Origin of the sequence: Flavobacterium sp. 38-13, assembly GCF_001899155.1 — a bacterium.
GTDB lineage: Bacteria > Bacteroidota > Bacteroidia > Flavobacteriales > Flavobacteriaceae > Flavobacterium > Flavobacterium lindanitolerans.
The window spans coordinates 75,884-131,549 of sequence record NZ_MKVG01000004.1 but is presented as its reverse complement, the minus strand read 5'-3'; the positions used below and the strand labels follow the sequence as shown (position 1 = coordinate 131,549).

General features: G+C 34.3%; 69 protein-coding genes and 3 tRNA genes. 17 read left to right on the top strand and 55 right to left on the bottom strand.

Annotated features, from left to right (window positions below; genetic code table 11):
* From BGO88_RS01705 to BGO88_RS01690, 4 genes are all read left to right on the top strand, one after another.
* On the top strand, positions 1–372 hold a 372-nt coding region (locus tag BGO88_RS01705; RefSeq protein WP_286705736.1), incomplete at its 5' end, for an XRE family transcriptional regulator.
* A 30-nt stretch (positions 373–402) separates the two neighbouring features.
* Positions 403–1,494: a hypothetical protein gene (locus BGO88_RS01700; RefSeq protein WP_286705735.1), complete on the top strand. Its 1,092-nt coding sequence runs from the start codon at positions 403–405 to the stop codon at positions 1,492–1,494.
* Positions 1,491–3,224, top strand: coding sequence for an ATP-binding protein (locus BGO88_RS01695; protein ID WP_286705734.1), 1,734 nt, complete (start codon positions 1,491–1,493; stop codon positions 3,222–3,224). The genes BGO88_RS01700 and BGO88_RS01695 overlap by 4 nt, the downstream gene beginning before the upstream one ends.
* A 75-nt stretch (positions 3,225–3,299) precedes the next feature.
* Positions 3,300–4,811 (top strand): SIR2 family protein, encoded by a 1,512-nt coding sequence (locus BGO88_RS01690; protein WP_286705733.1) that lies wholly within the window; start codon positions 3,300–3,302, stop codon positions 4,809–4,811.
* Between the two features lie 374 nt (positions 4,812–5,185).
* On the opposite strand, the gene BGO88_RS01685 is transcribed toward BGO88_RS01690, so the two are convergent.
* Both BGO88_RS01685 and BGO88_RS01680 read right to left on the bottom strand, forming a co-directional pair.
* A complete protein-coding gene (locus BGO88_RS01685; RefSeq protein ID WP_286705732.1) occupies positions 5,186–5,491 on the bottom strand; it encodes a hypothetical protein in 306 nt (101 codons plus the stop codon).
* 16 nt (positions 5,492–5,507) lie between these two features.
* Positions 5,508–6,971: a glycoside hydrolase family 130 protein gene (locus BGO88_RS01680; RefSeq protein WP_286705731.1), complete on the bottom strand. Its 1,464-nt coding sequence runs from the start codon at positions 6,969–6,971 to the stop codon at positions 5,508–5,510.
* A 263-nt stretch (positions 6,972–7,234) separates the two neighbouring features.
* Here BGO88_RS01680 and BGO88_RS01675 point away from each other — a divergent pair, with 263 nt between their 5' ends.
* Positions 7,235–7,888: a hypothetical protein gene (locus tag BGO88_RS01675; protein ID WP_286705730.1), complete on the top strand. Its 654-nt coding sequence runs from the start codon at positions 7,235–7,237 to the stop codon at positions 7,886–7,888.
* Here the strand turns inward: BGO88_RS01675 and BGO88_RS01670 are convergent, their stop codons facing one another.
* On the bottom strand, positions 7,889–8,440 hold the full coding sequence (locus BGO88_RS01670; RefSeq protein ID WP_056073591.1) for a GNAT family N-acetyltransferase: 552 nt from the start codon (positions 8,438–8,440) through the stop codon (positions 7,889–7,891).
* Between the two features lie 2 nt (positions 8,441–8,442).
* Positions 8,443–9,294, bottom strand: coding sequence for an NAD(P)H-hydrate dehydratase (locus BGO88_RS01665; RefSeq protein WP_286705729.1), 852 nt, complete (start codon positions 9,292–9,294; stop codon positions 8,443–8,445).
* 267 nt (positions 9,295–9,561) lie between these two features.
* Here BGO88_RS01665 and BGO88_RS01660 point away from each other — a divergent pair.
* The 4 genes from BGO88_RS01660 (at position 9,562) to BGO88_RS01645 (ending at position 11,103) form a co-directional block, all read left to right on the top strand.
* Positions 9,562–9,645 (top strand) — tRNA-Ser (locus BGO88_RS01660).
* A gap of 10 nt (positions 9,646–9,655) precedes the next feature.
* Positions 9,656–9,730 (top strand) — tRNA-Pro (locus tag BGO88_RS01655).
* A 15-nt stretch (positions 9,731–9,745) separates the two neighbouring features.
* Positions 9,746–9,819 (top strand) — tRNA-Arg (locus BGO88_RS01650).
* A 153-nt stretch (positions 9,820–9,972) separates the two neighbouring features.
* Complete coding sequence (locus tag BGO88_RS01645; RefSeq protein ID WP_286705728.1) at positions 9,973–11,103, top strand: site-specific integrase; 1,131 nt, start codon at positions 9,973–9,975, stop codon at positions 11,101–11,103.
* Here the strand turns inward: BGO88_RS01645 and BGO88_RS01640 are convergent.
* The 6 genes from BGO88_RS01640 to BGO88_RS01615 form a co-directional block, all read right to left on the bottom strand.
* Complete coding sequence (locus BGO88_RS01640) at positions 11,095–12,951, bottom strand: hypothetical protein (protein WP_286705727.1); 1,857 nt, start codon at positions 12,949–12,951, stop codon at positions 11,095–11,097. The genes BGO88_RS01645 and BGO88_RS01640 overlap by 9 nt on opposite strands.
* Positions 12,929–15,079, bottom strand: coding sequence for a hypothetical protein (locus tag BGO88_RS01635; RefSeq protein ID WP_286705726.1), 2,151 nt, complete (start codon positions 15,077–15,079; stop codon positions 12,929–12,931). Before BGO88_RS01635 ends, BGO88_RS01640 begins: the two co-directional genes overlap by 23 nt.
* A complete protein-coding gene (locus BGO88_RS01630; protein ID WP_286705725.1) occupies positions 15,076–15,483 on the bottom strand; it encodes a hypothetical protein in 408 nt (135 codons plus the stop codon). The genes BGO88_RS01635 and BGO88_RS01630 overlap by 4 nt, the downstream gene beginning before the upstream one ends.
* On the bottom strand, positions 15,483–19,754 hold the full coding sequence (locus tag BGO88_RS01625; protein WP_286705724.1) for a phage tail tape measure protein: 4,272 nt from the start codon (positions 19,752–19,754) through the stop codon (positions 15,483–15,485). Before BGO88_RS01625 ends, BGO88_RS01630 begins: the two co-directional genes overlap by 1 nt.
* A 152-nt stretch (positions 19,755–19,906) precedes the next feature.
* Positions 19,907–20,329, bottom strand: coding sequence for a hypothetical protein (locus BGO88_RS01620; RefSeq protein ID WP_286705723.1), 423 nt, complete (start codon positions 20,327–20,329; stop codon positions 19,907–19,909).
* A 222-nt stretch (positions 20,330–20,551) separates the two neighbouring features.
* Positions 20,552–20,992 (bottom strand): DUF4468 domain-containing protein, encoded by a 441-nt coding sequence (locus tag BGO88_RS01615; RefSeq protein WP_286705722.1) that lies wholly within the window; start codon positions 20,990–20,992, stop codon positions 20,552–20,554.
* Between the two features lie 107 nt (positions 20,993–21,099).
* On the opposite strand from BGO88_RS01615, the gene BGO88_RS01610 reads away from it, so the two are divergent.
* On the top strand, positions 21,100–21,366 hold the full coding sequence (locus BGO88_RS01610) for a hypothetical protein (RefSeq protein ID WP_286705721.1): 267 nt from the start codon (positions 21,100–21,102) through the stop codon (positions 21,364–21,366).
* Here the strand turns inward: BGO88_RS01610 and BGO88_RS01605 are convergent.
* From BGO88_RS01605 to BGO88_RS01570, 8 genes are all read right to left on the bottom strand, one after another.
* A complete protein-coding gene (locus BGO88_RS01605) occupies positions 21,363–21,740 on the bottom strand; it encodes a hypothetical protein (protein WP_286705720.1) in 378 nt (125 codons plus the stop codon). The two genes, BGO88_RS01610 and BGO88_RS01605, sit on opposite strands and share 4 nt — an antisense overlap.
* A gap of 1 nt (position 21,741) precedes the next feature.
* Positions 21,742–21,927 carry a hypothetical protein gene (locus BGO88_RS01600; protein WP_286705719.1) on the bottom strand — a complete coding sequence of 62 codons (186 nt, stop codon included), beginning with the start codon at positions 21,925–21,927 and terminating at the stop codon, positions 21,742–21,744.
* Positions 21,928–21,956: 29 nt separating this feature from the next.
* Positions 21,957–22,436: a hypothetical protein gene (locus tag BGO88_RS01595; protein WP_286705718.1), complete on the bottom strand. Its 480-nt coding sequence runs from the start codon at positions 22,434–22,436 to the stop codon at positions 21,957–21,959.
* On the bottom strand, positions 22,420–23,145 hold the full coding sequence (locus BGO88_RS01590) for a hypothetical protein (RefSeq protein ID WP_286705717.1): 726 nt from the start codon (positions 23,143–23,145) through the stop codon (positions 22,420–22,422). Before BGO88_RS01590 ends, BGO88_RS01595 begins: the two co-directional genes overlap by 17 nt.
* Positions 23,146–23,315: 170 nt before the next feature.
* Positions 23,316–23,624, bottom strand: coding sequence for a hypothetical protein (locus BGO88_RS01585; RefSeq protein ID WP_286705716.1), 309 nt, complete (start codon positions 23,622–23,624; stop codon positions 23,316–23,318).
* Positions 23,625–23,636: 12 nt separating this feature from the next.
* Positions 23,637–24,611, bottom strand: coding sequence for a DUF6712 family protein (locus BGO88_RS01580; protein WP_286705715.1), 975 nt, complete (start codon positions 24,609–24,611; stop codon positions 23,637–23,639).
* Positions 24,612–24,630: 19 nt separating this feature from the next.
* Positions 24,631–25,998 carry a hypothetical protein gene (locus tag BGO88_RS01575; RefSeq protein ID WP_286705714.1) on the bottom strand — a complete coding sequence of 456 codons (1,368 nt, stop codon included), beginning with the start codon at positions 25,996–25,998 and terminating at the stop codon, positions 24,631–24,633.
* Between the two features lie 2 nt (positions 25,999–26,000).
* The gene (locus tag BGO88_RS01570) at positions 26,001–26,279 is read right to left on the bottom strand and encodes a hypothetical protein (RefSeq protein ID WP_286705713.1); all 279 of its coding nucleotides are present in this window, start codon (positions 26,277–26,279) and stop codon (positions 26,001–26,003) included.
* 424 nt (positions 26,280–26,703) lie between these two features.
* On the opposite strand from BGO88_RS01570, the gene BGO88_RS01565 reads away from it, so the two are divergent.
* The 4 genes from BGO88_RS01565 to BGO88_RS01550 all read left to right on the top strand — a co-directional run bounded on the left by BGO88_RS01565 (position 26,704) and on the right by BGO88_RS01550 (position 28,499).
* On the top strand, positions 26,704–27,207 hold the full coding sequence (locus BGO88_RS01565; RefSeq protein ID WP_286705712.1) for a hypothetical protein: 504 nt from the start codon (positions 26,704–26,706) through the stop codon (positions 27,205–27,207).
* 63 nt (positions 27,208–27,270) lie between these two features.
* Positions 27,271–27,495, top strand: a complete 225-nt coding sequence (locus BGO88_RS01560) for a hypothetical protein (protein ID WP_286705711.1) — start codon at positions 27,271–27,273, stop codon at positions 27,493–27,495.
* A gap of 12 nt (positions 27,496–27,507) precedes the next feature.
* Positions 27,508–27,849, top strand: coding sequence for a hypothetical protein (locus BGO88_RS01555; RefSeq protein WP_286705710.1), 342 nt, complete (start codon positions 27,508–27,510; stop codon positions 27,847–27,849).
* Entirely contained in the window at positions 27,846–28,499 is a 654-nt protein-coding gene (locus BGO88_RS01550) for an N-6 DNA methylase (protein ID WP_286705709.1), read from the top strand. The genes BGO88_RS01555 and BGO88_RS01550 overlap by 4 nt, the downstream gene beginning before the upstream one ends.
* A gap of 106 nt (positions 28,500–28,605) precedes the next feature.
* Here the strand turns inward: BGO88_RS01550 and BGO88_RS01545 are convergent, their stop codons facing one another.
* The 37 genes from BGO88_RS01545 to BGO88_RS01365 form a co-directional block, all read right to left on the bottom strand.
* Positions 28,606–30,306, bottom strand: coding sequence for a hypothetical protein (locus tag BGO88_RS01545; RefSeq protein WP_286705708.1), 1,701 nt, complete (start codon positions 30,304–30,306; stop codon positions 28,606–28,608).
* Positions 30,278–30,904 (bottom strand): hypothetical protein, encoded by a 627-nt coding sequence (locus BGO88_RS01540; protein WP_286705707.1) that lies wholly within the window; start codon positions 30,902–30,904, stop codon positions 30,278–30,280. The genes BGO88_RS01545 and BGO88_RS01540 overlap by 29 nt, the downstream gene beginning before the upstream one ends.
* On the bottom strand, positions 30,894–31,208 hold the full coding sequence (locus BGO88_RS01535) for a hypothetical protein (RefSeq protein ID WP_286705706.1): 315 nt from the start codon (positions 31,206–31,208) through the stop codon (positions 30,894–30,896). Before BGO88_RS01535 ends, BGO88_RS01540 begins: the two co-directional genes overlap by 11 nt.
* Positions 31,209–31,382: 174 nt before the next feature.
* The gene (locus BGO88_RS01530) at positions 31,383–31,994 is read right to left on the bottom strand and encodes a hypothetical protein (RefSeq protein WP_286705705.1); all 612 of its coding nucleotides are present in this window, start codon (positions 31,992–31,994) and stop codon (positions 31,383–31,385) included.
* Complete coding sequence (locus BGO88_RS01525; RefSeq protein ID WP_286705704.1) at positions 31,969–33,051, bottom strand: hypothetical protein; 1,083 nt, start codon at positions 33,049–33,051, stop codon at positions 31,969–31,971. Before BGO88_RS01525 ends, BGO88_RS01530 begins: the two co-directional genes overlap by 26 nt.
* A gap of 146 nt (positions 33,052–33,197) precedes the next feature.
* Positions 33,198–33,710 (bottom strand): hypothetical protein, encoded by a 513-nt coding sequence (locus tag BGO88_RS01520; RefSeq protein ID WP_286705703.1) that lies wholly within the window; start codon positions 33,708–33,710, stop codon positions 33,198–33,200.
* An 80-nt stretch (positions 33,711–33,790) separates the two neighbouring features.
* Positions 33,791–34,612 (bottom strand): hypothetical protein, encoded by an 822-nt coding sequence (locus BGO88_RS01515; protein WP_286705702.1) that lies wholly within the window; start codon positions 34,610–34,612, stop codon positions 33,791–33,793.
* 12 nt (positions 34,613–34,624) lie between these two features.
* On the bottom strand, positions 34,625–36,775 hold the full coding sequence (locus BGO88_RS01510; protein WP_286705701.1) for a hypothetical protein: 2,151 nt from the start codon (positions 36,773–36,775) through the stop codon (positions 34,625–34,627).
* 27 nt (positions 36,776–36,802) lie between these two features.
* On the bottom strand, positions 36,803–37,675 hold the full coding sequence (locus tag BGO88_RS01505; protein ID WP_286705700.1) for a S49 family peptidase: 873 nt from the start codon (positions 37,673–37,675) through the stop codon (positions 36,803–36,805).
* A complete protein-coding gene (locus BGO88_RS01500; RefSeq protein WP_286705699.1) occupies positions 37,665–38,273 on the bottom strand; it encodes a hypothetical protein in 609 nt (202 codons plus the stop codon). Before BGO88_RS01500 ends, BGO88_RS01505 begins: the two co-directional genes overlap by 11 nt.
* Position 38,274: 1 nt before the next feature.
* Entirely contained in the window at positions 38,275–38,802 is a 528-nt protein-coding gene (locus tag BGO88_RS01495; RefSeq protein ID WP_286705698.1) for a peptidoglycan recognition protein family protein, read from the bottom strand.
* Positions 38,795–39,013 carry a hypothetical protein gene (locus BGO88_RS01490; protein WP_286705697.1) on the bottom strand — a complete coding sequence of 73 codons (219 nt, stop codon included), beginning with the start codon at positions 39,011–39,013 and terminating at the stop codon, positions 38,795–38,797. Before BGO88_RS01490 ends, BGO88_RS01495 begins: the two co-directional genes overlap by 8 nt.
* A complete protein-coding gene (locus BGO88_RS01485) occupies positions 39,010–39,327 on the bottom strand; it encodes a hypothetical protein (RefSeq protein ID WP_286705696.1) in 318 nt (105 codons plus the stop codon). The genes BGO88_RS01490 and BGO88_RS01485 overlap by 4 nt, the downstream gene beginning before the upstream one ends.
* Positions 39,328–39,385: 58 nt before the next feature.
* Entirely contained in the window at positions 39,386–39,784 is a 399-nt protein-coding gene (locus BGO88_RS01480) for a hypothetical protein (RefSeq protein WP_286705695.1), read from the bottom strand.
* Between the two features lie 166 nt (positions 39,785–39,950).
* Entirely contained in the window at positions 39,951–40,295 is a 345-nt protein-coding gene (locus BGO88_RS01475; protein WP_286705694.1) for a hypothetical protein, read from the bottom strand.
* A complete protein-coding gene (locus BGO88_RS01470) occupies positions 40,295–41,095 on the bottom strand; it encodes a hypothetical protein (RefSeq protein ID WP_286705693.1) in 801 nt (266 codons plus the stop codon). The genes BGO88_RS01475 and BGO88_RS01470 overlap by 1 nt, the downstream gene beginning before the upstream one ends.
* Positions 41,092–42,216, bottom strand: a complete 1,125-nt coding sequence (locus BGO88_RS01465; RefSeq protein WP_286705692.1) for a hypothetical protein — start codon at positions 42,214–42,216, stop codon at positions 41,092–41,094. The genes BGO88_RS01470 and BGO88_RS01465 overlap by 4 nt, the downstream gene beginning before the upstream one ends.
* 1 nt (position 42,217) lies before the next feature.
* Positions 42,218–42,712, bottom strand: coding sequence for a hypothetical protein (locus BGO88_RS01460; RefSeq protein WP_286705691.1), 495 nt, complete (start codon positions 42,710–42,712; stop codon positions 42,218–42,220).
* Positions 42,713–42,847: 135 nt separating this feature from the next.
* Positions 42,848–43,210: a hypothetical protein gene (locus tag BGO88_RS01455; RefSeq protein ID WP_286705690.1), complete on the bottom strand. Its 363-nt coding sequence runs from the start codon at positions 43,208–43,210 to the stop codon at positions 42,848–42,850.
* A complete protein-coding gene (locus BGO88_RS01450) occupies positions 43,207–43,947 on the bottom strand; it encodes a hypothetical protein (protein WP_286705689.1) in 741 nt (246 codons plus the stop codon). Before BGO88_RS01450 ends, BGO88_RS01455 begins: the two co-directional genes overlap by 4 nt.
* A 16-nt stretch (positions 43,948–43,963) precedes the next feature.
* On the bottom strand, positions 43,964–44,206 hold the full coding sequence (locus BGO88_RS01445) for a DUF3850 domain-containing protein (protein ID WP_286705688.1): 243 nt from the start codon (positions 44,204–44,206) through the stop codon (positions 43,964–43,966).
* Between the two features lie 10 nt (positions 44,207–44,216).
* Positions 44,217–44,699 (bottom strand): DUF1643 domain-containing protein, encoded by a 483-nt coding sequence (locus tag BGO88_RS01440; protein WP_286705687.1) that lies wholly within the window; start codon positions 44,697–44,699, stop codon positions 44,217–44,219.
* A gap of 91 nt (positions 44,700–44,790) precedes the next feature.
* Positions 44,791–44,997, bottom strand: coding sequence for a hypothetical protein (locus tag BGO88_RS01435; RefSeq protein WP_286705686.1), 207 nt, complete (start codon positions 44,995–44,997; stop codon positions 44,791–44,793).
* Between the two features lie 3 nt (positions 44,998–45,000).
* Complete coding sequence (locus BGO88_RS01430) at positions 45,001–45,171, bottom strand: hypothetical protein (RefSeq protein ID WP_286705685.1); 171 nt, start codon at positions 45,169–45,171, stop codon at positions 45,001–45,003.
* Positions 45,171–45,959 carry a hypothetical protein gene (locus BGO88_RS01425; RefSeq protein WP_286705684.1) on the bottom strand — a complete coding sequence of 263 codons (789 nt, stop codon included), beginning with the start codon at positions 45,957–45,959 and terminating at the stop codon, positions 45,171–45,173. Before BGO88_RS01425 ends, BGO88_RS01430 begins: the two co-directional genes overlap by 1 nt.
* A 32-nt stretch (positions 45,960–45,991) precedes the next feature.
* A complete protein-coding gene (locus BGO88_RS01420) occupies positions 45,992–46,279 on the bottom strand; it encodes a hypothetical protein (protein ID WP_286705683.1) in 288 nt (95 codons plus the stop codon).
* A 15-nt stretch (positions 46,280–46,294) separates the two neighbouring features.
* Positions 46,295–46,522 carry a hypothetical protein gene (locus tag BGO88_RS01415; protein WP_286705682.1) on the bottom strand — a complete coding sequence of 76 codons (228 nt, stop codon included), beginning with the start codon at positions 46,520–46,522 and terminating at the stop codon, positions 46,295–46,297.
* Positions 46,523–46,526: 4 nt separating this feature from the next.
* Positions 46,527–46,766, bottom strand: a complete 240-nt coding sequence (locus tag BGO88_RS01410; RefSeq protein WP_286705681.1) for a hypothetical protein — start codon at positions 46,764–46,766, stop codon at positions 46,527–46,529.
* A 35-nt stretch (positions 46,767–46,801) separates the two neighbouring features.
* Positions 46,802–47,098 (bottom strand): hypothetical protein, encoded by a 297-nt coding sequence (locus BGO88_RS01405; protein ID WP_286705680.1) that lies wholly within the window; start codon positions 47,096–47,098, stop codon positions 46,802–46,804.
* Complete coding sequence (locus BGO88_RS01400; RefSeq protein WP_286705679.1) at positions 47,095–47,313, bottom strand: hypothetical protein; 219 nt, start codon at positions 47,311–47,313, stop codon at positions 47,095–47,097. The genes BGO88_RS01405 and BGO88_RS01400 overlap by 4 nt, the downstream gene beginning before the upstream one ends.
* Positions 47,310–47,801 carry a hypothetical protein gene (locus tag BGO88_RS01395; protein ID WP_286705678.1) on the bottom strand — a complete coding sequence of 164 codons (492 nt, stop codon included), beginning with the start codon at positions 47,799–47,801 and terminating at the stop codon, positions 47,310–47,312. Before BGO88_RS01395 ends, BGO88_RS01400 begins: the two co-directional genes overlap by 4 nt.
* A 183-nt stretch (positions 47,802–47,984) precedes the next feature.
* A complete protein-coding gene (locus tag BGO88_RS01390; protein ID WP_286705677.1) occupies positions 47,985–48,395 on the bottom strand; it encodes a DUF2528 family protein in 411 nt (136 codons plus the stop codon).
* Positions 48,396–48,406: 11 nt separating this feature from the next.
* A complete protein-coding gene (locus tag BGO88_RS01385) occupies positions 48,407–48,691 on the bottom strand; it encodes a hypothetical protein (protein WP_286705676.1) in 285 nt (94 codons plus the stop codon).
* A 237-nt stretch (positions 48,692–48,928) separates the two neighbouring features.
* Positions 48,929–52,153, bottom strand: coding sequence for a DNA primase (locus tag BGO88_RS01380; protein ID WP_286705675.1), 3,225 nt, complete (start codon positions 52,151–52,153; stop codon positions 48,929–48,931).
* A 2-nt stretch (positions 52,154–52,155) separates the two neighbouring features.
* Entirely contained in the window at positions 52,156–52,383 is a 228-nt protein-coding gene (locus BGO88_RS01375; protein ID WP_286705674.1) for a hypothetical protein, read from the bottom strand.
* A gap of 92 nt (positions 52,384–52,475) precedes the next feature.
* Positions 52,476–53,039: a helix-turn-helix transcriptional regulator gene (locus BGO88_RS01370; RefSeq protein WP_286705673.1), complete on the bottom strand. Its 564-nt coding sequence runs from the start codon at positions 53,037–53,039 to the stop codon at positions 52,476–52,478.
* A gap of 9 nt (positions 53,040–53,048) precedes the next feature.
* Positions 53,049–53,324, bottom strand: a complete 276-nt coding sequence (locus BGO88_RS01365; RefSeq protein ID WP_286705672.1) for a hypothetical protein — start codon at positions 53,322–53,324, stop codon at positions 53,049–53,051.
* Positions 53,325–53,427: 103 nt separating this feature from the next.
* On the opposite strand from BGO88_RS01365, the gene BGO88_RS01360 reads away from it, so the two are divergent.
* The 3 genes from BGO88_RS01360 to BGO88_RS01350 all read left to right on the top strand — a co-directional run.
* On the top strand, positions 53,428–53,760 hold the full coding sequence (locus tag BGO88_RS01360) for a helix-turn-helix domain-containing protein (RefSeq protein WP_286705671.1): 333 nt from the start codon (positions 53,428–53,430) through the stop codon (positions 53,758–53,760).
* 152 nt (positions 53,761–53,912) lie between these two features.
* Positions 53,913–54,320: a DUF5367 domain-containing protein gene (locus tag BGO88_RS01355; protein ID WP_286705670.1), complete on the top strand. Its 408-nt coding sequence runs from the start codon at positions 53,913–53,915 to the stop codon at positions 54,318–54,320.
* Between the two features lie 194 nt (positions 54,321–54,514).
* Positions 54,515–55,666 (top strand): acetyl-CoA C-acyltransferase (locus BGO88_RS01350; protein WP_286705669.1); only part of this gene is annotated, 1,152 nt, incomplete at its 3' end.

The following is a 55,666-nucleotide window of genomic DNA, read 5'->3' as shown; positions in this document are numbered from 1 at the left end:
CGTGAAATGCTCGGCATCAAGCAAGACGCCCTAGCCTACGAATTGGGCGATGACTGGAACCAAAAGAAAATCTCTCTCCTGGAACAAAAAGAGTCCGTAGAAAAGGATATTTTAGAACAAGTGGCTAAAATCCTGAAAGTGCCTAGCGAGGCTATTGAGAATTTTGACGAGGATTCTGTGATAAATATTATATCAAATACCTTTAATGAGGGGTCGATAGCAAACGCTACTGCTGAAAATATACAATGTACTTTTAATCCAATTGATAAGATTGTTGTACTATACGATGAAAAAATTGCCCTTTACGAGCGTATGTTAAAGGAAAAGGATGATATGATGGCGAGGTTGGAAAAGTTGATTCACGAAAAATAAGTATTAGTAATCCCAAACTATTTTAGCTCAATGGGAGAAAAAAAAATTGACAGTAATTCAGGAGTTCAAGCAAACGTTGGATTTGATTTTCAAAGAAACACTTGTATTTATATATTTCTAGAAAAGTATAGTGCTTTAAAAGACCAAAATTATTTCATAATGTTAGAGCATTATGATGATATTGTTTTCGGAATTTTAAATGAAAAATCCGAACTAGCAGAAATAACAACATATCAAGCTAAAAAATCTTCAACTACTTGGACAACAAATCAATTATATGAGATTATTCAAAAAATTTGTAATTCTGGAGTTGAGTTATTAAAGGATGAATTAAAGAAATCTTCTTCATATTCTCAATTACATCATTTTATAACCAATAATACAGTTTCTCTCGACTATACTTGTTCTACTTCAAAAAAAACAAAAAGGTTCTATGTTAATGAAACAAACGAATCTGTAAAATACCCTGATTTACCAGTAGATTGTCAAACTAATTTAAAAAAAGGAAATGCCAAGGTAACATTTGATAAAGATCAGTTAGATCAATTCCCTAATTTAAATTTCAGCTTTATAGATATTGGGCGTAACACAAAAAGTCAATTAGAACTGTTATCGGGAAAATTTAAAACCGTATTTGGAAAACTTATTCTAGATCACGACGCAGCAAGAGATACTTTTATTTTTAATCTAAAAGGAATTGAAAGTACATATAATATGGGCGACCAACCCAAATTAAAAGATGTATCAAAAAGATTAGAATCAGCAAAAATAAATGAGATCCTAAATATATTGACTACAAAGAATCTTGCTCTTGAAATGTGTCGAAAGAAAGCAGAAAAAATCCATGATGAATTGGGAATAAATGTAGTTGACGCATTAAATTTTGAACTTGATTTTGAAAATAGTTTAGATCATTTTAAAGACTTAAAGCAAGGAGAGCATCAAAAAATAATTAAATACATTGAAAGTAAAAAGCCAACATTTGTAAGCTATACTAATGATGTGAATTGTATTAAATATCTACATGACGATTTTTTAAAATATAATAGCTCTGTATTGTCTCCTACTCAACTAAAAGCTGCAATAGCAGCTGGTTATTATCAAATACTTTTACAAAAATGAAAACAAAATTAAAACTCAATAAAATATTTATCCATAGTGAAGTTAATAAAAAGAGTTTTTTTACTGACTTTGGAAACAACCTTAATGTAATCTATGGGGCAAATACTTCGGGTAAAAGTACCTTAATTCAATTAATACTATATACGTTTGGAATCAATGATAATAAAACTAAACTGGTAAAAATATTATCAGAAAATATATTTACACGTTTAGACATAACAATAATAAAAGGGACACAGAATAATGATTTTACTTTTGTGCGTAATGATGAAACCCTATTCATTAAAAACCACACAGAAAATAAGATAATTACATTTAATGGTATTTCTGGTAATAGTTCTGTTGAACATGCAAAATTGAAAGAATTTTTCAATAATTTATTTGATTTTGATTTGCTGTTAGAATCTAAAAGCGGAATTTCAAAAGCGCCAATAGAAACAATCTTTTTACCCTACTATGTATCACAAGATGTGGGATGGGTATATTTAAGAAAGTCCTTTAGTAATCTTGATTTTTATAAAAATTTTAAAGATGACTTTTTAGACTATTATTTAGGAATCTCAAAACTAGAAGATAAAGAACGAAAAAAAGAACTTGAAAATGAATTGAATGATAAAAAGTTAAAATATAACTTCTATCTTAATTTTGAAAGGACTGATAAAACAATTGAGACAGCTAAGCTTATTGATGATTCTTTTAAAGGAAAAGGACAAGAATTTATCAACGAGATAGCACAAAGAAAATCAGAGTTATTAGAACTGGAAAATGAATATGTAAAAAAATCAAATATATTGACCTATAATACTCAAAGACTTTCTGTCGTATCTAAGGTTAGTAGAAATCATAAACATCAGTTCCCTGGCAAAGATAATTGTCCTATTTGTCAACAGGTATTACCAATAGATACGAAAGAAATATATCAGTATTATCAGGAAGAAAATGATTCAATTAAAATAAAAGAAAAGATTTCATCAGACAATAAAAAAATACAATCAGAAATCAATTCATTAAATAAAAAAATTAGTGGATTACGAGATATGTTAGCGAATGATTATCATAGACATGTAATCTATTCACAGAAAAATGTTACGCTTGATGAATGGATAAAAACGCAGGCTAATATAAAACTCGAAGATTCAATAATTGCAAACATTGGAAAATTAGATTTCGAGATTAAAGAGTTGCGAGATAAATTACAATTATTTAAAGATGACGAAGATTTAGAAAACGAGCGATTAATTAAAAATAGAAAATTTAAAGACTATTATAACCTTAATAATAAAAAACTTGGCGTTCCGCAGTTGGATGATAGAAGGTTCAATTATATATATGAATTATCAAGTTTTCCTTTTCAAGGTGTTGAGTTACATCTTGCTGTTTTGAGCTATCATTTTGCTTTTAACAAGATCATTAATGAAACAAATAATATTCATAGACTTCCTTTAATGCTTGACAGCATCTTTAAAGAGGACTTAGATGGAAAGAGTAAAGATAAAATTTTGGATTTTATTTGTACTAACACACCAAAAGATACTCAAACAATTATTTCATTAGCTGATAATAAACTAAAAGACCCTAAAATAGAATACTATAAAAAGACATTTTTCAATAATGATACAAAACTAATTTGCATTGGCGATTCAACTGAAAAGCAATCAATTTTAAAAGATCATCATAGCGACTTAGATAATTTACTGAATAACACTTATGAAATTATGGAACATGTTTAAAATACATTATTCACAAGTTATATTTTAATCCCAAATTAAATACATCAAATAATTATCAAAATAATAAACTTTTAAATGAACATAGAAGATATTTTTTTAAAGTTTAATAGCGGAGAACCAAGAGACCGTTACTCTTTTGAAACATTTATATTAAATCTATTAAAATACCATATTGAGAACCAAAGAAAAAAATTTTCTTTAGTTAAAGGTCTGAGGAGAATTGGTAATGCCTATGCAGAAGATGGATTTGATAGTTTTGAGGGTAATACTTTAATTGATGTTAAATATAATTTATATAGACTACAACCTAAGTTTATAAGTGATTTATATATTCAAAAATTTAATTACTTAGGAAAATCTTCTATGTACTCAAATCTCCTAATAATTAGTTCTGAAACTGTTCCAGAAAAAATTATCTTAAAAATTACAAATGAAATTTTATTATTAAATCCAGAATTAAAAATATCAATTTGGGGACCTAAAGAAATCTCTAAAATAGCTAATAAGCACAAAGCAAAAGCAACAGAAATTGCTAATAATTTGTTTTCATTAAGATTAGAAAATGCTGTTACTAAAGAAGTTGGTGATTGGAAAAGAGAAAGAGATGAAAAGATTGACCTTTTAAAAGAATCTTATGAACGTAGTCAATTTTCAATGTTTCTGGGAGCAGGAGTATCTAGTAGTGCTGGAATGCCGGATTGGAATACACTTCTTAATTCACTATTTGTATCTTATTTAACGCAAGAGCTTAATCAACAAACAAACATATCTGATGAAGATATAAAGCAAATTGTTGAAAGGCTAAATACTATAGATGAACCATCAGCATTAATGGCAGCTAGATATTTAAGAAAAGGACTTTCTAAGCAAACTAGCGAAATGAAAGATTTTACTAAAGCAATAACAGAGAATCTTTACAAATTGCGAGATACAACAAAAAAATTAGATTCTGATTTAATTACTGCTATTTCTAGCTTGTGTATGCCTAGAAGAACAGGAGCAAAAGTTAAAACTTTGATCACATACAATTTTGATGATTTACTTGAAAGACAATTAGCTTCAAAATCAATACAACATCATAGTATTTATACAGAAAATGAAGCTTTCGACCCTGATGAATTACCGATCTACCATGTTCACGGTTTTTTACCAGAAGATATAGAAAAATATGAAGGATTAGAAAAGAGCACGTTGGTTTTTTCAGAAGAAGGTTATCACCAAATTTATACTGATGCTTATCATTGGTCGAATCTTGTACAGCTTGCTAATTTACGCGACAACAATTGCTTAATGATTGGACTTTCTATGGCGGATCCTAACTTGCGAAGACTTTTGGATATTTCAGCAAGGAATATAGACAGACCTAAGCATTATGCATTTATGAAAAGATTATCTGTTGAAAATTTTGCATATTCAGAATTTAATGGAGCTAGAAATAAACAAATCAATAATGTAGAAGGGGCTGAAGAATTTTTGAATAGACACCATAAATTAAATGAAGAAATAATGAAAGAATTAGGAGTTTCAATTATATGGTATGCATCATATAATGAAATCACTGAAATTCTAAATAAAATTAATTCTTAATCAAAATATTTTTAAAGTACACATTCTTCTCCATTCGGTTGAGTTCCCTACTCTATTTTATGCTGGGTTTGCGTGAGGGATAGCAGCGAAAAGCCCACAGCGAGGCACGAGCGAGGACTTGTAGCGGATAGCCCGACCCGTAGGGGCACGCCCAAAGGAAAATGTTTTTAAAAGTTGCAGTCGGTGACTTTAAAGAAACTTAATCTCATGCATAACCTCACTATAACTTTCATTACAAACAACTTTTTCGCTACCAAAACAAATTATAGCTTTTCCGTTTTCATCTTCGCAGATGTGCGTGATTTTGTCAATAAAAATCAGACAGCGTTTACCATTAGTTGTTGTAACAGTAATGTGATTATCCATAGCTTTGATTAAGTTATCCAGGTATTGAACAGTATTAAAGAGGCAATAAAAAATGTTCCAAAACCAATGCCTATTAACTTTAGATTATTACTCAAGGTATTTCTGTTTTTTCTAAAAATTATCGAATGACCGATAATAAAAAGAATCCAGATGATTATAGCCAGAAGAATAAAGAATCCGCAATATAGATTAGTCAGATCATAGCCTCCGCCGCCAATACTTTGATAGCTTTGTTTCGTTAATGGAACGCTGGCAATAAGAAGTATTGGAACAATTAACAATGCTAATTTTATAAAAAAGCTTTTTTTCTGCATAGGGTTGAAAATAAATTTAGCCTCCTTGGACAAGCTTTTCTAATAGCAAATCCAGGTTCACCGAAGCGAATCCGGAACTATGGTCCGAGAGTCCGTATGGAATAATCAGGTCGTTGTTATGTATGATGGAACCACAAGAGTAAACAACGTTGGGAACATAACCTTCGCGTTCATCGGGATTGGGCATAATGAGCGGTTCTTTTAAACGTCCTATTTCTATTTCTGGATTGTCAATATCTAATAATGAGGCGCCAATACAATAGCGTCGCATTGGTCCAACGGCATGTGTTATGATAAGCCAGCCGTATTTGGTTTCTATAGGTGAACCGCAGTTTCCTATCTGTACCAATTCCCATGGATATTCCGGACTTTGTATTTTTATTGGTTTTTCCCAGATATTGATATGGTCGGAATACATCAAGTAATTATTCCAGCCGTCAATACGGGAAAGCATGGCATATTTCCCATTAATTTTTCGGGGAAATAAAGCCAGGTTCTTGTTTTTTGCTCCGGAACCGTTTAACGGACTTGTTTTGAAATCATAGAAATCATAGGTCTGAAGGAGTTTTGGCATGATGTGATTTCCGTCGTAAGCGGTATATGTACAGTAATAAATTACTTTTCCGTTTTCTTTTACGAATTTGACAAAACGGGCATCTTCTATCCCGTTGCTTTCAAAATCTGAAATTGGGAAAATAACCCTGTCGCTTATATCGGTATCCTTTGAAAAACTTATTTTTCGATAGCTGTCAGATAACGCCAAAATCATATTGTATTGCGTGATTATCTTTTCGTCTTTTGTTTTCTCTTTGGCTTCAATAACCACTTTTTTGAGGCTGTCATAATCAAAACGCTCGCCCAGTTTTTCGTCTACAGCTTTTAAGAAATCATCATTAATATCTGCTTCCTGTGCTTTTTTGAGGAAAAGCTTTTTGTTATAGACCATGTTATGGACTTTTTCAGCTTCATCAATATAATTTCCGGCAGGAATTACAGTTATATTTCCATGCTTGTCTATCATGGCACGTCTGAAAACTACTGAAGAAACATGCCCCTCTCCCACTGCCCTAAAGCTAATCAGTACTCGAAGTTGGCCTTCTTCAAGATTAGTCTGGTCAGGATCGGGAACAATTGACGGATTGAAAAAAGCAGCCGATTCTATGGAATATTCATGCGTAAAATAAGAACCAATGAGTAGTTTGGTGTAATCGTCAAGTTTTTCATAATTACCGCCTGCTTTCTCAATATAAGCTTTTACCCTGTCACAATGTTTCAGTAGCTTTTTGGTAATATTTCTATGACGTTTTGAAAAATCCTGTAGCAGTGGAGAAATTAATCCAAAAACGGTTTCGTTATCCAGAAGTAATAGCTTTTTAAGGAGTTCAACAGCACGTTCTTCGCCATTGAAAAAATACCGGGCAATGACACGTCCGGAATCGGGATATACTTTTATAGGTTTTCGTTCAACAGACAATCTCATGGGCATTGTTTTAAAAAATTTTCGATGAAATATTAAGAGTATCCTGTTTTGGGATGAAAAAATCTTATCCCTAAAATACGATTTTTAATTTATACGAAAAGCACCTAAAATGCTAAAATTAACCCAAAACAAAAGCTCAAGAAGGCATTTGCAGTCAAAATTTTATAAGTTGCAGCCTTTATTTTTTATATAAGAGCTATAAAACTTAAAAGTTTTTTAATTTTAGCATGAATTTTGCAGAAACTGTTTATCAAAAAGTATCCATGAAATCTGTTGCTTTACTCTTTATTGTTTTTTTTACTGCTCAGATGTATGCTCAGGTTGACTATAACAAGTCGATTTCAATACCTTCTGCCAATACAAACAGTACGATGTCAATACCTTCTACAGAGTCGAATACTACTGTAGATCCAAATTTTGGTTTTACAATTCCCAAGTCGCTTCCAAAGTCAGATAAATATAAAGTTGGCGGAACCGATACGGTCAATTTTGGTCAGGGTAGCGAGCAATTTGCGAATCCAGGCGATAAATACACCAAAGAGCTAAATAAAAAAAGCGGAGGGGAATCACAGGTTGCAGTAAAAGGAAACCAGTATTTTGGTGATTTTAAAAATAATGGTGAATATGTAAATATAGTATTCCGCGACCACGGAGCTCCGGATGGCGACATGATAAAAATTTCAGTAAATGATGTTGTGGTAGTAGCTTCGGTTACATTAACTACTGATTTCAGAACCTTAAAACTACCTTTAAAACAGGGCTTTAACAGAGTTGATTTTGAAGCACTGAATCAGGGAACATCCGGACCTAATACGGCTGAATTTCATGTATTTGATGATAAAGGAACCCTTGTCGTAGCCAATCGCTGGAATCTGGCAACCGGTTTTAAAGCAACAGCTATTATTGTAAAAGAATAGCTAGCTATTGGCCAGCCATTCCCTCTTTAGCATAGCATATTGGAACTCGCTTCCCCAATTTCCTTTAAAAAAGATATTCTCTATAAAATGCCCTTCCCTACGAAATTTTAAGCTTTCTAAAAGACTTATTGAAGCAATATTTTCTGCATCTACCGTTTCAACTATCCGGTGTATGTTTTTAACGGCAAAAAGAAAATCCATAATCCCGGAAAAGGCTTCTTTTGCATAGCCTTTTTGCTGATGCAGGTGAGAAATTGTCATTCCAACTTCAGCAATGCGCTCATCAAAAGCGTCAAGTTTTATAGCACAATCTCCTATCAATCTTCCGGTTTCTTTGCTTTCAATGGCATATTGTACCCACTCACCTCTTTTCCCAAATAATTTATTTTCCTGTTTGGCTATAAATTCGGAAGCCTGTTCGCGTGTCATTACATCAAAACCCTGGTATTTCGTAACCTCAGGATTGGATCTGTATATGTGAAAATCATCCAGGTCATTTTGAGTAAGGTGTCTGATGTGCAATCGTTCAGTATGTATTGATAAAGTTTCCATTCTTAAAAATTTTCGTCCAAAGATAAAAAAGCTTTTCCCAAATTTTCAATAATATCTGAAGCTATAAAAGCTTGGTATCCGAGCGATTTTGAGCCAATGTCTGCTGTTAGTCCGTGAATATATACGCCAAGTATTGCTGCATCTTCCGGCGTATACCCCTGAGCTAATAAACCAGCTATAATTCCTGAAAGCGTATCACCGCTTCCGGCTGTCGCTAAGGCCTGATTTCCTGTTGAGTTGGTATATATTGTATTGTTCGAGATTATTTGCGTTGGCGCCCCTTTTATGACAATTATCCATTTTTTTGATTCGGCCAACTCAGTTGCCTTTTCAATCATCTCTTCTTCTGAACTCCAATCTCCAATAAGTCTTTGCAATTCTTTCCTGTGAGGAGTCAATATTGTCTGTTCCGAAACAAAATCAAACAGTTCCTTGCTTTTTGAAAGTATGTTGATTCCGTCGGCGTCAATCAATAGTCGCTTGTTGTTATCCTTTAGGAATTTTATAAATGCTTTTTGGGTTGTTTCGTGTTGGCCTATGCCCATACCTATTGCAATAGCATTGGGAATAATCTCAAATTCTATTTCTGAAATATATGCTTCTTCTTTATCGGTAATAACCATTGCTTCCGGAAATGAAGTCTGAATACTGGTATAGCCGCATTTTGGAATTAAAGCTGTTACCAAGCCACAGCCTGATTTTAAACTTGCTTTTGATGCCAGGATTATAGAGCCCATTTTTCCATAGCTTCCTCCAATAATTAGTGCATGCCCTTGTGTTCCTTTATGGGTCTGGACCGAGACAGGTTTGTAACGTTTGAGGATTTCGTGTTTATTAATAAGTAGGGCCTCCATCTGTGAATCACATTTAAAAAGATTTAATAAGCAATAAAGATAGTAATACCTGTTCAATTTATATTGCGGTTAAGAGAAAGTCATTACCGGCGAAGCAAAATTGAGAAAAACAGACCTGAAAAATATTTTTCTATTGTACTGAGTGTTAATACATTTTAATTTTTATGTAAAAAAAAGATAAAAAAACTTACGAAATAGTTGTAATTTATAGAATGATAAGCTACATTTGCAACCGCAAAAAAGGATAAGTTCTTACGAATTTATTAAGGAGAGGTGCCGGAGTGGTAACGGAGCAGATTGCTAATCTGTCGACGAGCAATCGTCGCCAGGGTTCGAGTCCCTGTCTCTCCGCTTTTTTTTTCGGGGTGTAGCGTAGCCCGGTTATCGCGCCTGCTTTGGGAGCAGGAGGCCGCAGGTTCGAATCCTGCCACCCCGACGGTATTGAAATAATGGACGCATAGCTCAGCTGGATAGAGCACCTGCCTTCTAAGCAGGCGGTCGAAGGTTCGAATCCTTCTGCGTTCACTAAGGCCCAAAAAGCCAAACAAAAATGTGCACACACAAGCTGTAAAAGCCTGTAGATGTGCATTTTTTTTTGTTTAAGCTTTAACCATTTGCCTTATGTTTATACATTCAGATCGGATTTTTGACACGCTTGTTGACACAAATAAAATTTACGTGTCATTAAAAGATAGATTCTACCTTAGAGAATACAAAAACATTGACGGAAAATCCCCGGTCATGCTTTCAATTACCGGTAACAAGAAAAGAGAAAGGATTCTCTTGGAAATAAGTGTTGTCCCGGAACATTGGCAAAGTGATATCCAGCGTGTAATTCCAAATTCAAAAGAGAACCAGGATATTAATTTGCTGCTGGACAATATCAAGTCCAAGCTTACCCATATAAAAACATCTTATAGACTGGCCGAAAGAGTCCTTACGCCCGAGATGTTGAGAAAGGAATTTATAAACGGTATGCCTCGTTTACGCTTTACGGCTTTTTTTGAAATGGCCCTGAAAGAAGAAAAAGTTATGATGAAGCAAGGTTCCTATAACAGACACCATTCAGTACTTAAAAAAATCAAGGAATACGACGATGAAATTACTTTTATGGATTTAGATCATGACTGGTTTAAAAAGTACAAAAGACATTTGACCAAGTTAGGAAATGCAAAAACTACTATTGCCGGAAATATGGCAAGCATAAAAAAATTTTTGGGGATCGCTGTGAAATCAGGAATCAAACTGAAAATTAACCTGGATGAATTGGAAGTCGGAAGCACAAAAGGAAACAGAACCAGCCTATCTCCTTTTGAGCTAAAAAGATTGGCCGATTACTATTTTTCCAATTATATAAATGAATCATACCGGCTAGTATTAGGCTATTTTTTATTTAGCTGCATGACAGGTTTACGTATTTCTGATGTTCAAAATCTGACACGCAGAAACTTTATGGATGGCTATATAACATTTATATCCCAGAAAACGTCTAAAGACCAATCAATTGCTTTAAATGATACCGCCAAAAAAATAATTGATCATGAACCATTGCTTTTTGTGAAGAAATTCGCTGACCAGCATATAAACGATGAATTAAAAAAAATCATGAAGTTTATTGGAATTAATAAAGTTGTCTCATTTCACGTTGCAAGGCATACATTTGCTACCAGTTTTCTTAGAGCTGGAGGAAAAGTAGAAAAACTTCAATTATTGCTTGGCCATTCAAGCTTATCTCAGACAATGATCTATGCGCATATAGTTAATGAAGATGCAAATTCAGAAATTTTTCTACTCGATAAATTATTTTAATGATGCTTCAGTTTCTATTTCTATTTCATAGTAGTTTTCATCAAGCTCATTTTTATTAATATTCTTGATCAGATGTATTTGATTGTAAGCAAATATTTTCTTTTTAGAATTCAAGCCCCTGATATTTTCATAATACTTTTTAAACTCCCAGATAAAATTTTGAGAATTAATCCTTCTTTCAAACCATTCTTTAAAATGGCGCTCATGTACTTTTGGAATCATTATCTCATCCGGATTTTTGGCCAGATTCAAACCTGAAGTCAGACCATCATACATAACAGCGAAAAGTTTTGATGTATCAGAGTCAAAATGATGAGCTGTCTGCACATTCTCCCTTAGCATCAGAGGTAACGGCAGAGCATTGATCATTATCTCGTTTGTTTTTTCATTTTTAACAAAGCTATTATTTGTAATTCCTGATGCGCTATGGAATACCGGAAGAAAAGTATAATCTTTGCTATCAGTTTCGTTAAACTGAAGTAGAAATGAAACTCCTTTATTGAATTTTCTTCGTGGCTGCTTAACTTCTGTATCAGATAGGTCAATAACCTCCCCTCTCTTAATTTCATCCTGAACAAAATTTACAATTGCCTTATTCCCTTTCGGCGTAAGATCAAGATTAAACCAATTTTTTAAAGTTGTGAAAAATTCACCAAAAGTCATTTCCGGAACCGATCGGCTTAAATCAACCTGATTAGGATTTATAATGGTTGGAACTGCTTCACCAGAAGTATCATGTAACCTAATTGGGTTAATGTCTAATGAAATAATAATCTCATCAGCAGAAGCGCCCTGGTAAGATTCTAATATAATTTCATTTGGAAGTATATCAACCAACGTTTCAAAAACAACATCAACATTTTTAGTTATAGTAAATCTAGAGCTTGCAAAATCTAAATTAACCTCATGATAAAACAATACCTGGTTTCTATACTTTATCCTAAAAAATGGTCGAGGGCCCAAATATGGAAACAGTTTCATTTTAACAGTTCCTACAATCCTATACTTTCCCGGATGTTCGATAGGATAAGTAAAATCAAACCTATAATACTGCATCCTGTGTATGTAGGGCGGTCGAATCAAAGTTATTTCTCCTGTATCTGTAAAGTCTTCAGACATTTTAAAAATATTGATTGGCTCTTGTTCATTTGTAGTGTAATATTCTACATCTGAATAGATACATATTTTTTTTATGCTTTCATCAGAAAGGACATCGCCTTCAAGTTCATAGCCGGCATCTTCAAACCCTTTTTTAAGTATATGCAACAGGTAGGGTAATGGCTGCATGATATTTCTGTTGTAAGTGATATCTTCTGTAATATCGACCTCGTTAATCAGAAATGCCCCATCTTTATAGTTATTGATAATTTTACCGAAGGCAAACCATATCTCTTCTTCAGTATTTATCTTGTCGGTATGTATTTGCGGAAAATTATAATTTACTACTGGCCATGTCTGCGAAATAATTCCTGCAGCATGAGTGTATATGTTATCAACTTCAAATTTATCCAAAGGTAATTCAGACAGTCTTTTGCTAAAATTCGGAAATTCATCGAAGCCAAAAACTATAGATACAGATAGGCTAGACTCGAATTCTTCTACCTCAAATATTGCAGTGAATTTTTCATTCTTCTCAAAATAATACCCATTAAACATTGTTTCGATAGTCCTAGAATTAGGAAAACTGATATAACCCAAAACCTTATCTATGTCAGATGTCAAGGTTATTTCAAAAGGCAATGTTCTTTTTGCAAAAATCCTATCCGTAAACCAGAAGTTTTCCTCCATAGTCGTTACGTCGTAACTTGACAAATCAAGTTCGAAATCAGAACAAACAAATTTCTTCATCGTATTCTCTATTAATTTGAAATTCTAAATCGTATGATATCAGCTCTAAATCACTGTCAGTTGATGTTAAGCTTTTAGTTACAGATACAAGCTTTATAAGTTTGTCATCATAATAAAGCCAGGCTCTTTTACTTCTAATTAAACTTTCAATCGTTGGAATGTCAGATTTCATTATAAAGCCCGTATTTATTGATAGCTTTGATATTTTAGTATTATCAATAGACTTGAATAATTCTACAATCTTTTGGTATAAAGTTTCAGTTTTAAACTCAAAATCTGATTTGAGAGAATATTTACCGGTACAAACAAATGCTGACTTTAATAAATATTCATCCTCCCATATTATCATATTAGACTCAATGCCGTCCGGGAAAACAATAAATGTTTTTACTAGAAAATGGCTTTCGGTTGAATATACGAAATCAATAACATCACCTGGTGTAACTTCAAGATTTGAAAAATCAATTTTTTCACTGTGTATTCTATCTTCCGCATAAAAACTATAATTCCTTATAGTTTCGCCATTTTTTTTGACAGTTACATTTCTTGATCCTGAAGGGCCCAAAAGGTTTAAAAATTGAAAACTGTTTGCCGTTACCCTAGTAAAACCAGAATTAATATTCAATATCGCATATCCTTCAGAAGTGTTACCGGGTGTCAAACCGGCCGCAAATAAATACTCTGGAGTCGTAAAGCTTCTTATGACTTCATCGTTTACCAAATAACATTCTTTAAATTCGATAGTTACACGGCTTAATTTATATTGGTTGTTTAATTCGGGATCTATTTCTACAGCTCTTTTCATTAAACGATGAAGTCCTTTCCCTAAATTAAACTCTTGTGCTCCTTTGAAAATTGGAATTTTAAGCGGGATCACTTCTAGATTTTCAACATTCGTATAAAAGTCATAGATGTAAGCGCTTATCAAAATATCGAAATATGTCTGATCATAAGTAGTATTGAATTCTATAAATTTTTTATCCAATGTAAAATTAACACCTGAATCATAAGGTATTGTGATATAATCTTGCAAATTATAATTAACTGTAATTGTAATGGCTGAAGGTATTCCGTTTATGGTTGCTGTTAAAATTACAGAGCCAACATACTCACCACCGGCCATGTTTGCAGTAGGAACCGGTATTACTAAAATACCGTTTTCGGTTTCGCTTACGATTAACCATGGCGAAGATTGAAAAGCAAAAGTTTCTACACAAAAGACAAATACAAACTGTTCAGTAGGCTCAATATGTCCTTTTACTGCAGTATAAAATAGTTCTCTTGGAAATGCATCAAATTCGATTGTGTTTAGCAATGTAACCCTAATTGGTATTATTCCGATCTGGGATGAATCTTTTAGGACTGTAACAAAGGAATCCAAATCAGAACTTTCAACAGCCTCGTCAGTATCAAAATAATCAGACAGACATAATTTTACAACTCTTGCACCACTACCGGTAGCCTTATAAATCAATTGTCCTGCTATTTCTTCAGATGTTATAATTACACTCTCATCTTCTGAAGTCAAAATATACTTATCCCTCGCAACAAGCTGCCAAGAAGCGCCCGAAACAGTTATTGGACTAGAAGCAAGCGGCGTATTTTGATAGTGTGTAATATCTAACCTATTTGGAGAATAGGTTATCGTGTTTTCTTGGTACACATTCAAGGTTACAGTGTGGGTATAATCAGAAACTTGAATCCATTGATTAGATGAGTTTTTTCCTTCTATAAAGAAAGAGAGCTTTGCTACGTATGTTCCGGGAGTTAATAAGCCAACATTTTGGATATACATGCCAACTAAACTGGAATATCCATTTTCTGTTAAAGGATTTGGAGCTGATGCATTAAAACTAAATCCTGTACTCGTAACATTCAGCCAATCGGTTGGAGGCGCTGCACCAAAGTAAGTTTTGTAAGTTACAATTCTGAATTGTGTAAACTGTGATGTTGCCGGTAAGCCTATAACATCCTTAACTTTTATAGTTTTATATTGTGGATATAAAGGCACGATACCAACTATAAACCATGTGAAATTTGTTTCTCCAGGCACAGGGGACCAATCTTGATAAGTCGGCTGATCAAATGTTACATAATTGTTAGATAGAATTCCAATTTGTGTACTCATAATGTTTCTGTTGGTATTTGTGATACTTGTTGAACAGGAAGGTTTTCATATTTGCCAATTAATAAAGTTTCTGAAGTAAACCAGACTTCAATAAAAACCTGCTTGAAATAGATCAAAGTTCTATTTTTATAATGTACGATACCGGTAGCAGATGGCGATATTTTAGCTGCATTTGCTTGATAATACTGAAACATATCTAAATCTTCAGTAATAAAAACAACGTTGTTTATTGGAGTCTCTAATTCTTCCTGCAGGTTTTTGGAAAGCCTTCCGGATAGTATAAATTTATCGGTGTATTTTACATCACCTGAAAATTCTTGAGTAACCTGATCGAAAATCTGATCACATAAAATATTGGCTATTTTACTGGTTAGGATAGCGTAATCTGTAAAGTATGTATTCATTAGACTTGAGATTTTTTTCTGTTATCTTCCAATCTTTTGAGGGCATCCCTCAATTCTTTTATTGATTTGTAATCTTTTGAAGATACAACCGCAGTCAAACCACTTTCTTTAATATCCCGCATGAGTTCAGTATTTTCAGAAAGAAGTTTAAACATCATCATAAGCAGCTGATCATTGCTTCCTGAAGAATTTTCAGGTTTTGGATTATCAGGGCCTGTGTAAAGCAGCCCATCTTTGTAGTAGCCATTTTCAAAGCCTTTAATTCCGCGAAGTTCCCTTATCAACGAATCTTTTAAATCTGGATTCATTTTTGTCCAGGCTTTATTATCAATTACCATTTCAGGTTTATTTCCTTCTCCGGCAAGAAAATAGGTAGGCTTCTTTACCATTCCGGATTTTGTATTTCCACCAAATGAAGCTTTAAAGGTTTTTCCATCCTGTTCACGCTTTACGAATTCCGGATAAAGCCCTTCTTCATATCCTTTAGCTGGTAGAGGTGTTGCCAATATAGTTCCCAATTGTAAAGCTCCCATTGCTCCAACAAGACCTGCCAAAGCAAAGTTAAACGGGGTCCAAGGTTTATTCCCTAATGCTCCCACAACCGCCATAGCAGTTCCGGAAATTGCTGAAGCAATCGCAATTCCTTTTTCCCTTTTGGCCTGTCTGTATGAAAGATCAGCTTTTCTTTTTTCAAGGTCCTTATCCAAAGCATCAATACCCCTTTTGTATTGTACCTGGTTTATATAGCCATTATCTAATTGCTGTTTTAGGCGGCGTTTTTTGGCATCCGACGATTGTTCAAATTTTCTAAGTTGTGCCTGTTCATTAGCGGTAACAAACTGATTGTATTTGCCCCACATTTCAGTTAAGGCCGAAACGGTAAATATCATTTCTTCTATCCCAAACTTACCAGCGGCCAGATTATCATAAAAAACCTGCCAATTGTCTGCAGTAAAACCTAAGATGTCTGTTTTTTGAGAAATGCCCAAAGCCACAGCGTTGCTTTCAGAATTTTGCTTCCCAAGCAATTCATTCTTTTTAGCAATAAGCTCGCTTAAAGTCAATCCAATTTTTGCGGCTTCAGCTGTAAAGTCCTCAACTTGTTTCGGAGTCAATAAGGAGAGGTCTATTTGATCGAGTTGCCCCTTTTTAACTATTATGTCGAATTTTGCAAGTAGATTGTTAAGGTGCTTAGTTTCTTCATCTATTTCTCGCTTATTAAATTCTTTCTGAAGAGCTTCTTTAGCTTCTTCCAGAGTCTTAATTTTTGCAAGCTGTCTAATCGACAGTTTCTTACGAAGTATTTCCCTTGCTTCAGCAAGTGTTGAAATCGAATTTAGTTCGTTGTTAAATTCAGTTTGGCGTAAGATTTTAGCTTTTTCGTATGCCTCCTGGTCTTTTTTAATTTTATCAGATGCTCCTTTTTCTTCGATTGTAGACATCCTGACCAGGTGCAATTGTTCTTCAATCTCTATCTGATCATTTATTTCCTTGTTTTTTTCCAGCATCATTTTTCTGATGCTTTCTAATGCTTTGACTTTTGGAGAATCACCGGCTTTTTGGGCTTCAGCAATCTGCTTATCAATCTTTTCTAATTTTTGCTTGTCAATTATTTCATTTTGGAGTTCCAGCAGTTTGTATTTATGGTTTATTCTCTCTTGCTCCATTTCTTTTTCATAGCCTTCTTGCATCAGGGCCAATCGATCTTCTTCAGTTTTTCTTCTCAGTTTCAAAAGATCATCTGCAAACTTTTCTTCATCCTTCAGGTAACTATCGTTATATTTTTTCTTTTTTTCGTCTGCAGGAATATTGATATTTTTCTTTTCGTCTTTTGGTTTTTCCAAATCTTCAACAGTAGCTTTTAGCAGATCGCCTTCTAAAGCTTCCATCTGTGCTTTGATTGTTGCCAATTCTGATTCTTTTTCATCAATACCGAATGCCTTTACATATTGGGCGACTAATCTATCCCAGTTTTCCTTATCAACCATCGATAAGCCCGTAGTTTTGTCCTTACGAGCATTCGGGAAGAAGGTCTTCAGAACATAAGCTTCAACATCTCTACGGGTTTTTATATTATCACGTTCAGGGCTATTTCCTTGTCCAGTAATCCTAGACATAAAAGAAGCAAACCCGTTTTCATAAGCACGGGAAGTTCTATTTTCAACTTCGAGTTGCTGTTTGGCCAACTCTTCAAATTTTGATTGTGCTGCTTTAGCCCTGGCATTCTTATAAAGTTCGTCAGTGTATTTTTTAAGAATGTTAGTCCCCTCCATCATTTTCAGGTTCTCTAACGTAAGAGTGCCAATATAGTCCGGTATAATTTCATTTAACCTTTTAATGGCTTTTTCTCTCGTTTCCTTCTGGATAGTCTCATCTTTGGCCACCTTTACAAGCATATCCAATTCATTTCTTTCTTTTGCTATGCTTTGTGTTGCTTCGAGGTGTACTTCAGCTAAAGTCTTTTCAACTTGGGCTGCCTTAGAAGCGCTTTCAGAAAATGCAACATAGGCTACACCAACAGCGGCAACTAAAGAAAGTAAAAGCCCCCATGGAGTAGTTTTCATTGTTGCCGTCATTATTCTTAAAGCTTGAGTAGCTCCTCTTATATTACCGGTCAGCAACATTGTAGCTCCTGCCCATAATTGGGTAGAAACTATCGCAATTCCTTCAGATATTGCCCTGGCTTTAACTGCCAAATTGTAAAGCAGTTGGCCTTGTGTGTTACGTGCGGTCCATAATACAACAAGTTTCTGCCATGCTACGTTGGTAACCAATGCGGCCGTAACCACAGCTATTGATTTTGCAATGAAAACTAAAGTGTTACGCCATTTTCTTCCTGATCCGTCCACATCGTCAGTTGCTCCAACCAGTTTAGCAAACCATTCTACCGAGGAAGCAAGCCAGTTCACAATAGTTTCTGATGAAAATGCGGCAATAACCTTTTTCTTTAATTTTTCGAGTGTAGCGGCTAAATTGTTGTTTTTAATATCAAATTCATTTGTCAATGATGTAGCTTCATTCATTGACTTACTAGCTAAATCAATCTTATCCCTGAACAGATCAATATTTTTAGATGCAGCTCCCAACACCATTTTAACCTCGTTATCATTTAGCTTCAGATAATCGAGTACCTGAGCCAGATCGGTTGCGTCCAGTCCCTTTAATGATTCTGCGAACTGAAGGAAAAATTCATTAGGATCAGTATTAAGAAGATCCTTTACCGATTTCTCCGATACGTTCATGACTTTTGCAAATTTTGGAAAGTCTCTCGAAGCAATAGAAATAACTTTACCATAATTGTTTCCTGCAAGCTCAGCCTGTAAACCGGATTCTTCAAATGCAGCGCCTAAACCTAGAGCTTGCGCAACTGATGGTTTAAGTGCGTCCGGTAACGAGCCTACCCTAGTGACAAAAGCAGCTATATTAGCTTCAGTTGCATTTCCATCGGCGCCCAAATCATTAATGGCTGAACCGACAGCATTAAATGCAACTTCTACTTTTACATTTTTTATTTCTTCATATAACCCTTTGATTTTCCCTAATTTATCAGCGACCTCTTCAGGGCCTCCTTCAAATGAATCCCCTAATGCAACGGAAGCTTTATCCATAACCTTAACGAAATCTGATATCTCATCCTTTGCAATCCCAATTCGACCACCAACTTCAGCGATACCCAGTAAGTCGATCCTTGAGGTTCTAGTCTGAAACAAACCAAAAGATTTTGTCAATGCGTCGACTTCAGCTTTTGTCATTCCAGTAGTTTTCTGGACATTTGATTGGGCGTCTGCCAGCTTACCATTCCAATCAATTACTTTTTGAACTGATAGCACAATACCGGTTAATAGAGCAATAAACGAAGCCCCTAAAGCCGCATATCGGTTGTAACTGTCAGCAAACGAACCTAAAGTATTGCGGGCTGTTGTTGCCCGCCCGTTTAATTCTGCTATTCTCGCATTAACATCATTAAGTTCTGACCTATATCGAGCGTAATCTTGTGATCCTGGTAAAAGATTCTGCAAGGTATTTCGCAACATCGTGGCCTTACTTCTCAATTGTGACATAGTAAGACCGGTCAGGCCGATTTCCTTTTGAAGTTCGGCCATCTTGCTTTTGTTTTCAGCTATGGCTTTTGAATTTGCTTGCATCAAAGAGGTTATCTCTTTGTATCGGGCACTCTCTTGTTTTCCTTGCTTATCTAAACGCTGTTTTTCAAGCCGTAAGCTTGCATTTTCTTCATTTAGCTTACGGGTTGCTTTTTCTAATTTAAACAATTGCTGTTGTGCCGAGTCTCCTTCAATGATAATTGAAAGCTTCATAATCTCATCACTGATCGTCTTTCCCATCCTTACTGATTTTCAGTAAAATTGGTGTCTTTATTGATCATAATCTGTGACATTAAAAAAGGCTCCTAATGGAGCCTCTTTTAAATTAATTCAAAAACATTTTCGTCTAATTCAGACATTACTTCCTGATCATCATCAACCAGATAAAGAGTCTGTCCTTTAAGCTTCCATAAGCTGCCTATTTCAACCGAAACACCCTCACCGAATACTTCTTTCTTGTTTCTATAAAGGTTGTCACATTCTACAGCCAAAATCAACTGATCATAATTCAGTTCATTTTTTTGATAAGCTAAAAAAACATTCTTGTCGGCGAAGAGAAGCTTTTTTGAAAAAAAAATTTTTAATGGCACAGAAGTAAATGGGGTTTTACTTTCTGACCAAATCAGACCAATCGCATCACGAAGCGATCTGTCTGAAATACCAAGCCTATTGCCATCCACATAAAGAACGGAAACAGGCCCCGATTCCGGAGCATTACTGCTTTTTAAATTTTCCTTTTGCATAGTAGAAAATATAAATAGCGGAAGCGGCCTTTAGGGTTGCAAAACTATTCAGAGAATAGACTTACAGCCTTTCGGTTTAATCTGCGACCTCTTAGGTAATACCTTGGACCGCTTCCTATCGTTAAAGTTTTTTTCGAGTTTATCTCGAATAGTTTTGCAGGGCAAATATAAGATACATTCTAATACAACCAAAAAAAAACCGCCAATCGGCGGCTTCTATATTTATTTATTGATGAATTCATTGAGTGAAAAATATATCCGGTTAACATCGTTTAGAAAAGACTCCCGAATTTTTAAATACATCTTACCGGTTCTCATCCGTCCTTTACTATCATAAAAATATTCCGGTATTCTTTGTCGATACATTGATACATCAAAAATGCGGTAACTCCAGCTCTCATCATTTATATCAATTTCAACATTGTAATCGTAGTCATAGGTTGTATTTCCCATATACTTGAATGTAAAAGAAGAAGTGGCCGCAATTCTGATATATGATCCTTTTTCTTCTGCTTTTAGAACATTTGCCGGCTCCCTGAAGGTTCTGTTTATCCATGATTTAACCCTGTCATGTATTTCACTTTTTGAAACTCCTGAAAGTTGATTTTCGATTTTGGGAAACCCATCTACGTTCATTTTTAAGCTGTCGATTTGGGAATTCATGTTAAAAAAAATGAATAAAAAAGCAAGAGAATAATAATTTTTCATCCTAAAAAGTTAAGGTTAGTAGGTAAATTTAAAAAAATAAATCGGTTTGCTAAATTTGCAAAATGCATATATTATATAATATCAATATTAAAATTATAGGAGATATCTGGGAAAATCAAATCTATCACGATAATATGATAGGAAGTTTTGAATATTCGCTAAAAATGCTCTTGAATACTCCGCATTACGATGGATTGAGAGGTAATTTGAATTTTAAATATCATGCAGATACAAGAAAATTTGAAATAGTTTCATTCCCGGAGAAATATGATGGCAAAATCAGGTATCTCATTGATATTAATTCTGTTTTCCGAAAGAAATTCTTCTAGTCAATGTTTCTTAACTTCTCTTTAATTTCTTCAGTAAAACCAAAATGCAATTCCTTGATTATATTGTTGTAATGCCCCCAAATTATGCGGTTATGGATAGGATGTGATCTTTTTTTCTTGATGCCTTCTTTTGTCCTTCTGGTTTTCATATCAACAAACCTATGTTTTTTAAGGTGCGTGTATTCTAAACCATCTGTACTGACTGTAAATCCCCTGCCATCATACCAGTCGTTTGCCTCAAACCCTCTCGAAGAAAGATAGTTTCGTTGTGCCTTATCGATATCCACCTTAGCTTCCTGCATGACGCTTTGGATGAATCTTTTTTTAAGAATACTATCGTGCCCGTTATTATCTCTCTGATCTAATAAATCCATCTCACTTAATTCTAATTTCAATTTTCCCTAATTGGTACAGAACATTAAGCTTATCTCCAAATGAAGGCTGGCTTTTATTATTTCTCCATTTGTAGATCACGAATTTTGAAATTCCATCCAGCTTTTCAGAAATCCCCCTTTCATTGATGGCCGAGCTGAACATATCTTCAATTTTTTGCTTATCCATTTTTAAAAATTTTTCTCAATTTAAGAAATTTAAAGATTACTATCCAAATTAAGCTCTATACTCCAGCCATTACATGAACTTAATTTCCAAACAGGCTTTACAGAAATCGAGTTTTCTTTTAACCAGGTTAAAAAGTTACAGAACATTCCAGAATGGTTTGATTTATCTTCTATCAACTTATCTACAAATGCCTTAGCTTTTTTCTGAGTATTAACAAAAATATCAATGTATTGCTCTCTCTTTATATCGGAATAATCTGTTTTGTCCAAAATAAAAAACATGAGACTGTTATCCCATTTTGCATTATCTTCAGAACCACTCAGATCAAACTGCGGCATAACCACGATTAAAAAAGAATTTTCTTTGCTTTTTCTTTCTTTGAGAACAGTATTAAGCTCCTCATTATCTAAAACAACTGTCGTGTAATTAAATAGTTGATCATTATTTTCATCTTTAAGCGATGTCATTATCTGAGATACATAATCACGTAGTTTATTTATTTCTAGCATTTTCTTTCTGTTTACGTTCGATATCGTTTTTTCGTAATTCATACATCCGCACAATTACTACCCAAAAATTTGATGACCTTACCTGGTCCAATGTGCCAAAAGTCCCGCTTTCTGCAAGCGTGAAAGCTACTGAATCCATTCCGATTCCCGGAAAGTTGCCAGTTCCAATATCATCTTTTTTCTCAGCTTCAAAAAGTATTGACAGATCAAGTTCCTGTCCACTCCATAAAACTGAAGAACCTATAAGGTATTTTTGAAAACTTGCAAAATATAAAAAAGCACCATAGACAAATCCGAATGGTGCATATTTGAAAGCTTCAGCTCTTCTTTCTAAATTCTCCGACAAATACGGTTTTCTTCGCTTAGCTCCAGATGAAAAAATTTTGCATATAATGTTCGTTTTTTCCCTATATAATATTCCAGACAGAAGATAGAGAAGGAAAATATCTCCTGTTGCATGAAAATCATGGAAAATACGTAATGCATCTATATATTCACCAAAAGTCAAATCCCGAAATCCATCTTCCGGACCAAAATATTTTTTTGTCAATATTTTTATCTCAGGTACAGGGTTATTGATATAATCCTGCTTGATAACCTGCTGACCATCTGTTACATCAAAAAAATTATTTATGTACTCAGACAAAAAAGCGATGTTCGAAAACTTCAAATCATCATCAATGCCAAATGGAGATGATTTTGGCTTCATTTTTAAAAGCTTGTAGACGGAATGAACACAAAATTCATCAAACCCTATTTCGTTACTCTGATATCGAAATATGAGTTCACTCATCTCAATATATTGTCTCGAATCGCATTCCGATAGTTTTTCTGGAAAATGTAACTTCAGAGATTTTTCAGGAATAGAAATGGTTTTCATCAGATCAGCTCTAATTCATCGTTTATTTTAACGCCAAGCTCCTCCATACTTACGCCAAATTCAGCCAAAACCCTTTGCTTAATTTCAGTATTATTTCTTCTTTCTTTTGGGATATACTTTGAATCAGCATCGGTTCTAAGGTAGGATTTTACCATTTTAATGATGTTCCCTTTTAAAATAACTTTATTAACCTCACGTTCACGTAAGGCTGAATCTAGTTTTTGGTTTATCTCAGAATATTTCTTGATCTTGAAATAGTTCCTTAGATAGTAGAAAAATTTAGCGGTTTTTAAAATGATTCTTTTCATTATCGATTATGTTTATGTTGAAAAATATTTATCTCCGTAATTAAGCCCAGGCATGATATCACTATCAGGTTGGATGATTGGTTCCGGGAGCATCAAATCTTGAATTTCTCTTAAAACCTTTGCTTTATCAGCTTCAAATGCTTGTTGTGCCGCTATCGGCTCAGACTTTAAGGATGGTTTTTTTGATTGTGTTGTTTGCCTATCGCTTGTATAATGTTGAAGAATCCCTTCAGGAAGAAGCTGTATTGAAAATCTTGTCATTGCCCAGGCTAAAGCAGAAAACACAGTTGCCTTTCTGATTAATTTCAAAAGCTGCAAATCTTTTTCATCTGCGATGTTCTCTGAAGATTTAATTTTTTCTTTTAGGCTGATAAATTTTGCTGCCCCAATTATCGGCCTTATATCATACTGTTCACAGTCTTCTAATCCGGGAGAAAGTTTAATTAATAAAAGCCTTGATCTTATCATAAACACTTTGTCAAATTCATCAACTGTCCTAACAAACAAATCGTGACTGGCTTTAAAAGCAGCACTCGATCTCCACAAGTCGAGTAGTTCTCCCTGCGGTTGACTATCAAGGAACTTAATTAGATCATCTAAGCCTCTATAATATCTCTTTTCCATAGCCTGGTTATCCCTGTCTATCATCCATTCAAATGGCAATTTCACATTACTGTCAGTACGCATTTTTCTGCCATCATTTGTATGCGCAATATCATTCGATGGTGCAAGAAGTCTGTACGCATTTATAGCTATCGGATACCTTACAGAATAAATAAATTCTTTATTTTCTTCAGCTATTTCACCTTCATTATACAAATCAACTGCCTTTTGGTATATTTCTCTGCCAATAAGATCAATTACATCATTCGTAGCAGTTCTCAAATCAGGAATAAGATTTTTAATCTTTAAATCAACATCCACAAAACCCAATAATTCCTTGAGCTCTTCACTGTCCTCGATATCTGTTTTAAATAATAGTTTCATCTGATGTTTTTTAAAGTTTCTATGCGGCGTTTTTTATTCTTTTACTTGAAGTTATGTCCTCTTCTTTTTCTGGCATTTCATGATAAAAGCCAAGTTTTAACTTCAGTTCAGGAAAGTTTGCCTTTATTGCATAATTAATAGGTTTCATAATTATCATTTCCGGAATGTCTACGCCAGTCAGCAAGAAATTTTTAAGCGCATAAAGCTGTTCGGAACCGCTGTCGCTTTTACCCGTTTCAGAAACATTCCCAAGGGCGCTATGCAAGCCAATACCGGAAGACAGAGCATGGTCGGCTCTTTGTGAAATCTTAATTTGTGCCTCTACAAAATCTTTTATATTCTGATCAATAACCTTTATTTCCCAACCATGCTCTATGAGATTTGTTCCATCAACTGTGAAAGTTTTGGTTGTATGCAAATACTTTCCAGTATTCTCGTCTCCAGATAGGACTTCTGCAATCTTTGCCAGGAATTTATTCTGATATTCAACAAGCATACTACTTGTATAAGTCTTACCCTGAAGAGTGCAATTTGCCTTCATCTCGTTTTCTTTTCTTTCCCAAAATGCTTGAGGAGAAATGATGTGATATTTTAAGTTTATTGAATTTTTTGATAGAGCCTTAAAAATTAATGGTACAGCTGTCGATCTATTAAGCCACTCTAGTGAGCCATAAATATCTGGTACAGTATAGAAATCCGTACAGAAACTATACATATTTGAATAGAAAATCGAATTTCTGTAGCCAAATGGATTGTTATAATCAAATAACGGATATACCTTATAATCCAATAATGAATTTACTTTCTTAAAAGACCAATCAGTCTGTATTGCATGAGTAGGATTTATAGAAGTTGATGCTTTATGTTTGGCAAGGCGATTCCTGTCAATCATGCAGTGTTCTAATTTGGATATAAAGTTTTTGCCAATCCTATTGCCTTTTGAAAGAATAAATTTAGTGAAAACACCTTCCATGTAATTATAATCGGTGGCACACGATAAAAGGTATTTTTCGTAATCCCAACTCTCTAACCACTGCTGTATTGTTTCATTTCTAACCCATCTCCTTATTGGCTTGCCTTTTTCACTTATTTCTTCTGTATACAACATAGGCCCAGAACCCCAAAGCAATTGAGTTTTCTTTTTAATTATACCAGGAGCAATGTAGTTATTCTGAATAACCTCTTTGATAATATCCGGAAGATCGTTATTGCTGCCATAAGGGTAAACATAGTAATCCCCTATGAAGTTATATTGATTGTTCCAATCAAGGTTATTTGATTCTCCTTTGAATTTATAGAAGTCTCGAGGTACTTCACTTACCTGGTAAGTAAAAGCTACTTGTTCTGTCTCAACAATGGCATCTCTGCCAACATATTCTATACCCATCTTTAAGGTTTTACGTTACACCCATTGAACTTTAACAATAATGGCATATAAAACCATCTGTCTTTATCATGCTCATTAACATACCCTATAAGAATGTTAGACTTGTCACTCTGGTCATTCCTGTAGCCCATGCGAAGCTGGGCATTATGTACATGCCTTATACCGTCACTCATTCCTTTGGTGGAATTGTAGGTCATAAAGCTGAAGGAAAAAGGAACACCTACTTTGGTTAAAGCCCTCATGCGCTTGATGGCGTCAAACAGTTTAATTTCGTTAGCCAATGTAATTACCGTTTTAATTGATGTACAATGATACTATTAACAACATTACTATGGTGTGACATCTGGGAAGTCAATGAAATAAGGTGTCCTGCGGACGGGTGGTGGTGGTGCGCCGTCATATCTCTCAGCGATAGACATAAAGGTAATCACATTTTAGTTTTTGAGCGGGACGGTGAAAAGCATGAAACAAACATCGAATAAACCCATTTAAAAAGGGTTTATTCTTTGTTTTTCAGCGTTTTATATTTTTATTTTTTTTTTTTAAACCATCAATAATGACTTTTTATTTTAAAATATTATCCTGTTTAGAATCATTCTTTTTTCATTTTTTTTGATTGAAAAGCTCTTTTTTTTACTATAAAAGTTGTCGTTTGACTACTTTTTTTGTATCTTTAAGTATTGAAAATCACTTAAATACAAGTTTATGAAAGCAAAAGTAATTACCAAAAAAGTAGGAATCGAAAAAAATTCTTTACCACAAAACGTTAGAGCAGTAATAGCCGAAAAAGTAACAGACACTGCAAAAAACGAAATCATTAACAAAGTAGTTGTAGAAACTTCCACAGAGACGGAAAACAAAATAATTCCGCTACAACAAGAGCAACCAGTTACAAAAGAGACAGTTTTAAACACAGTCTCACAATTTGTTGTGCCTATGCCGACCGCAGAGGAGAAAATTATTAAAGTTAAGCAATTTGAGGCTCTATCAGAACGCTATCAATTGCTAAAGGAAAAATCAAACGATTTAAGGCTTTTTGAAGCAGGTAACGACCAAACAAACGCTAAAATTATGCTTATTAATTCAGCAGGTTTCCAATTTGAAGTCAGAAATTCAAAAGTTATCGAAAAGGTTCAAAACTGTATGCAAGAAGAACTTGACAAGCTTTTACATATTGCACAAGAAAGAGTTTTAAACTTCACTTTGTAATAATTAAACAAAAACCCCTAATGGTCGAGATTAGGGGTTTTAAATCACTTAAATATCAAAGCCATGACGCATTCAATATCTAACATCAACAAAACTACATCTTTTAAATTAAGCGACAAAGTTTTTAGCCTTTTACATTCCAAAGGCTATTCTTCAATTTTCAATTATACCGATTACGATTATTTCAAAAAGAAGGCAAAAAACGCATTCAACAAAGCGCAAGCTATAGCGGAAATGTTTATTGAAGAAAATAACATCCAATCTGATTATCAAGAATACATATTTTAATTTATATACACCATGAGAAATAGAGAAGCATATTTGCAACGACGAAAACAATTGAAAGAATTAAGCAAGCTTGCAAAAGCCAGGATTGAAACTGACTGTGAAGGAATGACAGTAAATGAAGTTTTAGTAAATGAATTTTACACTTCAAAAGAGCATCAAGAATTTAATACCCTTTTTGAATGGAATAACAAAGGGTATAAAGTTAAAAAGGGTTCGCAGTCCTTTTGTGTTTGGGGTTCTCCAAAATTAAGGAACAGCGATAAAGAAGCCGAAAAAAACAACTCCGAAGAAGATGATACAGAATTTTACCCGCTTTGCTATCTGTTTAGTAATGCCCAAGTCGAAAAAAGATGATAAAAAATAAAGATGTTCCAAAGGGGTTAAAAGATTTTAACTCCTTTTTTTATGAATTTAATCATAAGTATGACCTGAATACTATTTTTGATGACCTTTTATCACTTATTATTTGTGCTATGGCAAGAGGAACCGAAGAACCACGCTATTTTGAAATAATAAAAAAATACTCCCGTCCTGAGCTTGATATTTTTTGTAAACTTTTCGGGGAGCTGATGCTCTACTATGATAAGAATATAGAATTAAACGGATGGTGCGACCCATTAGGCGAGTATTATGAATGTCTGGCAAGCAATTACAAAAAATCAAACTTCGGGCAATTTTTTACTCCCCCAGATTTATGTACGATGATTGCACAAATGTTAATCCCTTCAGATGATTTTGGAAAAAAAATAAATGATCCCTGCTCAGGAAGCGGACGATTAATTTTAGCGGCAAACTATATAAGAAGCGGGAATTATTATGTATGTCAGGATTTAGACCCAATTTGTTGTAAAATGACTGCTATAAATTTATGCTTTCATGGCATTAATGCCGAAATTCATTGTATGGATACTTTGATGATGAGCAAACCCTCGTTTTCTTTAGCTACAAACCATAATTACTGGAAACACAAGGTAAAGTCCATTTTATACTATCCAAGCGCTTAAAAGCCTTAAAATTGGCTTAAAACCAGCCGTTTTTACAAAAAATTTCCGCCCTACGGGGCGGAGATTTGTGTTTTTTCTTTCTTTTCTTTGGAAAATGCTACACATTTTAATAAAATCCCGGATCAGAAGATGTATATAATCCAGAAGTATTTACCCTGTCCACAAAATCACGCCTATATATCAAATATTTAAAAGCGTCTGAATAGTTTGTAGAAAACATCGGCCTAAGATGTAAAGCTAAGCTTTCAGAAGATTTGTCCTTATGGATCGTCTTTGAACCGGATATCGAAGTCTTGATTTTGATTTTAGTCAGTTCAAGTGATGATTTAAGGCATTTGCATTGAAACTTATCAATTTTCAACTTGACAAGATTCGGACTTGTTTCTCCCATCAAAGCTTTTGCAAAATTATATTCCTCTTCCTGATAAATTGTAGACTGGTTCAGCGACATAAGATTAACCACCCAACCTGTACTTACGCCGTCCTGAAATTCTATTGCGTTTTTTAAAGCTGTCGCCCAATCCCTTTTTGTTTTTTGATTTTGATTACCGGACCTGTCATAGTATAAATCTAAAACTTTGTACTCGTGATGCTTAAAAAAATTGACAAATTTCTTTCCTAACTGAATCTCATTTTCCGGAGCCAGCGTGCAAAATTCTTTTAGGATATACAAATAATTGCCACGTGTCTGGGCAGGAATAAGACTGCACATATCACCAAAATCAGCACCCGCCTCAAGCTTCTGTTTCCGATCTAGGTATCGTAAAGCAAGACAAGTTTCTTCAATCTCATCTGTCAAGGTATACTTATCATAAAACGAATTTATGATACCATCTTCATAGAAATGATGCTCTCCCAGATTCCCGTAAAACTTTTCTCCTTTCTTCAGATTAACTTTTAATGATAAAATAGCGCTCTTGAACTCTTCAATACCTAATGCTTTAAGACTATCAGAAAAATAACCTTCAGTAAGGATATCCACATTTACCAATGAACTGACAACATAAAAAAATGTAAGGTCCTTTCGCACTCTAATCCATTTTTCAGTCCAACGACCCAAATTGCTTTTCAATTTCTCAATCGAGTTATAATCACCAATCTGTTTGCATGCCAGGATCTGTTTTTTTATCTCATTAACGACGAGACCAACTTCAAGGGCCAGACGTACCTGGTCCATATTCATATTTTTCTCATCATTCAAAATCCAATCATCATCACCGTCAATAATGTTTGGCATATCAGTAGTGAATGTTGAACCTCTGTAATAGACTGAGTGGCCAAAGATTGTATATTCACCTCGAATGGCCGGCATTAATTTCTTCAGCTTATCAAATTTTAATAGCCTGGCTTCATCTGCATACATGTGTTGGTATGAACCACCGGCGAGACCTCCAGGCTGATCCAAACTACCTAAGTTCATAAAGCAACCGTTAAAAATTGAAATTGTATGCTTGTAACTTTCAACAGGTTTATAAGGAAGCCTAAAATGTGAAGGAGGCCGCTTGTCAGTCACATAATGCATTCCTTCACGCCAACCCCTGCGCTTCCAACCCTCGAGCAATGTTGGCACTATATTTTTTAAAGCGTTGATGTATGTGTCAGAAACAAGAACCTGATAGCTCTTGGGCATATCATACATAACATCCTGACTTCGTTGAGCAATAATTTCTGATGTCTTAGCTGTAGCCCTACCTGCAATAATTCTTAAATGCTTAGGAGCTATAAGGAAGATCATTTGAAACAACCATGATGCAAATGCACCATTTACATCAGTATCATCAATGCTTACGCGCGTTCTCTTGCTCATCTGGAAAAACTTTTAAAGGAAGAACCAAAGCTTCCCTTTTAATATGCATTTTTTCTTTTTCTGTTAACTCTGGGAAACTGTCAATCATTTCCGAGAGTCTTTGCCTGTTAATTTTTGGTAGTCCTAAAAATTCTGCATCTGCTGAATATACTATAAATGGCGCCCTAAATAGTTCTTCCGGAAGCTCTTCTTTATCTGGAGTGTGAACCTCTCTATGGTTTGCAACATCAACAAGCATTTTTACCACTTTAGAAGCATCATTTACATCTTTTACGGTTTGCATTGAGAAATTGATCATTTTATCCATTTTTTCAGCATAAATATTTATCCAGGCTTTTTTGGAAATAGTGCTATCAACGTAAAAGTACTCCATAGCTTCATCATACACTTTTGAAGCTTTATAGCGTGAGAGCTTGTCTACTAATATCAAATGTTTTACAATAGCTTCTTTAGAACCGAATTGGTCGATTCTCATGGCCATGCCCCTAATTTTGTCCAAAAGGACCAAATATTCCGCAATTCCTTCAGGAGCATCTGATAGGCTACCCTTTTCGATAAATTCATAAATATCGCTCAAGTCTATCTGATCAATTGTCATTGCCGTAAAGTATTTGATTTAAAATGTTTTTTATCCGGATATTTTCAGACTCTTTAAAATAAGTTTGTGCAGCAGTAATATTTCCTGATTTGGCAAGTTCCAATTGTTTAATGTTTATGTCTGCTTCCGCCTCGAGACGACCCTTATCGTAATGAAATCTTACCAAACCTGATTTATTGTACCATAAGTCTAAAAAATCTTTTTTTTCTACACCTAAGTAAAGAGCAATTCTTTCTGGAGAATAATTACAGGCAGCTAATTTTTCAATAGACTCATACTCTTCATCTGAAAACTTAAGCTCCATACTACTTTTTTTTAATAGTGATTAAAATCCTCATTCCGATAAGGAAAACCGTAAATGATAGAAAAATAAATAACTGATGAAATTCTACACTTTTTGCAAGACCATTGTTTGCTATAATTCCGAGAACAAATGCTAATATGATCAAAAAAACTGCAATTGAAATTTTAAAGATTTTCATAAATACTTCTTTAGTTTTGAATTCGTAAATAAATGCATTCGGAAATCATATAGCCCTTTTGAATTAGCAAATACATATTGCTCGTATTGGGCGTTTTCGCTCCAATTCCCAGAGCCTTCAATCACATAAAATGATTCATGCGTTTTTATGATACAAACCTTACAATGAGCCCAGGCATATATAACTTCAAAATTTGGCCGGCTTTTTGCCAACGCCATAACGTGTTCAATTGTAAGCGGATTTCTCTTGATCATGCTATCAGAAATCAGCAATGTTATTTTTTCAATCATTCCGGAATCATACAATTCAACCAAAGCATCAATAACTTTTCTACTAATGCTATAAGTAGTAGCGTGTAATTCTTTTATAGGAAAACGTTTAGCTATAAATGGAATGAATGTAAAAGCATTAAAAGCAGTATCAGACTGAAGGAAAAAATACTCTTCTTCCGTTGGAATCCTAACCAAACTTTCTTCTAAAGAACTTACTTTTTCAAAATGGGTTACCAGGTATTTGGAAACCCATTTCTCCGGAAGAAGCTCATCTTTGTCGCCGTTAAATTTTTCGTGTAAATCGAAAAACTTATTTCTTAACCCCGAGCTTTTCATCTACCAAATCCAGCTTTTCCTTTCTCGCTTCAATTCGCTCAGTTAATTCAAGAGTTCTTTTTTCTGTGATTCCGTCAGCTTTAAGCTTCGCATTGTTCTCAGAAAAGAATTTCACTGAAGAGTTTTTGAAATTTATAAGCTGCTGCTGAGTCATTTTTTCAACCTCTTCTTTTAACCTGATCGTTCTGAATAATGGATGCTTTTGTAAAAAAAAACCGTGCTCTTTATAATTGTTCAGCTCATCATAGATAGCCTGGTTCTCTGAAAAATCCGAAACCGCATCTTTTGAAACTTGTACCTTTTCTTCTTCAGACAACTCTATTTCTCCCGCATCAAATTGCTCCAGCTTTTTATGATTTTCCTGATAGCGAATCCAAGCCGCAATCTTTCGCCCAACTAAAACGTGCGCTAGATCAGGACAATCGGGATTATTCAAAAAAGGAAATTCTTCCCTCAACTTTACACCCTCTTGTTTTTCAGTTTTATCGTTAGTTACTACAACGGGATCATTGACGGGGATGCTTCCGGTATTACCTGTATCGATTGTTGTATTATTCAAATGCACAAATCTTATTACTTCCTTAAGTAACTCAAACAATTCATTACTTTCGACTTTCAGTGCAGCATCAGCAATCTCAGTTAGGCTAATCGATTTACTCAGAAAATATTCAACAGCCTTTTCAATAAATTGTTCTTCTGAATATTGCTTGATTTCGTTTTCCTTTTCTTCATTAAACAGTTCAGCTTCTCCCGCAAAACTCATGAGCAAGCAAAACAACTGTAATCTTGTTGCTTGAAAATCATTAGCCTCTGAAGGTAGTTTTGAGACTGCTTTTTTCCTTGGAACTAATTCGGAATCTTTAATGTTGTGGATTTTCTGCAAATCGTACTTTAGAGCCTCCAAGTTGGTTTGTGAATACCCGGAAGCATTGTACATTCTTTCAGAAGCTACGCTTTTGCCTGGAGACTGTCTGTAAAATTCAAAAATCCTATTAAATTGCTCAGACTTGTTCGATGGCAATTCTTCTTGGAAGAACTTGATTATCTTTTCTCTCATAATTGTCTTATTTAAAATTATTTATAGCATGGTAAATTTGGTAATAACCTTTTTATTTACCTGTGACATCAAAAAATGTCATAGCTGATAACTTGAAAAAGAGAGAAAAAAAAGCCACTCTTTTTTGAGGGGCTTTATTCTTAGGTTTATCCGATCGTAATTTTTAAATCTCCGTCTAAATTTTCAATTATTAAATTATGTCTTACAATCATAATGTCCTTAGGATTTTCAGAATCTAAATCTAAAATAATAAATTCTTTATCTGAAATACCTTTGGAAGAAATCCGAGAACTAAAAAAATTATAATATTCTTCATCAGATTTAAACTCAAAACCAAGTTCTTTAAGCACCATTGCACAGTACTTATGAAATTGTGTCTTCCTAATAACTTCAGCTCCTTTTATCAATTCTAGCTCAATGCTTTGCAAGTGCCTAAAAATTTCATCTTTTGAATCATAAGCTATTTGAACTTCTTTTGCATAATCATCGAATCTAGTAAATGTCACGAAAGTCTGAGGAAGTTCTTTATAACTTCCTTTTCGTTCATAACCATAAACAATACGCCTAATTAAATGATCGCCCAAACTAAAAAAGCTTTTTGCTTCTATAAATGATTTTTCATAAGGATCATTGCCCATTCTTGATCGACACTCTGACATAATAAATAATTTATATATAACAAAAATAATAAAACCACTCAAAATGAGTGGTTTTATTTGATTATGATATTTAATTTATTCTATTTTCTTGAAACTTCAATTAAATATTTATTTGCACCGGCATCAAATACCTGAAAATTTATTACGGCGCCTTCAAGACCAACCCAAGCAACTCCGTCTTTCAGAATAGCGCTATTAGCTAAAACACCAGATGAAAGAGTTGCAGGATCATCGCCACCGCCGCCCATAAGGGTAATAATCGTTCCATGCTCATGCTCAATGCTATTGAAAACAACGGCCGCAGTTTCCTCTAAAGATGGCAATTTATAAACTGCTCCATTTGCAACTGTTAAGGCAACAGCTCCTGCATTAGCGATATTGGCAGGATCAGCGAATACCAAAGCACCAGTGTAATGTCCCGGAACCCACTTAGAAGAAGCTGTTTGTTCAAAAACAAACATGTGTTTTCTGGCATCTGCATCATCCTGAAGGGATGGTTTCATTTGTATTGGTGCGCATTTTGTACCCAATACTTTTCTGAAATTGTCAGAACAGCTTCCATAAATAAGCCTGCAGTTTACACCAAGCCAGTTTTGGGCAAATTCTGAAATCTCCAATTCATTCCCCGGATGCTCGCATTCAAACTTCTGTTTTATTGAGACAGCATCTTCATCACCATCACTTTCATAAGAAGCTTTGCTTTTTGATGGAGTCATGTAAACTTCTATCATTTTGGCTCCAGGCTTAATAATATAGTTCCCTTCCATCTTGACGCCTTTTGAATTCCTGATAGGTTCAAACAAGATATCGTCATCAGCAACAAGCGCTAAATTTGGCTCTTTTGGAGCCGAAGCCCCCGGAGAACTACCGGAAGGCTTTGCTACATTTGTTCTTACGTACATTTTTATCTAAAATTAAGGATTAATAAGTCTATTGGTTTCTAACCATACTCCGTCAATACGTGTCAACTGAATGAAATCCGCTGCTTTTGCTAAAGTAACAGCTGATACAACATTGATATTTCCTGTGTCTGATAAAGTAACATCAGAATCAGCAGTAGCATTTCCGAAAATCTTGATAGATTTACCGTCTACACCATTAAGGATATTTGTAATAGCAATATCACCAGTTCCGGAATAAACGAATTTTTGCCCTTCATTTGCATCGATTACCGCTTCATCAAAAGTTACATCTGGGATAATTATTACTTCAGGCCCAGCAGTCCTACTTACCTCCTTTACAGTTCCATCATCTTTGACGAATAAGGTAAGGGTTCCTCCTGATTTTAAATTAAAATCCGCATTCCCAACCAAATCAATTTTTGCCCCATCCTTAACATTCTTAACACCAGAAAGGCTGGTATCTCCCTTGATTTTGATTACTGCACCTGGTGTAGTCCCGGTAAGTTCCGTAATGTCAGTATTCCAGCCTTTTGTTACGTATAAATTTTTATATGAAACCTTTACTTTTCCGCTTTCATCATCATGTACAGGGACAAAGAAATCAGCAGGCAATACCGGCGCTGTATTAGACCATAATGTTTGAACTGCAAATTCCAATGGATCATTTTCTTCAAGAACATTACCTATATGAATGAATCTGATACCTAGCTTATAATCCGCCCAGATATAAATCATTCTTTTTAGGTACTCAAAATGATATAATGATTTTTCTGCCGGCACATTTTCAAGAATCTCAATATTATCATTAAAAGTCAAAAACATAAAATCGCTGCCTTCCATATCAACAAGCGGACAAAACGAAATATTTGAGTAATCTTTTGGATTTTTTGGATATCCTTGGTAATCAGTATTTGTTCCATAAAGCTGCTCATATCTTCGCTTGTAAGTTTTGAGCCATTCTTCTGAAAGATAAAATACAAGTCCAAGTTGATTTCTAACGTCATAAGGAAGTGATTTTATAAAATTATCAACGTAATCGACAATATTTACAGCTGTTGGCAAACCTAAATCGAACGGCCTATATTTTTTCGTTACATCTCTGGCCTGTTGAGCCAAATAAAGCAATCCATTTTGACGGTTTATGAATCTGCCTGGTACAGTAGCATCTTCAGGAGTTTCAACATAAACCCCTTTTATTGAAGCAATCCTGTCTTCAGTTCGGGCTTGTTTATCAAGTTCAGAAACTAAAAATCGTACGAAACTTTCTTTATAAGGCTGCGAACCTTCCTTATTCATCATGTTTAACCATGAAGCTTCAATTTTTTGGAGATAGTACCCTACATATTCGATATCAATCTGTACAGGGAAAATCTGGCCTTCTTCAGCTTGAATTTTTTGCTTATTCTTTGGAAGCCATGGCAATTTTCTTGCTTGAGTAATTTCTGCAGTAGAAATAGTAGCATCTGCAATTTTATGATCAACCTTTGTTTTCTTTGGCCAGAATTCTGGCAAACCGAATGTATCACGGTGCAAAGATTTAATTGCTTCAGGATTTTGCCTAAAATACAAACCTAGATCGTCATTAAGCTTCTGAATTGTTGGCTGATCTGCAAAATTTGTAGCAGCGCTTGTTTGTCCGGAAGCTAGTCTGTTCCATGGACGCCCTTCGAATGCATCATAAGCCTGGTTGCTTGCAAAAAGATGCGTAGCGGAATGTACGACTTTTTGTCCTTTTCCAGATGTTTGTACAATAGCCAATGGATTATCTCCTTCAGGTTCTTTAATTAATGCTGAAATTGTACTTTCCATTTCCTTCTGTTTCGCTGAAATAAGTTTTAATTGAGCCAACAAATCTGGTTCTTTACCTTCACTACCAGCAATGTCTCTTAATTCTTCCTCAGATAAATTAGTCTCTTTAACAAGAGCAGCCAACTCATCTTTAATTGCTTTAAGCTGAAGATTACTATTCTGCAGCTGCTTAATTTCGCTATTCATGCCTTCAATAGCTTCGGCTGTCATTTCTTTACCAAGAACAGCTTCAATTTTAGCTAGTTCTTCAGCTGTAAAATCAACCTCTTTTTTCTCGGCATTGATAGGGATTTCTTTAATGCCAAGCAATGTGCTTAAAACAGCAGCAGTCTTGGCCAATAGTTTCCATTTCATAGGATTACGGGATTAGATGTTAAAAAATTATTTATAGTGTTTAGTCTCACTCATTATGTGTAACAAATTGATTGTAGAATCAATATTTCCGATTGAATCAATCAACCCAAATTCAATTGATTTCTCAGCTCCAAATGTTTTTCCTGTTAAAACACCAACCTCTTCTTTAAGGTTGGGTCTTGAATCTTTCACGGCGCCTTGAAATTTAACCGCCAAAGGAGAAAGATGTTCCTTTTTAATAAGTTCGTATTTGCCTTCACGGGCAAGCCTTACAGCTTCATTTTTATGAGGGCTTTCGTCAGCATATATTTCATGAACTTTGTAACCCAAAGTTTCAAGGTAAGGTATGTTATCAATAAAAGTGCTCATTACGCCGATAGAACCTATCTGTGCAGATATATTGTTATCAGCTATTATCTTATCAGAAATAGCCGCTGATGCCCAATATCCTAAAGAGCAACATTGGTCTACCAGACTGATCAGCGGCTTTGTCCTTACTTTTCCAAATTCTAAAAATGGCGATATTGCCGAAACAGCTCCACCTGGAGTATCAACATTCAAAATTGTTCCAATAATATTGGCATCCTGTTCAGCTCTCATTAAAGCCCTAGAAATTTCATCCGCACCATACGTACACCAGTCACCTCTTTTTAATATTGGCCCCATCATGTCAATTACAGCTACAGAACCTTCTGGAGCAATTACTTCACCGTCATCATTTGCCTGAACTTTTTTCCCATTATCATCTATAATTGTGACTAGGGATTTTGGCTGAAAATTTAGATCAACATCTTCTCCAGTCAGAATTTTATATGCTATAGGTGCATAAGTGGCCAATCCATCGAAAGACATCAACCATTGGCCACGGACAATATCCATTAATAAAGGATTAATTTTCATCTTGAGATTTTCTTAAATTAAAAAATACTGCAACCTTTCTTATTATATTAAAGCGTTTGTTTAAGTAAAAAATGGAAATGCTTATTAAAAGAGCAACTAGCCACCACCAAGAGAAAAAATTATATTGCTTTTTATCAAGATTTGTTGCTCCCTTTTTCTTTGAACCTTTTTTCTCCAATTTCTTTTGGATCAACACTGAAGAAGATTCGGTTTTTATTTCTGAACTTATTTCTTTTTCTTTTGAATCAGTCTTTTTCTCGTTTGACCTGATTTTGGCCTTGCCTTTGCCTTTGACTGTCATTTGCGTTTTGGTTCCGTCGGCTTCAATTTTTTCAACAAATAAAGAATCTCCCTCGCAGCCTTCATACTCTATTTCAAATCCTTTTTCGTTAATGACAGAGCTATTTTCTTTTATCTTTTCGTTATTTACATTCAGCTTATTAATTGCCAAGCTGTCTGATGATTTAACTACCTCTTCAGAACTTACTTCAGATGAAGTGCTTTTTTTCTTGGCGCCACATGAAAATACTACTATCAAAAAGGACAATGCGAAAAAAAACAATGTCAAAGATTTTATGATTTTAATTTCTTTTTTCATCTTACCTGTTTTTTGGAAGTTTTAATTTATGGTAAAGAGGGTTTTCAGCTTCCATCAAGTATGAATATTCAGCATAAGCGTCGAAAGAAGGACAATTTTTAATTCTTTCCCATGACTCAATAGCACCATTCTTATTTTTATCGTCTGAGAAATGATAATGACCAACAATCATAACATTTTTTAGGTCGTTCCCATTTTGGAAAAGCCATTCTTTCATTAAAAGAATTTCTTTTAGAATACCATCTTTTTGGGCCTGTGTCCTGGTATCTTTTGCTTTATTTACATTAGTTTGCTCAACGCCACCTCTATAGCATATATGTAAGCATTGGCTATTAAAGCCCGCAACACCATTAGTCACATTTTCATAAGAAGATAACTTATTAGGTGTACCGTCATAGTCAATCCAGGTATTATATCCGGGAGATTTCCAACCTAATGTATTTTTCCAATAAGCCTGCATGCTTTGAAGCGTTCCATGACCGGCCTGGCAATGAATAACTATGTATCTTATTTGTTTTGCTCTACTCATATCGTTTGTTTTTTATTGATTCTAAATGCAAACTGTCGATGGCCAACCGTTGCTCAATTTTGCTTATTGCATCATCAATCTTGTTTTGGTTTAATACAATCTCAGTTCTTTCATCCAAAATGCTTTGTGTTGGATAATCTTTTGGCCCGATTGGAGGCAAAAGCAAAGCGCTGAAAGTAATCACGGCAAAAAAAGCTATCGTTGATTTCATACTTCTTTTTTTATTTTATTAATTTCTTTTTCCTGAAGGATGAGCATTTCAAGAAGATGATTGAATTTTTCGACATAGAATTCCAAGTTTTTTGCATACTCTTTTTGGTCTTTAGCCCTTTCATTATTTATAGCGTCAAGCTTTGCCGATAGCAGATCAGAGTTTTCTTGATGCCGGCGATCGTTCTTATAAGCCAGAGAAACAATCACCGCAATGATCACAATGTAATTGAGCTGAATTCTTTTTGTCGGGACCAATTGAAAATACCAATCAAAGAGTTTTGGTATTTTATCAATGTATTCGTTAATCTTCATGGGCTCAATAATTTATTCAAATGTAAATTGGCCCTATAAGATTGGCTGTAACGCCTTTTTAGAAGTAATTTAAAACCATGGGCGATTTTTTATTTTGGAAGCGAACCACTAATTTCCCTTTTCTTTTTTCCCTGTAGTAAAGCTGCCTTAAGGTATCAACAGAATAACCAACTTCTAAAAGATCATATTTCTCAATAAATTTATTTATTGTTGAAATTACTTCAGCTTTGCTATTATTTTCCAAGCATCCATTCATATATGAAATAAATGACATGCGGAAAATATCTTCTAAAAGATCGTTTATGTCCCGGCAAGCTTCTTCCGGAAGTTTTAAGAAAGAATTCCTTCCATTAACCTGGCGGTAAAATTTGCCTGAATAGGTTTTGGATGGTGTATCAGATATTGATAAAAAAAGATTAAAATCCTGTACTTCTAATGGAACTCCTGACTTTTCCATAAGCAAACGCATAATCCTGCCTACAGATGAAACAGAAGGAGGAAAAAGCACAGATTTATACCTCTTGTTAAGATATAAGGCTTCTCCGCCTTCAGATTCATTGAAGAAGAACGGAACAAGATGTTCACGTAACCGGACGGGTACAAGACTCATTTAAAAAAAAATATTATTCGACAATTTCCCAATTTTCAGGCAGAAGATTAAAGATTGTGTGAACACCATCTATAAGTTCTGTTTGTATTTTTTCTAATAAAAAATTTGCTAATTCATTATCAATATTTGCAGATCCATTTAATTGCATAGCCAGAATTAAACTTGCTTTTTCTTCCGGAAGAATCCAATTTTTAGAAGTTAATAGCCTGAAAGATTCAAGATGGTAATAGTTGATATTACACCTAAAATTATTTGAAATGACATCATTTACCAGGGAATTGATCTCTATTAGAATAGTCCCTGAATCTTGTAACATTGGTTCAAATACAGCAGCTGTGGTAGACTTTATCTTTGCCATTATTCGTATGTATTATTTATGATTTTATTGATTTCTGTATTAAAAGCTTCAAGATTTTTACTCCCTTCAAGACGATATTTAAGACCGCTTGTTGTTACAAATTGCCCAACAGTTCCATTGAGATTGTTTCCTAATAGGGCAAGAGGCACTGTTGACAAAGCGCCTGACGAAACGTAAGAAGCAGTATTTGTTAAAACACCATCAACATATTTATTATGTGTATTGCCGTTTTTTACCTGTAAAATATTTGCATTAAGCGTATAGCCGCCAGTTCCAGCAATCGAACCCGAATGCAACTGACAAGCAGAATTTGACGCTGCAAAATTGTTAGTTGAACCATTACGAGTTCCCCATACAGCTGAAGCTGCATTTGTAAAACCAAATTGATGGTAAAAAACTGAAACATTGCCAGGCAAAGCTTTTACTGAGTGTAATGAAGGTGTAGGCCCCAACCAATAACCTCCACCCCCTCCAGTCCAACCAGAACCGCTAACAAATGAAGGTTGAACCGGGCTATCAAGATATCCTACTCTTGATACTATACTTGGATTTTTCTGATTTAATCTAGTAAAATTTGAATACAGAGAACTTTTATCAAAAAAATAGATTGTATCGAATTCATTCCATAATTCTAATTGCTTCAAAAAATAGATTCTATTGTTATCTATCCTTTGATGTTCAGCATCAGGCAAAGTAAAACCCAAATCAAAAGCTCTGTCCAAAACATCCTGGTATTCTGGCTGAAGTGGAAAAGATTTAGTATAACCACGTCCGAAAATTAAAAAATTAGATGTTATCATGTTTTAAGTTCGCCCTCCAGTACGAAAGTATTTGTCGAACCATCTCTAAGCAAAGTTCCCAATTTAAAAGGTTCGAGTATTTTTCCTTTATGCGCATCAAATGACACAGAACTACCTTCAACAAAAGTAGCTGTAGCCCCGCTGAAACATCTAAAAACGCAATCAAATTCGTTTTGCAATGTTGATGGAACGGTAATTGTCGCATTAGCTTTTACCTTCACAAAAGCGCCATTATAACTTTTATCAAGGGTAGTATTTCCTGTTATTGTTTTTTGTGGCGTATAATTCTGTCTATTAGAAAAATCGAAGACATAATTTCCACTAGCATTACCGACATAAGAAAATCTAAAAAAAGCAGTTTCACCAGGCTGAATAACATAATCAGCCTGATTTGGACCTATAAATTTTGTTGTGCCCGTACCAGCCGAATTTTTGATAGTCAAAGGTATCGTTTGATTATTTTTTATGCCCAATTGTTTTCCAACATAAGCATCAGCTGCAGTGTTGACGAGATTTAGTGAAGCAAAAGATGTACAAGCTCCATTGAAAATATAAAATCCATAATTAGCTGCTATGGTATATGAAGCCACATCACCACTTAGACCAAAAAAAAGTTCACTGCTATACGATTTTTTTACATAAACATTCCCAGTACCAGGTATTTCCGGATTGCCAATCGAGTTATCTGTAACAATAAAGGAAGTGGCTTCAAGCGTGTTTGGATCTGGAGCTGGTTTTATGGCTATTACGCCTTCAACACCTCTTTTGACATAAGAGTTGCCGTTTTGTCCCAATAAGACAGAATCCTGTCGAATTTTCCCTGAAGCAGAAAAAGTAATGGGATATGATCTTTCATCCTCATTAGTAGAAATAACTTCGTTTATTTTCCATACCCAGGCAGAATTAAGTACTATTGAATTTCCTACCAAAGCTAAACCTGTCTGAACTAAAATTTCATCCCTTAAAGGCGCTATCCTACTATTTATATCATTTATGGACGAAAAAATTAAATTAATTTCTTCAGCACTCAAATAATATTTTTCTCCAAATTGTTGCAAAGCTGCAAGCAGATCAGGACTGTTTACTTTTTCAACCCAATTGATAGGAAATGTTATAGCCATATTAGTTTAATGTTAATGGTATAAATGATGGTAATAAGTAGGTATCCGGATTAGGAACAAACCCGGAAGGCATTATTGAAACGGTTTCAAATTCAGCTTCAGCCGTCTTATGATTTGTTTTTACACTAACTTTTGGTCGGGCATTCTGTTTATAATCATTCCTTCCAATTACGACATCTTTCCCATTAGATAGCTTTATTTTCAAGAACTTAACTCTGTGAAGTAAAACTATTCGTTCAGCTCTATTATGATCAGTTGAAGGGAAACGTACTGTTAGTTTTTGTTTGTACGAAGTTCCGGCATTATTAGTAGAGCTTTCTTCAGCAAATTCTACTGTTGCAAATCCAAAATAGATTTTTTCGAAATCTACATTTTCAATTGCAGAGTTATAAAATGGTTGCCAATCTGGAATATTTGATGCGAGTAGTTCGCCACTGAACGCAAGTTCAATGCCACAGATATTAGAATTATCCCAAACTTTATTGAAAATGCTCATATCTATATTTTTTAACGAAGATAATAAAAATTGACTTATAGTATATTTTTAATCAATATAATTGACTTTTAGTCAATTATTATTAAAAAAAAATACCTCTCAAGTGAGAGGTATTTTTAATTAAAGTTCAAATTTCTATGAACGGCTGTTTTGTTTTGATCTCCATGTACGAAATTCATATTCAAACTTTTGACCTAAAGCAGCCATGCATTCGGCCACATTCTTGAATCCTTTTGAAATTGAAAATTCCATTTTTTGATCATAAACGTTTTGGTTTTCTATATCTGGAGAAGGTCCCAGACTTTTAACCCCAAACAATTCGGCCTGATCACCAATACCCTTAGTAATCTTAAAAGCTTCTAATTGTGTTTTTGCATTATTAATTAGAGTTCCTGCTATTTCATTAATTACTTTTGCATCCTCTCTTTTAATTTTACCATTTTTCAAATCATCTAAAGTTGAAAAAAGTTGTTCGCTTAAAGTGTTTAAATTATTCATTTTCCGTTGTTTTTAAGTTCTTTTGATAATTTATTAAATATTGATATCGCTTTTTTTAATTCTTCCGGAAGCATTTTTCTTGTCTCAGCATTTCTTAACGCATGCTCCGTTCTGTTTACTACTTCTAATTCAGCTAGAGTTAATAACCGGCTACTTTTTGAATTCTTTTTTGGCACAACATACTCGTTAGGTTTTAGCGGACCATTGTTCTTAATCCAAAGCCATCTGTAATAATGGACAAAACCTTTTTCAGTTTTAATAACAGGAAAATAATTTTGGCTAAACTTAGTCGACCAAAATTTAATTGTACCTATTTCTGAAGCCCCTCTTGTTTTCCATGTTTTGCCATGAAGGTAACATCCAAGAAGAACATTTCTTTCTTTAATTAAATGAATTTCTTCAGGAGTTCTTGATAGATGCAAATAGTTCCTTTTTTTTTCAATATGCTTTAAGGTCCATTTTTTTTCTTTTGGCCATTTACTTTCGAAAATTGTAGCCAATTCAACATCTCCTTTTGTTTTATAATTCTCTTTTAAATATTCAATTTGTTCAACACTCCAGTACTCAAGTTGCATCCTCTTAAAACCATTCTGATATAGTAGTTCTCTCATTCTTTGCAACTTCAAACCAAAATGATCAGCAATTTCTTTATTACTCATCGAATGATAATTTTTTTCTATAAAATCTATATCTTCAGGTAAGAGAATAATTTTTTTATGTTTTCCTTCAATTGGCATTTTTTACAGATTAAGATTATTCCAAAGACATTATCACATAACCCTTTTTAAGTCCGAACTGACCTCCTTTTAAAATATGACTAACGGTTTTATGTTGCACGCTTCCAGTATATTTTTGAGTTTCTGGATTAAATTCTTTTAAGCAAAGTTCGTCACCCACTTGAAAGCCTCTGTCGTCTTTCCTTAATTCAAATTTTTTTACTCCATTCCAAATATCCTCGAAATGCTCATTCCATATTTTTAATTCATGTGTTTTCATTGTTCTGTGATTAGTATTTGATAGGTTTTAAGCTTGATTTTAAATATAGCGGATGCTTAGGAGTTCCGTCTTTTGCCAAAGCCAGATAATGAAGTTTTCCTGCAGGAACATCTTTCAAAGGCAAATAACCAGGATAAAGCTTCTCAAGCCGATTTATAATTGATGCATTGCCCCAGGCACAGATTACTTTTTCACATTTTTCAGTAACCAAACGGATATGATCTAAATTTTCTGGTCCTTTTGGATCATGGATTGAAATCATCGCTTGAGGATGGCGTGACCTGTATGCGTAAAGATTTACGACATACAGGCTACCATAACCCCAAGACCTTGCAAATTCAATACAACGTTTTATCGTGTTATCATCTTTTTCTGCATCTGCAGTAGAAGGATTCAACATGATAAAACAAACAGCCGGCAGTTCTATATCCCATACTCGAGATAATTGATATCTATATTGGCCGCATTCTGATATTGTTGCTGATCTTTCCATTTAATTAAAATAAGATTGATATTAGAATAATCACTACAATCACATAAACAGCTGTATCAAAGCCAATTTCATGTACTATTTTTTTTTTCATTTACTCTATTTTTAAATAATTAAAGTCCTGATAATCATCTTTTGTTTCAGTTAGAACAGAAACAAATTTTTCCTGATCTATTTGGGATTGTATCAATTCCCATCTTTTGTTTATGCCTAATTTTGAAAGATGATTAACATTTTCAGAGAAAAGCATTCGACCAGAATTCATTGGTCTTTCGTATATTCTTAGATATTTATTTTTCATAACTTATATTCTATACTTGTCTAATAAAGCTCTCAGCTCACGCCTAAATTCATTTTCATCTTCTCCTGATATCCAAATCAGATTTTCTCCGTTAACATTAACTTTTGACTCAAATTCATCAGAGCTGTCAATAGTTATTTCTACATCGTTATTTGAATAAACTGTCTTTACCATTAGTCATTGTTTTTATCATAGTAACATTCAGCTTCAGAGTCGTAGTAAATCCATGTATTAAAGTATCGCTGGTGGAAATCTACAGCCAGGCTAAAGCAAAAAATGTTGTCTCCTTCGCTTGTGTTAAACATTTGGCGACAAACTGCCATATAAGCTTCTATATTTGGAACCAATTGTAAAAGTTCATCGCCTTCTTCTTTAATCAGAACCTCTAACACTAAGAATTCACCAGAAGTATAGTTATCGGATTCATGAATACCCTTATTTCTTTCAATAATTTTATTCATAACCTCCAAGAGATTATAATCAGCTTCTTTGAAATAATCAGAAAACAATTCTGAATTTAATACAGACTTTTCTTGATTAGGCAATTCCGGAACTGGCTTATTTTGCATTTTTTCTGAAACTTTATTGAAGGCAAGCTCCGCATAATCCCCTAAAGTCTTTCCTCGGTTTGATGCTAGAATATTTAAGTAATAAAGTGTATCAGCCAATTCTAAATCAAAGGCATCAATCCTGACTGGATCAATAAATACTTCAATCTCTAAATCTTTATTCTTCCTAATTTTCTTTTTAATATTGTCAATAATAGCTCCAACCGAAGATGCTGCAGCCAACTCATCTCCGTACAGAAATTTTCCCTGCTCTTTTTTCATGAGAATTGTTTCATGTAATACTTCAGCAGATTCTCCAAATAAACCAAGTAAAGCTACCGGGTTAATTTCTCCATTGAATTTATAGCCTAATCCGGCTTGTAATTCAGTCAATTTTTCAATTTGATTTGTCATGATATTAATTATTAAGTGATTATTTATTTTTTTTATCGAATTTTAGTTACAGTGAACATTTTATATTTTTTTTCTCCCTTTGTGTCCATCTTCCATATTTCAACTGTATAGGTATCTATGGCATAGGCTCGACAAGCATATTCAGCAGAAAAATTGTTCGTGCGTGGAATTTCTTTTATCTGATTGAAAAAACTATTACACCAACTTTCAGAGTAAGTTGAAAACGAAGTTTCCATTTCTCGCACAATTATTGCGATTTGAAGTTCCTGTTGGCCATTCCCAACCTTATGCCTTTCTATATTCCAAGTTTTATCAAACATTTGTATAATTTTTAATTATTTTTTTAATTCTAAACATTCATAAACGCATCGATACATAAATATTCTTGATGAATCTTCAACGATATCGAAATAAATTTTTAATCCTGTTGACCTTTTAAGGATAGTAACTTCAGTACCCGTTTTAAGCACTTCACCTAAACCGTTTGATAAATCCTGAAGTAGAACAGCTTTTTTATCTTTAAAAAAGCTGTTCGGCTTATTGTAAGCGATATTGAATTTCATTATTCTAAAAAGGTATATTTATATACTGAGCGATGAAAACTAAAATACCGGCAGCTAGGAAACCTAACGAGAACCATAGCAACCTGCTTACTTTTCTGTCTGATTTTGCCATTTGATAGGATTCTTCAGAAATTGTGTTCTTAAAGTAGTATTCACAAAATCTTTTCAAACCTTCCCCTGTCAAATTACAATCACTAATATCTTTAGGAGAAGAAATTTCAGTTCCCCAAAATTCTGAGAACATTTTACAAAATTGTTTGTTTAAATATGACGACATAACTATAACTGGATTAATGTTGCTGGAGAAAAAAAGAATTCGACCTGTTCAAAGCCGGATAGATAAATCCGTTCTTTGTATCTGCGTTCTTCAAAACGAGCAGATATCGGCCTACATCGCTTATATTTTGCATTAAGCTCGGCGAATTTAGATTCTATTACTGATTGCATTTTAAGGATATCCTTAATATCAATCAGAGTTCCTTCCAACGTGGCTAAATAATCCATCACTTCTTCCTGAAGATTGTTTTTTGGAGTACTAAAATTCCCTCTTGATATTAAATAATGTGTTTTTTTCATGGTTCTAATTTTAAAGTGATTTGATTTGTCTCATCAAGCAGCTCTACATCATCTGGATGGTATTTGGAACTGAAATCTTCTCCATCTAATTGAATTTGGAAAAGATAGACGTAGCTTTGGCCAGATAATTTATAGGTACAGGCTTTTACTATTGTCCCTTTTTTAAAATGCGCCAGGACTCGACCTCCTTTACGCATCCATTTCTGTTTTCTCATGCTATCTGCTTATAATTTTTTTTTTCAAAATGTTGGTTTTCATAGGGCACAAAAACTTCACCTCTTGATATTTTTAACTCCAATTCATACATGAGCGTGGAGTTATTGATGTAATATGGTCCGTAAACGAGCCGATTTTGAAAAAGAAAATATACTCTGTTCATTTTTGGAGAATGGTTGGCTTCAGCAACATCGCTTACTTGAGCTTCCCGCAGCACTAGATTAAAAGGATATTCATAAGCACCATCTTTACTCATACCCGTAATAACCCCAATATTTCCTACCAACATTTCAGAATAGAGTTCTTTAAAGCTAGTGTGTTTTGTTGTCAAAAAAGGACCGCTGAAATTATCAGAATCTTTCTTTGAATAAAAAAAAGTAGTGTTTTCCTTCACTGACTGTACACCTCTTAATTTTCCTAATTCTCCCGTAAATAGATCATATTTATCAGCTCTACGGAGAGCTGCGGGAATTTCAAGTATTTTCATATTACATCTGATCTAGTTGTTTTACACGTTCGAGTGACTTTTCTCGTATAAAATCCACTTTGTCTCTCGACAAATCGCCTTCAAACATTACATATAGAAATGCTTTGCAACTTTTATCAAGTTCTGCCCAGGTATTGCAGTTCTTAAAAACAGCTTCTATTTCTAAAAAAGAATACATTTTAATTAATTGAGTGTTGGACTGTAATATCCTTCCACGTAATCATGTTTTGTAATCTCATAATCATCCTGATCATCTAATTCCAACATGCATAATTCAATAAGTTTGATACCCATAGTTCCATCCATACGGCAATAACCTTCCTGTTTTTCAAATTGCCGTATAACACCATTAATATTGCAATTATGCTCTATTGATAATAAAATTGACATTTCCGTAAGTTGCTTTAAAAAAGCTTCCAGATAATTTTTATTATTCCTTAATCTGGAATCCGCATCTGAAAAAAAATCGACCATAGTTTTTATCATATCCATCATCGAAAATTTTTCTTTTGAAATAAAATCAAAATTTATTTCGACAGTTAAACCCGCTGAAGTTGGCAAGTGTTCAATTGTATATCTCTGTATATTTTTCATAACGATATGTTTTAAAACCAACCTATACAGGTAATATTATTTTCTAAATTTTGTTTGAAAGATGAATTAGGAACTTCAGATTTTCTTCTTTCAAAAATCGCCAGCTGCTCAGCTGTAATATCTTTTACATTTAAAAAGACATTTTCCCATCCGTCACCTGTTTTGCCAGCAACTAAAATCGTACTGGTGTCTAAAGGATTATCTTTTTTGTACTCATTATAAAAAGGTGCTTTCCACCCGGCAATTTCAGCTAAAATTTCTTTAGCTTTTTCTACACTTCGATTGTTTAGTGCCATAGTAATAAATATTTAAGTGATTAATTTTTTAAAAATTTGTTATCCATATATAGGAAATTTCAGCTCCCAACTTTCCCGACATCCCGACCCCTGATTTTCAGTCCTTTTTTAGTCTTTATGTCGGGAATGTTGCAGAAATAAAAAAAACATTCCCAACTTTCCGCTACATTCCCGACATTATCACAACACTAATTCTTTTATTTTTAGCTTTTTAAGTATGTTGGGAAAGTTGGGAAGTTAAAAAGGCTCGTCCGTCTCCGTTTTTAATCCATTATATTCGCTTGGGGGTTGCAGGGGGGCAACACCAAAGATGTTTGTTTGTCCGGATTCGCTATCAACTTGATTAAGTTGGAACATGATAGATCCGACGATATCGTTTTTTAATACTTCCGACATTTGGTCAAGATTAATTACAATAGCGCTGGTTCTGTTAGCTTCTCGACCTGAATCAAAGCTATAAGACTTCCTGCTTTCGATATAGAATTCAGATTTTTCAATCTGTTCTAAAATAGAAGATTTAGCTGGTGCTGCTTCTTGAAATTGTCCCCACCAAGATCTTTGTATTTTTGAAAAACAATGTGTCCAATTAAAGAACAGTAAATTACCTTCTACATTCACTATGTTCTTAACCTGAATCCTTTCTTCTTTATGGCCACGCAAGGAAGCTATAAACAGCTGCCAAAACTTATTCAATATAGATGCTGAATTAATTTTTCTGATTTGTTGATCAAATCCTTTTCCGAAATGATTTAGCATTTCAGGCTGAGAAAATGGGAAATAGTTAAAATCCTTGAATATCTCATATACTGAGCATAAAATGGATATATTAAAAATCATTCTTCCTTTAGCTTCAGGGAATTGTTCCTGAAGTATACCTTTCCAGTTTCTTTGCGTTTTATCAAATTTTTCCTCGAATAATTTTCTATGCTTAAAAATTTCATCAGAATATCCGGAAAGGCCATGAGCTGTCATGTCCTTAAGTTCATCGAAACTTCTTGTTTCTTCTTCAGTAAATTGGTTTTTTGTCATTTCATTCCAAATCAATCTAAGAATCAAAGGTTCTTCATCTGGATAATCATTACCTGTTAAGACAGCTGAGCTCTCTATTGGAATACTGTCGGTCCCAACATGACTTTCTATATTTCCTCTTTTATACCCACGTCTGTCCCACAATGCCTTCAGCATTCCGTTAAGCTGAGAGTTGCCACGTTTATATTCTGACAGCTGAGAAATTCCATTCCTGAATTGCGCAAATTCCCTAACCTGTGCCTTGATTGTAGATACTTGTCCTTCAAGGTTTATAGCTGTCTGCGGTATTCCAACAAAGCTTTGAACTATTTCTGCTAATTCGTCCTTTCCGGTTGATCCAGGTCCATAGAAAAAAAGTATTGGGAACTTATCTATTTTTGCCACAACGATATCCTGGAATAATGATGCTATTCCGAAAAGGATAGCCGAAATACCATGATCACGATGAACTTGAATTACTTTTGAATTGAATGCATAAAACGACGTCGGGTTCTTCATTGCCTTAAACCGTTTTTGAGCATCAAATTTGAATGAGTTATTTTTATATATTTCGTTCGCAGATGGTATATAATAGTATACATTATCCTTTACAAAAATTCCGTGCTTATCTAAAGGAATGTCATTACCCTCTTCTGTTGTGATCTTATTATTCCAAGCCCAAAATTTCCCATCTGGCTGCCATCCCAAAACATCTATTTTTCTACCATTACCCATTTTATCAAATAAGTATGTGCGTAGCCGTAACAGATCGCTTCTATTTCCATCAAATCTGAAATTTCCATGCCCAGTAACAGTATTGTCAAATGCTTGTGGCGTGTTAAGATTTTCCGATTGTGTATCAAATATTTTTTCTTCTCCATGCACATTGGCAATCCTTAGCAATTTCATTGGAAATTTTTCATCCTGCATGTGCTGAAGTATCTCAATCATAAAATTTGATTTTTTGCTGAAATGAATATACTTTGCACCGGGATCGCTTAATGACATATAGATTTGGTTATTGGCCATGAACATGCCGTATTTGCGTATATCTTTCTCCAACTCAGACAAAGGAACCTTAACTTCTTTCGGGAGTTCTATTTGGATAAAATCATCATCTTCATCAATAACCTCGATATTATTTGCCAACGCTTCTTTTATCCAGCTTTTAATGGTTGTAAGCTTGACTTTCGATTTTTGGGCTAACCAACCAGAATAAATTTCAATTAATGACGTATCGTTAATATTTGCGATCAGATCACAAAGTTCTTTTGTCCCGTCTGTAATTTTAATCTGCGTTCCAACCAGAAGATTATCCATTAAAAATTCAAAGCCGTCTTTAAGTATCTCAGGCTCTTTGAGCATTTCAGGCAATTTGTATTTTTTTATTGAATCAGAATATAACCTGGTAAAATCATCCGGATCACATGGCAATAAGCAGACTTCTACACGGAATCCAGATTTCATAAATGCCGGAATATATTTAATCATTGACTTAATGCCGGCCGCATCAGGATCAAAACAGAAAATAACCTTGCTGCATAGTCTTTTGAGTTCAGAAATCTGTTGATCAGTTATCGCCGTTCCGCAGGAAGCAACAGTATTTTGCATATCATTAATATACCAGCCAATAACATCATTATACCCTTCCATAATCCAAGCTTCATTATTCTTGACTATAGAATGCCTGGCTTTATCTAAACCATACCAAACTTTTGACTTATTGTACAAAAGATTAGTTTCGCTAACATTTGGGTTAATCCACTTGGCATATTTTTTATTATCTGAAAGACTACGCCCCGCAAGACCAATGATCATTCCTTGAATATCATTAATTGGATATACCACACGTTTGCTATACTTGTCAAAATTCTTTTCACTGATAAGACCAAGTTCTTTTCCTTCAGTAATTTTGCCCGAAGAATAAAGCTTACCATAGAGAAAATCTTCAGGGGCATAACCAATGCCCCATTCGACAATAACATCGTTTGAATACCTTCTTTTATCTTCGATTTCAAAACGAGCAGGATGATCTTCAGGAAGGCTATTGTATTGAAGAACATAATTATTATGAGTAGCTTTAAGAACCGATCTTAAACTTTCTTTTTTTTCGGTCTTTATTTTCCGTTTTGTTTCAGCTTCTTCAGATAAAACTTCATATTCAACAGCAGTATTATATTTGCTCGCTATTGTCTCAATCGCTTCAGGGTAGGACATCCCCTCATAATTCATAAAAAAAGATATTAAATTGCCGCCTTCTCCAGAACTGAAGTCTTTCCAAATTCTTTTAACCGGGGAAACTGTAAAGGAGCCGGTCCTTTCGTTTGTTTTCGGGGATTTGCCTACATAAACACTACCTGATTTTTTTAATTGAATATAATCGCCAATTACTTCTTCAATAATTGCGATATCCATGAGCCTTTCAATAAATTCTTTTTTTATAAAGCCTCCCATAACTAAAATTTTATTTTGACTTTTAGCCAACCAAATAAATTTATTTTATGCTTTCTGATCTGATGGCCAGTTGCTATTGCTTGATTTTTCAACTTATATAGTTCCAAAAGCAATGGATGAGAAAGCCTGTCAATTTCTCGCTCAGTAAAAAAGCCTGAGTTTGTAATTTCTTCAATCTGTTCCTCGAGAAATTCAATTTTTGATAAGTTGTTGTTTTCTGTAGCTTTCATATTAGTTCAATTGTTTTTTTAAAACCGTCCTCCAGAAGAAGGACGGTTAACGTGTATGCACATACACAAGTTGTAAAAGAACGTAGTACAGCTTATAGCTGAATAATGTTAAAGAAAATGGCAACTCTTACAAGTTCCTGTTTTGTCTTAATTGACAGCTTCTTATATAATTCTTTTTTTACCTTATGGAAAGTACCCAAAGGAATACTTGCCTCTTCTGCTATAACATCATTTGTCAAATCCGTAGATGTTTTTTGCATAAGTAATATTTCCAAATCATTTAATCTGTGACCATTGATTTTCGGGAGTTTACACAATGTACCCTCATAACTGCAGCTCCCTCTTTTGGGACATGGCCAGTATTCGCCATCCTGAACGATACCATCTTTTATATCGGGTTGGAAATCCAATCCCCCAAACCTGCATAAGACAAATTGTTCAATCCGTTTCATTTCCGAATCCGGATGCAATTCGTTCAGCGCTGCATTTATTGCCTCATTTTTTTCAATTTCTTCCTTCAGAAGCTGAATGGTGCAAAATGAAGACTCTGCAAAATTTTTAATGGTTCCGTTTTGAATAATTTTTAATTCTTTCTCATGCTGAAAGAACTCCGTTGATGAACAGGCCATCCCAGGAAAAGTTTTTGTTTGCGTCATGGTATTGATTTATTGCAGGTTACTGATCAGTTTATCTTTCTGCGCCTTATTCTCCAAAGAGACTTCGACCAAGGCATTCAAGACATTTAATCTATTATCGGTAACTTTTTGAAGTTTGTTTCTGATGTTACGAATAACACCGTCGTTTATTTTCGCTTCTGGTCCTAATTTTTTTTGGACTTCAGAAACATAGTTATGTGGCAGATGCTCTTCTATTATGTCGAAGGCTTTTTCAATATGCAATTGCATATCATAACGTTCGTTTTTTTCTATTATATTTGTCATAAGTTTTGTATATCTGTCACAAATCTAATAAAAAAATTGACCTGTGGTAAATTTTAGTCAACTAAAGTTTACTTAAAGTCATTATTTATATTAATTCTAAATTATGGTGTGGAACGAAAAATTGGCAATGTATCTTAAAACAAAGGGTATTAGCCAAAAAGAAGCGGGAAAAAGGCTTGATACGAGTACTTCTATGATGAGTAGATATCTAACCGGAAAAGATAAAGTAAACTCAGACTTCATCATCAAACTGCTAAAAGTCTTTCCGGATATTGACCTCCGGTCAATTTTTTCGGATGAGCCCCCAAATCTGAAAGAAAATGACTTCTACGACCCCCCAAGAGAAATTAATGTAATCAACGAACTTGAGATTATTGAAAAAAAAATTACGCTTATAAAAGAATATTTGGCACAAAAAAGCCACAACGAAAAATAAAACCTAGTATTAACAATGTCTGCGAAGCATAGTCGTAATCCTTCTGCGTTCACAAAAAAGCAACTTCAAAAGAGTTGCTTTTTTTGTTTTTATCCCTTCTGATAAGTAACTTTGTGTTTGAAAAAACTTACAATATAAAATTGAAATTTGGAATGAAAACACACAAAGTAAATTACAAGCTAATTAGTTTTATTGTTGGATTTTTGGTGTGGTTATCGGCCACCGTATTATTTAGAGTTGCAGGACACTATTTTTTTATTGTCGACAACGCATTAGTAATGGCAGTTTTATATGTCATTCTGATACCAGCTTTAGGCCTCATTTCAACTTCAGTCTTTAATAAACTAAACTTAAACAATCTTGAAAGTATAAAATCTGCAGCCATTATGGTTTTACCCGGTATGCTATTGGATACGGTATGCATACAGTTTTTTGAAAATTTATTCCCTAATATGCCTGAAACCTATAGTAAGACTTTTGCTTCATGGTTAATGTTTGCCTACTCTATCGTTTTAATTTTTGGGCTGTTGAGAAAAAAACAGAAAAAAGAAATTGAATAGGAATTATAGCTATAATTGGCTCAATTATTTTAAATCCTGTAACCGAGAACTAAAATTTATTAGTAAGTGAAGCTTTTTACTTCTAATAACTTAATTTTTTTAACGCAGTTAATTTTAAACTTAATTCAAAAACTGGTTTCTATTTCTCCGAAAAAGAATTAAATTCGCAAAAACAAACAAAGAATTAAACAATTATGAATAAAAAAGTTGTCATTGTATCCGCTGCCAGAACTCCAATAGGAAGTTTTATGGGAGCTCTTTCTACTGTTAGCGCTCCTCAATTAGGAGCTGTTGCAATCAAAGGCGCATTAGATAAAATCAATTTAGATCCAAAGCTTGTTGATGAAGTATTGATGGGTAATGTTGTTCAGGCTGGTGTTGGACAGGCTCCTGCACGTCAGGCGGCTTTGTATGCAGGTTTGCCTGATAGCGTTATTGCTACAACAGTAAATAAAGTTTGTGCTTCCGGTATGAAAGCGGTTATGATGGGTGCTCAGTCAATCATCAGTGGTGATGCAGAAATCATCGTTGCCGGTGGAATGGAAAACATGAGCTTGATTCCGCACTATCTTCATTTGAGAAATGGTTATAAATTTGGCCCTGCTTCTATGATTGATGGTATGCAGAAAGACGGACTTACAGATGCCTATGACAATAATGCTATGGGAGTTTGCGCTGATCTTTGTGCTACGGAATATAAAATTTCCAGAGAAGAGCAAGATCAGTTTGCTATACAATCGTATGAGCGTTCTGCAAAAGCGTGGGATGCCGGAAAATTTGATAATGAAGTAGTTCCTGTTGCTGTTCCACAGCGAAAAGGTGACCCGATTATGGTTACTAAAGACGAGGAATACACAAACGTAAAATTAGATAAAATCCCAAGCCTGAATCCTGCTTTTACAAAAGAAGGAACAGTAACTGCAGCCAATGCTTCTACTATCAATGATGGTGCAGGAGCTGTTGTTTTGATGAGTGAAGAAAAAGCAAAAGCTTTAGGATTAAAACCACTTGCTTATATTAAGAGCTATGCTGATGCAGCACAGGAACCAAAATGGTTTACGACTTCTCCGGCTAAGGCATTGCCAAAGGCATTAGATAAAGCAGGGATAGCTATTAATGATGTAGATTTCTTCGAATTCAACGAGGCTTTTTCTGTAGTAGGTTTGGCCAATGCTAAAATTCTGGGATTAGACAACAATAAGGTAAACGTTAATGGTGGTGCAGTTTCTTTGGGTCATCCACTTGGATGTTCAGGTGTTAGAATTATCATCACATTGTTAAATGTATTAGAGCAGAACAATGCTAAAATTGGTGCTGCTGCAATTTGCAATGGCGGTGGTGGTGCT

Excerpts from the sequence above, each read along its gene's own strand:
- BGO88_RS01700 (WP_286705735.1), top strand. The coding sequence starts at position 403 with ATGGGAGAAAAAAAAATTGACAGTAATTCAGGAGTTCAAGCAAACGTT.
- BGO88_RS01695 (WP_286705734.1), top strand. The coding sequence starts at position 1,491 with ATGAAAACAAAATTAAAACTCAATAAAATATTTATCCATAGTGAAGTT.
- BGO88_RS01690 (WP_286705733.1), top strand. The coding sequence starts at position 3,300 with ATGAACATAGAAGATATTTTTTTAAAGTTTAATAGCGGAGAACCAAGA.
- BGO88_RS01685 (WP_286705732.1), bottom strand. The coding sequence starts at position 5,491 with ATGCAGAAAAAAAGCTTTTTTATAAAATTAGCATTGTTAATTGTTCCA.
- BGO88_RS01680 (WP_286705731.1), bottom strand. The coding sequence starts at position 6,971 with ATGAGATTGTCTGTTGAACGAAAACCTATAAAAGTATATCCCGATTCC.
- BGO88_RS01675 (WP_286705730.1), top strand. The coding sequence starts at position 7,235 with ATGAAATCTGTTGCTTTACTCTTTATTGTTTTTTTTACTGCTCAGATG.
- BGO88_RS01670 (WP_056073591.1), bottom strand. The coding sequence starts at position 8,440 with ATGGAAACTTTATCAATACATACTGAACGATTGCACATCAGACACCTT.
- BGO88_RS01665 (WP_286705729.1), bottom strand. The coding sequence starts at position 9,294 with ATGGAGGCCCTACTTATTAATAAACACGAAATCCTCAAACGTTACAAA.
- BGO88_RS01640 (WP_286705727.1), bottom strand. The coding sequence starts at position 12,951 with ATGAAGAAATTTGTTTGTTCTGATTTCGAACTTGATTTGTCAAGTTAC.
- BGO88_RS01635 (WP_286705726.1), bottom strand. The coding sequence starts at position 15,079 with ATGAGTACACAAATTGGAATTCTATCTAACAATTATGTAACATTTGAT.
- BGO88_RS01630 (WP_286705725.1), bottom strand. The coding sequence starts at position 15,483 with ATGAATACATACTTTACAGATTACGCTATCCTAACCAGTAAAATAGCC.
- BGO88_RS01620 (WP_286705723.1), bottom strand. The coding sequence starts at position 20,329 with ATGCAAAAGGAAAATTTAAAAAGCAGTAATGCTCCGGAATCGGGGCCT.
- BGO88_RS01615 (WP_286705722.1), bottom strand. The coding sequence starts at position 20,992 with ATGAATTCCCAAATCGACAGCTTAAAAATGAACGTAGATGGGTTTCCC.
- BGO88_RS01610 (WP_286705721.1), top strand. The coding sequence starts at position 21,100 with ATGCATATATTATATAATATCAATATTAAAATTATAGGAGATATCTGG.
- BGO88_RS01605 (WP_286705720.1), bottom strand. The coding sequence starts at position 21,740 with ATGGATTTATTAGATCAGAGAGATAATAACGGGCACGATAGTATTCTT.
- BGO88_RS01600 (WP_286705719.1), bottom strand. The coding sequence starts at position 21,927 with ATGGATAAGCAAAAAATTGAAGATATGTTCAGCTCGGCCATCAATGAA.
- BGO88_RS01595 (WP_286705718.1), bottom strand. The coding sequence starts at position 22,436 with ATGCTAGAAATAAATAAACTACGTGATTATGTATCTCAGATAATGACA.
- BGO88_RS01590 (WP_286705717.1), bottom strand. The coding sequence starts at position 23,145 with ATGAAGCCAAAATCATCTCCATTTGGCATTGATGATGATTTGAAGTTT.
- BGO88_RS01585 (WP_286705716.1), bottom strand. The coding sequence starts at position 23,624 with ATGAAAAGAATCATTTTAAAAACCGCTAAATTTTTCTACTATCTAAGG.
- BGO88_RS01580 (WP_286705715.1), bottom strand. The coding sequence starts at position 24,611 with ATGAAACTATTATTTAAAACAGATATCGAGGACAGTGAAGAGCTCAAG.
- BGO88_RS01575 (WP_286705714.1), bottom strand. The coding sequence starts at position 25,998 with ATGGGTATAGAATATGTTGGCAGAGATGCCATTGTTGAGACAGAACAA.
- BGO88_RS01565 (WP_286705712.1), top strand. The coding sequence starts at position 26,704 with ATGAAAGCAAAAGTAATTACCAAAAAAGTAGGAATCGAAAAAAATTCT.
- BGO88_RS01560 (WP_286705711.1), top strand. The coding sequence starts at position 27,271 with ATGACGCATTCAATATCTAACATCAACAAAACTACATCTTTTAAATTA.
- BGO88_RS01555 (WP_286705710.1), top strand. The coding sequence starts at position 27,508 with ATGAGAAATAGAGAAGCATATTTGCAACGACGAAAACAATTGAAAGAA.
- BGO88_RS01550 (WP_286705709.1), top strand. The coding sequence starts at position 27,846 with ATGATAAAAAATAAAGATGTTCCAAAGGGGTTAAAAGATTTTAACTCC.
- BGO88_RS01545 (WP_286705708.1), bottom strand. The coding sequence starts at position 30,306 with ATGAGCAAGAGAACGCGCGTAAGCATTGATGATACTGATGTAAATGGT.
- BGO88_RS01540 (WP_286705707.1), bottom strand. The coding sequence starts at position 30,904 with ATGACAATTGATCAGATAGACTTGAGCGATATTTATGAATTTATCGAA.
- BGO88_RS01535 (WP_286705706.1), bottom strand. The coding sequence starts at position 31,208 with ATGGAGCTTAAGTTTTCAGATGAAGAGTATGAGTCTATTGAAAAATTA.
- BGO88_RS01530 (WP_286705705.1), bottom strand. The coding sequence starts at position 31,994 with ATGAAAAGCTCGGGGTTAAGAAATAAGTTTTTCGATTTACACGAAAAA.
- BGO88_RS01525 (WP_286705704.1), bottom strand. The coding sequence starts at position 33,051 with ATGAGAGAAAAGATAATCAAGTTCTTCCAAGAAGAATTGCCATCGAAC.
- BGO88_RS01520 (WP_286705703.1), bottom strand. The coding sequence starts at position 33,710 with ATGTCAGAGTGTCGATCAAGAATGGGCAATGATCCTTATGAAAAATCA.
- BGO88_RS01515 (WP_286705702.1), bottom strand. The coding sequence starts at position 34,612 with ATGTACGTAAGAACAAATGTAGCAAAGCCTTCCGGTAGTTCTCCGGGG.
- BGO88_RS01510 (WP_286705701.1), bottom strand. The coding sequence starts at position 36,775 with ATGAAATGGAAACTATTGGCCAAGACTGCTGCTGTTTTAAGCACATTG.
- BGO88_RS01505 (WP_286705700.1), bottom strand. The coding sequence starts at position 37,675 with ATGAAAATTAATCCTTTATTAATGGATATTGTCCGTGGCCAATGGTTG.
- BGO88_RS01500 (WP_286705699.1), bottom strand. The coding sequence starts at position 38,273 with ATGAAAAAAGAAATTAAAATCATAAAATCTTTGACATTGTTTTTTTTC.
- BGO88_RS01495 (WP_286705698.1), bottom strand. The coding sequence starts at position 38,802 with ATGAGTAGAGCAAAACAAATAAGATACATAGTTATTCATTGCCAGGCC.
- BGO88_RS01490 (WP_286705697.1), bottom strand. The coding sequence starts at position 39,013 with ATGAAATCAACGATAGCTTTTTTTGCCGTGATTACTTTCAGCGCTTTG.
- BGO88_RS01485 (WP_286705696.1), bottom strand. The coding sequence starts at position 39,327 with ATGAAGATTAACGAATACATTGATAAAATACCAAAACTCTTTGATTGG.
- BGO88_RS01480 (WP_286705695.1), bottom strand. The coding sequence starts at position 39,784 with ATGGAAAAGTCAGGAGTTCCATTAGAAGTACAGGATTTTAATCTTTTT.
- BGO88_RS01475 (WP_286705694.1), bottom strand. The coding sequence starts at position 40,295 with ATGGCAAAGATAAAGTCTACCACAGCTGCTGTATTTGAACCAATGTTA.
- BGO88_RS01470 (WP_286705693.1), bottom strand. The coding sequence starts at position 41,095 with ATGATAACATCTAATTTTTTAATTTTCGGACGTGGTTATACTAAATCT.
- BGO88_RS01465 (WP_286705692.1), bottom strand. The coding sequence starts at position 42,216 with ATGGCTATAACATTTCCTATCAATTGGGTTGAAAAAGTAAACAGTCCT.
- BGO88_RS01460 (WP_286705691.1), bottom strand. The coding sequence starts at position 42,712 with ATGAGCATTTTCAATAAAGTTTGGGATAATTCTAATATCTGTGGCATT.
- BGO88_RS01455 (WP_286705690.1), bottom strand. The coding sequence starts at position 43,210 with ATGAATAATTTAAACACTTTAAGCGAACAACTTTTTTCAACTTTAGAT.
- BGO88_RS01450 (WP_286705689.1), bottom strand. The coding sequence starts at position 43,947 with ATGCCAATTGAAGGAAAACATAAAAAAATTATTCTCTTACCTGAAGAT.
- BGO88_RS01445 (WP_286705688.1), bottom strand. The coding sequence starts at position 44,206 with ATGAAAACACATGAATTAAAAATATGGAATGAGCATTTCGAGGATATT.
- BGO88_RS01440 (WP_286705687.1), bottom strand. The coding sequence starts at position 44,699 with ATGGAAAGATCAGCAACAATATCAGAATGCGGCCAATATAGATATCAA.
- BGO88_RS01435 (WP_286705686.1), bottom strand. The coding sequence starts at position 44,997 with ATGAAAAATAAATATCTAAGAATATACGAAAGACCAATGAATTCTGGT.
- BGO88_RS01430 (WP_286705685.1), bottom strand. The coding sequence starts at position 45,171 with ATGGTAAAGACAGTTTATTCAAATAACGATGTAGAAATAACTATTGAC.
- BGO88_RS01425 (WP_286705684.1), bottom strand. The coding sequence starts at position 45,959 with ATGACAAATCAAATTGAAAAATTGACTGAATTACAAGCCGGATTAGGC.
- BGO88_RS01420 (WP_286705683.1), bottom strand. The coding sequence starts at position 46,279 with ATGTTTGATAAAACTTGGAATATAGAAAGGCATAAGGTTGGGAATGGC.
- BGO88_RS01415 (WP_286705682.1), bottom strand. The coding sequence starts at position 46,522 with ATGAAATTCAATATCGCTTACAATAAGCCGAACAGCTTTTTTAAAGAT.
- BGO88_RS01410 (WP_286705681.1), bottom strand. The coding sequence starts at position 46,766 with ATGTTCTCAGAATTTTGGGGAACTGAAATTTCTTCTCCTAAAGATATT.
- BGO88_RS01405 (WP_286705680.1), bottom strand. The coding sequence starts at position 47,098 with ATGAAAAAAACACATTATTTAATATCAAGAGGGAATTTTAGTACTCCA.
- BGO88_RS01400 (WP_286705679.1), bottom strand. The coding sequence starts at position 47,313 with ATGAGAAAACAGAAATGGATGCGTAAAGGAGGTCGAGTCCTGGCGCAT.
- BGO88_RS01395 (WP_286705678.1), bottom strand. The coding sequence starts at position 47,801 with ATGAAAATACTTGAAATTCCCGCAGCTCTCCGTAGAGCTGATAAATAT.
- BGO88_RS01390 (WP_286705677.1), bottom strand. The coding sequence starts at position 48,395 with ATGAAAAATATACAGAGATATACAATTGAACACTTGCCAACTTCAGCG.
- BGO88_RS01385 (WP_286705676.1), bottom strand. The coding sequence starts at position 48,691 with ATGGCACTAAACAATCGAAGTGTAGAAAAAGCTAAAGAAATTTTAGCT.
- BGO88_RS01380 (WP_286705675.1), bottom strand. The coding sequence starts at position 52,153 with ATGGGAGGCTTTATAAAAAAAGAATTTATTGAAAGGCTCATGGATATC.
- BGO88_RS01375 (WP_286705674.1), bottom strand. The coding sequence starts at position 52,383 with ATGAAAGCTACAGAAAACAACAACTTATCAAAAATTGAATTTCTCGAG.
- BGO88_RS01370 (WP_286705673.1), bottom strand. The coding sequence starts at position 53,039 with ATGACGCAAACAAAAACTTTTCCTGGGATGGCCTGTTCATCAACGGAG.
- BGO88_RS01365 (WP_286705672.1), bottom strand. The coding sequence starts at position 53,324 with ATGACAAATATAATAGAAAAAAACGAACGTTATGATATGCAATTGCAT.
- BGO88_RS01360 (WP_286705671.1), top strand. The coding sequence starts at position 53,428 with ATGGTGTGGAACGAAAAATTGGCAATGTATCTTAAAACAAAGGGTATT.
- BGO88_RS01355 (WP_286705670.1), top strand. The coding sequence starts at position 53,913 with ATGAAAACACACAAAGTAAATTACAAGCTAATTAGTTTTATTGTTGGA.